Genomic DNA, 54,359 nt, shown 5'->3' with positions numbered 1-54,359 from the left:
GGAAGTCGGCCAGTGTCTCGGCGGGAAAGCCGTCCGGCACCTCGTGGAAGCTCGGCAGCACGGCGGCTGCCACGCACATCACCGCGGCGTAGCCGAGCGTCGCGAGGCCGGTGAGCCGCCACCCCGGCACGCGCCGCGCGGCGGCCACCGCTGCGGCCACCGCGGCGCAGGCGAGCACCACCGACAGGATCGTCATCGTCAGTGACGCCGAGGTCCGTTCCGCGACAGTGTCGTCCAGTCCCACCCCGGGCGGGTTCGCCGGATACTTGAGCGAAGGGACGAGAGCGATCGTCACGAACATCCCGCCGGCCAGCAGCAACGCCAGCGTGGTGGGGTCCGGCGCGACACCGCGGGCGGCGAGGGCGTTGGCCACCACCGTGTGGGCAACGGCGAAGAGGACGCCCATGACGACACCGAAGCCGATGACGCCGACGGCCGCGCCGACGTTCTCCTGGACCGACCGGGTGAACAGCTCCGCAGCGTGTGCATGCCCGCCGCCGGCGGCGTGCTCGAGAGCCGCCTCGGCGTCCACTGCGGCGTCGATCAGCGGTGCGACCATCACCCGGCTGACGAGGAACGTCACCGCACCGGCCACCGCACCCGGCAGCAGGTAGCGCAGGACCGCATACGACGATGCCGTCAGTGGCACGGAAACCCCAGGAGATGGCGTGCGTCGTGCAGGAACTCGTGGATGTGGGTGTCGGACCCGAAGACCGACACCGCACCCTGGTCGTATCCCAGGAAGTAGTAGCCGATCAGCGCCAGCAGCGTGATGGCGCTCAGCCGGGCGGCAGTGGCGAGCCGACGGGCGTCGACATCGAGCCGGGGTACGGCCAGGGCAGGGTTCGCGTGGTTCATCGCCGTTCTCTCTTCAGTGGTCGTGGGCGACAGCGTGATTGCCGTCGTCGGTGTGCACGGGGGCGGTCAGCAGTTCGTGGCGGTCGACGAGCTTCTCCAGGGTGGCCACCCAGTGGTCGTAGTACTCCCACTGTCCGCGTTCGGATTCCGGCGTGCCCTCCCACTCCCCGATCGTCGCGATCAGGGTCTCCTGGAATTCACTCCACGGGTAGTGCCGGAACTCCGACAGGGCGAGCGCCAGACCGAACGCGCGGCGCTGCCAGTCATGGTCGAACTGCGGCGCCGCCTGATCGGTGGTGCAGGTGTCATGCAGCTTCATCGGGCCGACCCCGCCAGCGCCACGCCGATCATGGACTCTGTGGTGACCAGGTCCATCAGCATCCCGTCGGTGAAATCTTGGGTGCCGGAGGGCCTTTCGGGGATCACGAACCACCGCGAATGCCCGCTGGAATCCCAGACCTTGATCTCGGTCTCTGCCGGCAGGTCGACGCCCACCTCGGCCAGTACTGCACGCGGTTCGCGGGCGGCGCGGGCCCGAAACGTCGGATCCTTGTACCAGTAGGGCGGCAGACCCAGCACTGGCCACGGGAAGCACGAGCACAGGGTGCAGATCACCAGATTGTGGACGCCAGCTGTGTTGGCCACCGCCTGCAGATGTTCACCCTCCGCTCCCGCCATGCCGTCGGGCAGATCGAGCTCTGCGATCGCTGCGGGGGTGTCGGTGACCACCTTCTCGGCGAACACCGGGTCGGTCCAGGCTTTCACCACGATCTTCTTGCCGTTGAGCGGGGTCATCTCGGTCTCGAAGTAGGCGAGGACCTTGTCGACCGTCTGCGGGGTGATGACGCCCTTTTCGATCAGCAGCGCTTCCAGTGCGGCAGCCTTCTTGGCGCTGGCCTCTTCCCGGTCGGGCGGGTAGGCGAATTGATCGGTCATGACTCCTCCATCGGTTCCAGATAGGCCTCGAACAGTTCGGCGTACAACGACAGCGGGCCCGATTCAGCTCGGGCGCCCCAGATCTCGGCGGGATCGAAGGCGACGATGTAGATCGGCATCGGATCACCGATGCCGTCGCCGGTCTGGCAGAAGTAGGCGTAGTCGCCTTCGAAGATGCGTTCCACGGTTCCGAACCGGCCGCGCAGGTATCCCGGAAGTCGGCTGTGCGCATCGGAGCGCGGATTGGCGATCCGCACCGTGTCGCCCACGGCGAATGCCGGGTGCGCACTGTCACGCCGCGGCGTGTCACCGGACCGCAGGTAGGCGATCACCTGCTCGTCGATCTCCGGGCTCTCGGGGGCCGGTGCGGTCGACGAGGTCTCGGCGATGCGCGCCGCGAGTTCCTCTTCGGTCACGTACCCCTTGTCGACGAAGAACGCGGTGATGCCACCGAGCCACTTCTCGTAGTAGCGGAACTTGAAGTAGTCGAAGGGATTCATTCCCTCGGCCCCGGTCCGCAGGTCCGCCCAGGTCCATTCGTCGGCGAAAGTGGTCGGCACCGCGTCGATGGGATAGCCCGGCACAGCGGAGCCCAGGTGGTTCGACAGTCCCATCATCGCGACGTGGATGCCGAAGATGCGCTTCTCCCACTCCTCGACGAACACGCGTTTCTCGAGCGCCAATGGCGACGGCAAACCTTCCAGTCCACCGAGATAGTGCTGCAGCTTCATCAGGCCGGGTTTCCTTCCGTGGCAGGGGTTCCATCAGGTGCGGTGGCCGACTTCGTGGTCATCGCGGTCGCCAGGTATTCCGACAGAAGGCCGAACGACGCTCCGAGCACGCAGGCGACAGCCGCGACGAGGCCGGGGTGGGAGATCGTGGTGACGGTGACGTCGTTCCCTGTGCCCGCGACGGTCGACACGGTCGAGGCGAAACCGACCACGACGGCCGGCGTGGTGGACAACAACCCGACCCACGACGCCTGGACCATCAGCGCGCTGCCCACGCCGACGGCCACCGCGACCGCGAGCAGGCTGCCGCCGAGCAGGTACGCGGCGAACAAGCTGGCCGAGGCGATGACGACGCCGGTGAGGTTCGACGCGACCGAGCGCACCCATCCGGTGGGGCCTCCGCCGACGAAGAAGAACGATGCCCACGCCAGGAACACCACCCAGATGGGCACGGTGATGACCTCGGCGGTCAGCGCGACCGCGACTCCGCCGAGGACACCGATGCTCAGCGTCAAGGCCGTTCGAGAATCCATGAGCTCACCTTCGCCACAGATGACCGCGTGCCGGGTGGAACGCGTACCGTCAAAAAGAGCCTCACGGCAACAGGTTTCGCGTGCGTAAATCTCGTGTGTCACCAGCCGTCCGGAGCGGACACGATCCCCGCAGTTCCGGACGTCGACACCACCGCCGACGCCGCGGATCACCCGGGTCGGCGTGCGCGTCACCGCAGGCCGCGACGATCGGCAATGCCGCTGTAACAGCTGCGCGTTAGCGTCATTCCTCGCTGCCGTCCTGAGCGAACGCGGCGGCACGACGACCACAATCAGCGCGCAGGGGGCGACGAAGGGGCACAGCCGGTGGCCGAGGACAGCAGGGCAGCGCGGTCAGCGCGACTGACCCAGGCACGCACCATGCACACCCGACGGTCCAAGGCACCCAAGACGATCGTGTTCGCCCTGTACGACAAGGTGACGTTGCAGGACGTCGCGGCCCCGTTGGAGATCTTCGCGCGCGCCAACGACTTCGGAGCCGACTACGAGGTCATCCTCGCCTCCCCGACGGGCGCTGCGGTGGAGACCACATCGTTTGTTGCACTCAAGGTGCACCGAGCGCTGAGCGAGGTGCCCGCGCGGTTCGACACGTTGATCGTGCCGGGCGGGGTGCCGCCGGATTTCACCTTCACGCCTGGCGAGCACGACATCCCCGAGGAACGAACGCCCGATGACGTACCTGCCGCGCTGGACATGGTCGATGTCCTGGCGCCCCGGGCGCGTCGTGTCGCGTCGGTCTGCACCGGCGCCTTCGTGCTGGCCGCGCTCGGATTGCTCGACGGCCGCCGCGCGACCACTCATTGGGCGCACTGCCGCCACCTCGCGAGGGTGTACCCGGAGGTCGAGGTCGTCCCCGATTCCCTGTTCGTCCAGGACGGGCGTTTCATCACCGGGGCCGGCATCAGCGCCGGCATCGATCTCGCACTCGCCTTGGTGGAAAGCGACTACGGCCCGGACGTGGCGCGGCGGGTGGCGCGATGGATGGTGGTCTTCCTGCAGCGTCCCGGCGGTCAGGCTCAGTTCAGCGTGTGGACCGAGTCCGCTCCTGCCGTGTCCAGCGGGCTGCGCACCATTCTCGACGCGATCATCACCGACCCGGCCGACGACCATTCGATCGCGGCGCTGGCCGATCGCGCCGCGGTCAGCGAACGGCATCTGGTGCGCATGTTCCGCGTCCACGTCGGCATGACACCGGCGCGCTTTGTCGAGCAGGCTCGTCTGGAGGCGGCCAAAGTCCTGTTGGCCACCGGCGACCACGGCCAAGAGGCAGTGGCGCGCCGAGCCGGATTCGGTTCCGCCGACACCATGCGGCGGACTTTTCGCCGGGCTCTCGGGGTCACGCCGAGCATGTACCGCAGCCGATTTCGCACCACGGGTATTCAGCAGCCGCTGTAGCGCGAGCCGCTAGACCCGTCGACGCTCGCGTTCGTTGGCCAATTCCGTGGTGACGACCTCGAGTGCCATCGTCTGGCTGTAGCCGCGCCGTGCCAGCATTCCGACCAGGCGACGTGCCACCTTGTTCTCGGCATCCCGGTCCCCCGGATCGCCGAGCTTCTCCCGACGCAGCCGGTCGCGGACCAACTGCTCGGCGCGGGTCCGTTCAGCATCCGCGTCGATGCCGGACAGCGCCGCGCTGATCACCTCGTTGTCGACGCCCTTGTTACGGAGCTCGGCAGCCAACGCGCGCTTGCCTTTTCCCGCATGCATCCGCCGTGACCGCACCCACTGTTCGGCGAAGTCCTCGTCGTCGATCAGGCCGACCTGGGTGAGCCGATCGAGCACCGCAGCACCGACGTCCTCGGGATAGCCGCGCTTGGCCAGCTGCGTCTCCAACTCGGCACGGGTACGTGCCCGTGTGGTGAGCAGGCGCAGGCACAGGGCCCGCGCCTGCTCGGCACGATCAGAAGTCGACGGGAGCGGGGAGGACATCGTCATCCGTCATGACGGCGCCGATACCGAGCTTCTCCTTGATCTTCTTCTCGATCTCGTTGGCGGTGTCGGCGTTTTCGAGCAGGAAGTTGCGGGCGTTCTCCTTGCCCTGCCCCAGCTGCTCCCCCTCGTAGGTGAACCAGGAGCCGGACTTGCGGATGAAGCCGTGTTCGACGCCCATGTCGATGAGCGACCCTTCCTTGCTGATGCCCTTGCCGTAGAGGATGTCGAACTCGGCCTGCTTGAACGGCGGCGAGACCTTGTTCTTCACGACCTTGACCCGGGTGCGGTTGCCCACCGCATCGGTGCCGTCTTTGAGAGTCTCGATCCGGCGGACGTCCAGGCGCACCGAGGCGTAGAACTTCAGTGCCTTACCGCCCGTGGTGGTCTCGGGCGAGCCGAACATCACGCCGATCTTCTCGCGGAGCTGGTTGATGAAGATCGCGGTGGTGCCCGAGTTGTTCAGCGCACCGGTCATCTTGCGCAGGGCCTGGCTCATCAGGCGGGCCTGCAGACCGACGTGGCTGTCCCCCATCTCACCCTCGATCTCGGCGCGCGGCACCAGGGCGGCCACCGAGTCGATGACGATGAGGTCGATGGCGCCGGACCGCACCAGCATGTCGGCGATCTCCAGCGCCTGCTCACCGGTGTCGGGCTGGCTGACCAGTAGGGCGTCGGTGTCCACGCCGAGCTTCTTGGCGTAGTCCGGGTCCAGTGCGTGCTCGGCGTCGATGAACGCGGCGATGCCGCCGGCGGCCTGCGCATTCGCGACGGCGTGCAGGGCCACCGTGGTCTTACCGGAGGACTCCGGGCCGTAGATCTCGACGACGCGGCCACGGGGCAGTCCACCGATGCCGAGCGCGACATCCAGGGCGATGGAGCCTGTCGGGATGACCGAGATCGGCTGGCGGACCTCGTCGCCCAGCCGCATCACCGAGCCCTTGCCGAAGTTCTTGTCGATCTGCGCGAGCGCGAGTTCGAGGGCCTTTTCGCGATCAGGTGCCTGCGGAGCCATGGTGATACCTCTTCTGAGTAGTCGTTGTTGACCGGTTCTCGGTCGGTTGGCCGTGACGCTAGGCGAGACCACCGACAAGTGTGTTCCGATGACTGCGGTCGAACTCCACCCACAGTAGACGAACACCTGTTCGATTCAAGCGGACACGCCGACGTACTAGCGTTTCCGCCCATGACCACCCCACAGGACGTGCGCATCCCGGCCGGTGCCGAGCAGCTCGCCGCCTATCTCTACACCCCGGACCCCACGCAGGACCCCACCGCATGCATCGTGATGGCCCATGGCCTGTCGGGCACCCGGGACGACGCCCTGCCCGGCTACGCCGAGGCGTTCTGCGCCGCCGGTCACACCGTGGTGCTGTTCGACTACCGGCACTTCGGCGCCTCCACCGGCGAGCCGCGGCAACTGATCGACATCGGCGGCCAGCAGCAGGACTACCGCACCGTCATCGCCTGGGCGCGCAGTCTCCCCGGCGTCGACCCCGACCGCATCGTGGCCTGGGGGTCGTCCTACAGCGGAGGCCACGTCCTCGCGGTCGCCGCCGACGACCCCCGACTGGCCGCCGTCATCTCCCAGGCCCCGTTCACCGATGCAGTGGCCTCGATGCTCGCCGTGCCCACCCGAATCGTCCCCGCGGTCATGCTGGCCGCGGTCCGCGACCAACTACGCGCCTGGCGCAACGCACCGCCGGTGATGCTGCCCGCGGTCGGCGATCCCGGCGAGGTCGCCGCGATGACGTCACCGGACGCCAAACCGGGCCTGGAAGCGATCCAGGGCCCGAATTCGTTGTGGCGCAATGAATTGGCAGCACGCCTGATGCTGCGGTTCCCGTTCTACCGGCCCCGCTCCGCGACCGCCCGGCTGGCCATGCCGCTGCTGATCTGCGTCTGCGACGACGACAAGGTCACCCCGCCCGGCCCGACCGTGAAGGCCGCTGGGCGCGCCCCCCGAGGGGAACTACGGCACTATCCGTACGGCCATTTCGACATCTATCACGACCCCCAGGTCAAGGCCGACCAGGTCGCGTTCCTGCAGAGAGTGTTCGCCAGCGCCCAGGTGTAGCCCCGGTGTAGTAGGGGGTGGCTCACCACTGCTCGCGCGGCACGTCGAAATCCGCGCACAGCGCCCGCCACACGTCGCGGGGTTCGACACCGTCCTCGATGGCCTGGGCGGCGGTCCGCCCACCCAGCGTCATCAGTACGTGGTCCACCAGCATCGACGACGCCCGCACCGCCCCGAACTGCCGCTCGACCAGCTCTCGGAATTCCGTCAGCCGCACACGGCCAACCTACGCGGAGGCCCGCAGTGCGTCGTGACAGACTCCGATCGGGTCGGCGACCGCACCGGCGGTGGCGCCGGCGCGTCGCGCGGCGTCACGGTAACGGGGCGAGCCCAGTACCGTCGCGGTGGCCGCGCCCAGGGTTCCGGCGTTCAGCGGTCGGACCAGTTCTGCACTACCTTGGCGCACAAGGCGATTGGCGATTTCCCACTGGTCGCCACCGCCGGGCACCACAACCATCGGCACACCGGCGAGCAGCGCCTTGGACACGATGCCGTGCCCGGCCCCGCACACCAGCAGATCCGCCCGGGACAGCAGCTCGTCCTGACGACCAAGTCCCACCACGGCCCATGGCGGCACCTCGCCGTCGGGCCCCTGCAGCTGTGACACGGCAACACGTGCGCCCTTGGGCAACACCTGCCCCGGAATCAGTGTCTGCAGCGCCAGATCGGCGAGCGCGACCGCCCCGGTGCTCGCCGTCGACGGCGCCACCATCACCACGGGTCCGTCCCCGGGTGGCAGGTCCAGCACCGCCGTGGTCGGCTCGTAGTGCAGGGGGCCGACCACGACGGCCTCGGCGGGCCAGTCGGGGCGCGGCACCTCCAGCGCGGGCAGCGTGGCGATCAGGCGGCGCAGAGGGCCCGGGTCGGCGGCGGGCAGTCCGATCTCGACGCGCACAGCGGCGCGCTGGCGCAGGCCGGCCCGCCAGGATCGTGCACTCAGCGTCCGCAGCATCGCATCCCGCGCCCGGCCCCGCAGCCCCACACCCGGGGCCAGCCCACTGCCCAGCGGCGGCAGGCCTGTCGACGGCCGGTACAAGGGGTGGGTGTTCAGCTCGATCCACGGCACCCCGATCAGGTCGGCGACCAGGCCCCCGCACGTGGTGATCGAATCCGACACCACCACATCGGGATTCAGCGCGTCGATGCGGTCGGTGTTGAGCACCGCCATCCGCGCCGCGCGCTCGTGGATCTTCGCGCCCGCGTCGGAGTCGTCGTCACCGGCCATGACCCGAAGCCCGTCGAGTTCGACGGCGTCGATCCCCTCCCCCCGCGCCGTGTCCAGCCACCGGGTGCCGGTCAGCAGCGTCGGCTCGTCGCCGGCGGCGAGGAAACGCTGACACAGGGCGATCGCGGGGAACGCGTGGCCGGGGTCCGGTCCGGCAACCACCGCGACACGCATGCGGGCTACCCTGCCACAGCACCTGCCGTTAGGGTCGATCGGTATGACCGACGACGCCCGCCCCACCCTGTTGCCGATCACCGACAACGCCGCGCTGGTGCAGAAGTTCCTGGTAGCCCTACAGGACGAGGACTTCGACACCGTCGAGTCGCTGGCCGCCCCGGATCTGGTATGGCAGAACGTGGGGCTGCCGTCCATCCGGGGACGCGCGCGCATCATGGGCTTGTTGCGGCGCGGCGAAGGCAAGGTGGGCTTCGCGGTGGCCTTTCACCGCGTGGCCGCAGAGGGCGGCACCGTCCTGACCGAACGAACCGACGCGATCATCATGGGCCCGCTACGGCTGCAGTTCTGGGTGTGCGGGGCATTCGAGATCCGCGACGGACAGATCACGCTGTGGCGGGACTACTTCGACGTCGTCGACGTCATGGTGAAGGCGCCGCTCAAAGCCCTCGCCGGACTGGTCATCCCGGCGCTACGACCCCGCTTCTAGGCTTTTACGCCCGCAGCCGGCCCAGCTCGTCGAACGCCTGCGCCCATCCGGTCAGCCGATCGGTGGCCGAGGTGAGCTCGTCGCGGTAGCGCCTCTGCACCATCGGCGAGCTCGACATCGAACCCGAGTTGGCGGCCGAGACCAATTGCGCTGCCGCCGAGACCATGTCGCTGTACTGGCGGGCGCCGCGGTCGAGCTGTGCGGAGAACGCCGCGATCGTGGGCGCAAGGTGCGGACGCGCCTGCGGGGCCGAGCTGACCGTGCGCTCCATCGACACCACCTCGGCGGCCGTCGCGGACATCGTGGCCGCCGTCCGCTCGGCGGCGGCGCGCAACTCGCGCAGCTCTGCCTCGGGCAGCAGACGACCGCGTTCCATCACCCCGAGCAGGGACACGAGCCCACGTTCGGACGACGTCAGCGCCGCCATCGGGGCCCGGGCGGCCGAACCCCACGGCGGCAACCGTCGCGAAGCCCCGCTGCGGGCCGGGGGCAACGGCTCAGCGCGCAGCCAGCGGTACCGCAGGAACGCCAGGGTGGCCAGGAACGCGGCGCCGACGGCAATCGGCGACGGGATGAACAGCGCCCACACCGGGGTGTTCCACGAGGCGAGCAACGCGGTGACACCCACCCAGAACACCGACGACAGCGCGAAGAACACGCCGAGGCGCAGCGCCCAGCGCCGTTTCCGCAGCAGCTTGGCGCGCGGGTCCGCGGCAGCGTTCAGCTTGTCGGCGAGCGTGCCCGACCACTCCGCGGCGGTGTCGATGCCGTGCTGGGCCAGCGAACGCCAGGCGTCGGTTCGTCGGGTCCGAGTGCTCACCACATGCTCCCGTGAATGTTATTGCGACAGCGGATTTTCCGGTGTCGGGTTGGCGGCCGGGGTGGCCGGGGTCTGGGTGGGGGTCGCAGGGGCCTGGGCGGAACCGGCGGGCAGCTGCTCACCGCGCATGGACGCCCGGATCTGCTCGAGCCGCGAATGGCCCGCCATCTGAACGCTGGCCTGCTGGACCTCCATCATGCGGCCCTGTACCGAGTTCTGGGCCAGCTCCGCCGCCCCCATCGCGTTGGCGTAGCGGCGTTCGATCTTGTCGCGCACCTCGTCCAGGCTCGGGGTGGACCCGGGGGCGGCGATCTCGCTCATCGACCGAAGTGACGCGCTGACCTGCTCCTGCATCTTTGCCTGCTCGAGCTGGCTGAGCAGCTTCGTGCGCTCGGCGATCTTCTGCTGCAACACCATCGCGTTCTGCTCGACGGCCTTCTTGGCCTGCCCCGCCGCCTGCAGCGCCTGATCGTGCAGACCCTTGAGGTCCTCGACGCTCTGCTCGGCGGTCACCAGCTGTGCCGCGAACGCCTCGGCCGCGTTGTTGTACTCGGTGGCCTTGGCGGCGTCCCCGGAGGCAACGGCCTGATCGGCGAGCGTGAGGGCCTGGCGCACGTTGACCTGGAGCTTCTCGATGTCGGCGAGCTGGCGGTTGAGCCGCATCTCCAGCTGGCGCTGGTTGCCGATCACCTGGGCCGCCTGCTGGGTCAGCGCCTGGTGCTGACGCTGCGCCTCCTCGATGGCCTGCTGGATCTGCACCTTGGGGTCGGCGTACTCGTCGACCTTGGAGCTGAACAGCGCCATCAGGTACTTCCACGCCTTGCTGAACGGGTTGGCCATGAGAACGTTTCCGCCTTCTCGAAGTCTCGGGTCAGTGGAACAGGGTCACCGACGCGGGTCGCCTGTCATCGCAGGTACCCAACTTATCGGTTCTGCACATCTCGCCACACCCCTGTGGGGATCAGGCGACCGCCATCGACACGACCTGCGGGATGACGACCTTGGTGCTGGCGTCGATACGCGACGTGTTCACCTCGGTGCGAGCCTCTTCGAGCGCCATGTCGTCGCCGGCTTCGGACAACACCCGCGACAGCGGGACGTCGAGAGCTCCGCAGATGGCGCTGAGCAGTTCGCTGGAGGCCTCCTTGCGGCCGCGTTCCACCTCGGAGAGGTAGCCCAGGCTGACCCGTGCGGTGTCGGAGACTTCACGCAGGGTCCGACCCTGCTCGACCCGCACGCGCCGCAACACGTCGCCGATCACTTCGCGCAGCAGTGTCGTCATCGCGCTCTCCTCACCTCAGCAGTCGGCCGCAATACCCGCAACACCATGGTGGCGTGCTATTCGACCCAACGCACGACGGACCCCGGATGGTTCCCGGGACTCCTGCTGATCGGTTCTCGGCATCACTGGTTCTCGATGAGGATGCGCAGCCGGCGCAGGGCGGCGTGCACCGCGGCGAGGCGGATCTGCCAGCGTGTGCCGCCGAGGTGCAGGGCGAGCACCTCGGTGTCGACGGGTCCGGCGAGCCCGACGAACACGGTGCCGACCGGATGGCCGCCGTGCGGTTGGGGGCCCGCGACCCCGGTCAGCCCCACCCCCCAGGTGGCGCCGCAGCGCTGCTGGGCGCCGACGGCCATCGCCCGCGCGGTGGGCTCGGCCACCGGCCCGACGTCGGCGAGGAGTTCGGGGGCGACGCCGGCGAGCGCGATCTTGGTCTCGACGGTGTAGGTGATGAGCCCGCCTCGCAGCACCGCGCTCGCACCGGGCACTCCGGCGAGCGTCGCCGCGACCAGACCGGCGGTCAGCGACTCCGCGGTCGCCACGGTCTGGCCGCGCACGGTCAGATCGGCGACCAGCGCGCGAGCGTCCTCGCTGTCGAGGGGGTCGCTCTCGAAAGGATCACTGTCGAGCGGGTCGGCCACGAGAGTCCCTCACCGCCGAGATGAAATAGTCGGCCCCGGTCAGGATGGTGAGCACCACGGCGGCGAGCATGACGATCCACGCACCGGTGGCCCATGCGCCGGTCAGCGGCAGGACGAACAGCCCGATCGCGACGGCCTGCACCAACGTCTTCAACTTGCCGCCGCGACTGGCCGGGATCACCCCGTGCCGCAGCACCACCAGGCGCAGCAGCGTCACTCCGAGCTCACGGGCCAGGATCACCACGGTCACCCACCACGGCAGGTCGCCGAGCATCGAGAGCCCGATCAATGCTGCGCCGATGAGGGCTTTGTCGGCCAGCGGGTCGATTAGCGTGCCGAACTCGGTCACCATGCCGTAGCTGCGAGCCAGGGCCCCGTCGAGCCGGTCGGTGATGACGGCCACGGTGAACACGGTGAATGCCATTGTCCGCCAGAATGTTTCGTGACCGTCCCCGACGAACAGAAAGGCCAGGAACACCGGGACCAGGATCAGTCGCACACCGGTCAGCGCGTTGGCCAGATTCGCCACCCGAGCGCGCGGGACCACCGGATCGGTCTGTGGTTGGCCCGGCACCGACACAGAATACTGGTTGCCCGAACCGATACCCTTCCCCGTGTGAGCTCAGATCCTGGTGAGGTGGTCGTCCGTCGGGCCAGGACGTCCGACGTGCCTGCCATCAAGGCTCTCGTCGACGTCTACGCGGGCCGCATCCTGCTCGAGAAGAACCTGGTGACCCTGTACGAGTCGGTGCAGGAGTTCTGGGTGGCCGAAGCCGAGGGTGAGGTGATCGGGTGCGGTGCGCTGCACGTGCTGTGGTCCGATCTGGGTGAGGTGCGCACGGTGGCGGTGCATCCGAAGGTGCGGGGCCGCGGCGTGGGGCACGCGATCGTCGATCAGTTGCTGGCCGTTGCCACGGAGTTGCGGCTGCAGCGGATCTTCGTGCTGACCTTCGAGACCGAGTTCTTCGGCAGGCACGGATTCCGCGAGATAGAGGGCACGCCGGTGACCGCGGAGGTCTACGAAGAGATGTGCCGGTCCTACGACACAGGTGTGGCTGAGTTCCTGGACCTCAGCTACGTCAAGCCCAACATCCTCGGCAACACCCGCATGCTGCTGACGCTCTGACCCCCCTTCGCGCCCAAACCGACGTTTGGGCGCGAAAGTGCGAGACAAACGCGCCTTTTCGTCGATCTCGCCGCGGCCGGACTCAGTCCGCGTCCCCGCCGACGGCGTCACTGCCCCCACGGATCAGGGCCAGTGTGCCCGCCAGTTCGTCGGGCTTGACCAGAACCTCGCGCGCCTTGGATCCTTCGGAGGGCCCGACGATCCCGCGCGTTTCCATCAGGTCCATGAGCCGGCCCGCCTTGGCGAAGCCGACTCGCAGTTTGCGCTGCAGCATCGAGGTGGAGCCGAACTGCGACGACACCACGAGTTCGACCGCCTGCAGGAACACGTCCATGTCGTCGCCGATGTCGGGGTCGACGTCCTTGCGCTCGCCGGCCTTCACCGCGGTGACACCCTCGATGAACTCCGGCTCGGCCTGATCCTTGGTGGCGTTGACGACGCCCGAGATCTCCTCGTCGGTGATGAACGCGCCCTGCAGTCGGATCGGCTTGTTGGAGCCCATCGGCAGGAAGAGCCCGTCGCCCATACCGATCAGCTTCTCGGCGCCGGGCTGGTCCAGGATGACGCGACTGTCGGTCAGCGACGACGTGGCGAACGCGAGCCGCGACGGCACGTTGGTCTTGATCAGACCGGTGACGACGTCGACGGACGGCCGCTGGGTGGCCAGAACGAGATGGATGCCGGCAGCGCGGGCCTTCTGGGTGATCCGCACGATCGCGTCCTCGACGTCGCGGGGCGCGGTCATCATCAGATCGGCGAGCTCGTCGACGATCGCGAGGATGTAGGGGTAGGGCTTGTATTCGCGATTGCTACCGAGCGGGGCGGTGATCTCCCCGGAGCGGACCTTGTCGTTGAACACGTCGATGTGACGCACCCGGGAGGCCTGCATGTCCTGGTAGCGCTGTTCCATCTCCTCGACCAGCCAGGCCAGCGCGGCGGCAGCCTTCTTGGGTTCGGTGATGATCGGCGTGATCAGGTGCGGGATGCCCTCGTACGGCGTCAGTTCCACCATCTTCGGGTCGATCAGGATCATCCTGACCTCGTCGGGGGTGGCCCGCGCGAGCAGCGACACCAGCATGGAGTTGACGAAGCTCGACTTGCCGGACCCGGTGGAGCCCGCGACCAGCAGGTGCGGCATCTTGGCCAGGTTGGCCGAGATCATCTCGCCCTCGATGTCCTTGCCGAGGCCGATCACCAGCGGGTGGTGATCCGAGCGCACCACCGGATCGGTGAGCACGTCAGCCAGGCGCACCATTTCACGGTCGGTGTTGGGCACCTCGATGCCGACGGCAGACTTGCCGGGGATCGGCGCGAGCATGCGCACACTCTCGGTGGCCACGGCGTAGGCGATGTTGCGGTGCAGCGCGGTGATCTTCTCGACCTTCACACCCGGCCCGAGTTCGACCTCGTAGCGGGTCACCGTCGGGCCGCGCGTGCAACCGGTCACCGCGGCGTCGACCTTGAACTGCTCCAGCACCGAGGTGATCGCATCGGTCATGTGCTGGTTCGCCGCGGTCAGCCGCTTGGGCGGGTCGCCGGCGATGAGCAGGTCCAGCGAGGGCAGCGCATAGGGCCCGTCGACCACGCGGTCCAGGCTCAGCGCGGGCTCTGCGCGCTGCTTCTTGCGGGTCTTCGCCGGAGGCGGCGGGTCGGCCACGTCCTCGTCGAGCGGGTAATTGTCCATCGGGGTGCCCGCGGGCCTGGTCAGCGGCACGGTCGGCTGGGTCGACGACGACGACGGAGACGTCGGCCAGGCCTCCTCGTCGACGGACACGTCGGCGTCGTAGTAGCCGTCGGAGAAGTCGTCGGCCACGCCGGCCCGTCGGGATTCAGCGACGTCGTCGATCTCGTCGGAGTCGTCGTACCACTCCTCGTCCTCGTCGACGTCGTCGTCCTCGCCGCGCCACCGCGTGGAGAACATGTGATGCAGCGTCGCGGGCACTTCGCGGATGGTGGTCCCGGTGACCAGGAGAACACCGAAGAGCGCGCCGATCACGAGCAGAGGCGCGGCGATCCAGGCCGTCAGGCCGTCGGCCAGTGGGCCGCCGATCGCGAAGCCGATGAAGCCGGCCGCGTGCTGGCGCGCCGCCGGGTCCTGCGGCGCACCCGACCACAGGTGCAGCAGGCCGAGTGCGGGCAGCGCGATCATCGCCGAGCCGAGGATGAAGCGGGGGCGCGACTCGGGGTCGGGCTCCGAGCGCATCAGCGTGACACCGAGGACCGCCAGCGCCAGGGGCACCAGCACGACGGCGTCGCCGACGAGAACCCGCAGGAAGGTGTCGATCCACTCGCCGACCGGACGGGCCGCGTCGAACCAGGAGCTGGCAGCGACCACGACCGCGAGCGCGAGCAGGCCGAGCGCGATGCCGTCGCGGCGGTGACCGGGGTCGAGGTCTCGGGCGCGACCGACCGAGCGGGCGGTGCCGCCCGCCCCTTTGGCGAGCATCAGCCATCCGGCGCGTACACCCCGGCCCACGGCGGTTCCGGCAGCGGACACCGGCGACGGGCCTCGGCGTGCCGGCTTGCGCTTGGGTGGTGCCGGGCGCGATGACCGCGCAGAGCCCCGAGAACTGGGCTTCGACCTGGTCGAACGGGCGCCAGCGCGGGACGCGGTCTTACTCGCCATGACTCTCAGCCTAGTCGCACAAGCCCCAGTTACACCATCTGCCACACAGGTCACAGGTTGGTATCGGGTCGCCCTATGGAGCCCACGAAATCCGTAGCCCTCATTCATTCCCGTGAGCTGCAGTCACACAAACGTAACGCCTGTCACCCCATCTCGCGGCGACGGAATCCGCAACCGTCGGTACCGTGGATTCGGTGACCTCGACAAGCGCCACGCAATCCGACGTTAAAGCTCTGTTACACACCGTCTTTCGCTACGACATCCCGGCGTCGCTCGTGGTGTTCCTGGTGGCGTTGCCGCTGTCGATCGGCATCGCGGTGGCCTCGGGCGCACCCGTGGTCGCCGGTCTGATCGCCGCGATCGTCGGGGGCATCGTCTGCGCGGTGGCCGGCGGCTCCGCGTTGCAGGTCAGCGGTCCGGCCGCCGGTCTGACCGTCGTGGTGGCCGAGCTCGTGGCGACGTTCGGGTGGAAGGCCACCTGCGCGATCACCGCAGCCGCCGGGGTCTTGCAGATCCTGTTCGGCCTGAGCCGCATCGCGCGCGCCGCGCTCGCCATCGCACCGATAGTCGTGCACGCGATGCTGGCCGGCATCGGTATCACGATCGCACTGCAGCAGGTGCACGTCCTGCTCGGCGGGGGTCCGCGCCCGAACGCCTGGCAGAACCTGAGCGAGCTGCCCGCCCAACTGGGTTCCCCCGACGTCGCCTCCTTGACCATCGGCCTCATCGTCATCGCACTCATGCTGGGGTGGAAATACCTGCCCAAGGCCGCCCGCACCGTTCCCGGGGCGCTGGTCGCCGTGGTGACCGCCACCGTCGTGTCCTATCTCTGGTTCCCCTCGGTGGACCGCATCCGGCTCGACGGCTCCGTGATCGATGCGATCGCGCTGCCGGCCCTACCGACAGGCAGCTGGACTTCGGTCACCGTCGCGGTGCTCACCGTCGCGCTGATCGCCAGCGTGGAGAGCTTGCTCTCCGCCTCCGCGGTGGACAAGATGCACACCGGCCCGGGCACAGACTTCAACCGTGAGCTGGTCGGACAGGGCACCGCGAACGTCTCGTCGGGCCTTCTCGGCGGTCTGCCTGTCACCGGGGTCATCGTGCGCAGCACCGCCAACGTCAGCGCGGGTGCCAAGACCCGTGCGTCGGCTGCCCTGCACGGCGTCTGGCTGCTGTTGTTCTCGGTCTTCTTCGTCAACGTCGTCGAGATGATTCCGCTGGCCGCGCTGGCCGGGCTGCTCATCGTCATCGGTATCCAACTGGTCAAGCTCGCCCACATCGACCTCGCACGGCGCACCGGGGAACTCCTGATCTACCTCGTCACACTGACGTCGGTGGTGTTCCTCAACCTGCTCGAGGGCGTCGCGATCGGCCTCGCGTTGGCCATCGGCTTCGCCGCCTGGCGCATCATTCGCGTCACCATCGACGCGGTCCCGCTCGACACTCTCGACGGGGAGCGTCCGCGCTGGCAGGTCGCGATCAGCGGCTCCTGCAGCTTCCTGGCGCTCCCCCGGCTGTCGGCCGCGCTGAACAGTGTGCCGCCGGCGGCCGATGTGCACGTCGATCTCAATGTCGATTACATCGACCATGCCGCGGTGGAGACCCTGCGCGAGTGGATTCGCCAGCAGCGCCTCAGCGGCGCCGACGTGCAGATCACCGAAACCGGCACCGCCCGCATGGATCTGACGACCACAGAGCCGCCGCGCCGACGCACCGAGGGGCGTCGGACCGTTCCCGCCCTCCGATCGATCTGGCCGCCACAATTGGCCGGCGGCATCCACAGGTTCCGGCACGGCATCGCTCCGCTGATCCGCGGGCAGCTCGCCAGCGAACACCGACCCCATTCGATGCTGTTGAGCTGTTCAGATGCCCGGATCCTGCCGAACCTCATCGTCGATGGCGGCCCGGGCGAAGTGCTCAACGTACGCAACATCGGCAATCTCGTGCCCGTCAGCCACGGCAGTCTGTCCGTCGAGTCTGCCCTGGAGTACGCGGTCGGTTCACTCAAGGTCAGCTCCATTGCCGTGTGCGGACATTCGGGCTGTGAGGCCATGCACGACCTGCTGACCGGCGACAGCGTCGGGTCGATCCGCCAGTGGCTCACGGAGGCCGATGCCAGTCTGGCGGCGCTGTACGAGGGTCACCCGGTGGCCGCGGCGGCCCGAGCCGCGGGATTCGAGGAGGCCGACGCACTCAGCGCGGTCAACGTCGCCGTCCAACTGGAACGTCTACGCAGCCATCCCGTCGCCGGACCGGTCATCGCCGACGGCACCGTCACGGTGATCGGCCTGTTCCTCGATCTCTCGACGGCCCGCCTGTTCTCGGTGTCGGCCGAGGCGTTCACAGAGTTGGGGTCGATGGACACCACGGCGGAGCCCGCGACCGCCGAGCCGGCATGACCCGACGACACCGTCGGCGCCAGACAGTACGGTGAGGCCTGTTCACTCACGCTCGAAGAGGAGTCACCTATGCCTGTCGTCGTCGTCGCGACCATGACCGCCAAGCCCGATTCGGTGGACGCCGTCCGCGAAGCCTGCAAGAAGGCGATCGAGGCCGTGCACGACGAACCGGGCTGCGAGCTGTACGCCCTGCACGAGGCAGACGGCACCTTCGTGTTCGTCGAGCAGTGGGCCGACGCGGACGCACTCAAGACCCACAGCACCGCGCCGGCGGTCGGCACCCTGTTCGGCACGATCGGCGAGCATCTCGACGGCGCGCCCGACATCAAGATGCTCGCGCCCGTGGTCGCCGGCGACCCCGCCAAGGGACAGCTTCGGCCCTAGCCATGGGTGAACTCAGCGGCAAGGTCGCGTTGATCACCGGCGCCGCGCGCGGGCAGGGCCGGGCGCATGCGGTGAAGCTCGCCTCGGCGGGCGCCGACATCATCGCCCTCGACCTGTGCGCACAGATCGAGTCGGTGCCCTATCCGCTGGCCACCCCCGACGATCTGGCGGAGACGGTGGCGCTCGTCGAGAAGACGGGTGCGCAAATCGTGGCCTCGGAGACCGACGTCCGGGATCGCGACGCGCTCAAGGCAGCCGTGCGCGAGGGCACCGAGCGCCTCGGTGAGCGGCTCGACATCGTGGTCGCCAACGCCGGTATCGCGCCGATGACCGCAGCGCAGGCGTGGCAGGACGTCATCGATGTCAACCTCACCGGCGCCTATCACACTGTCGACGTCGCGATGAAGCCGATGATCAAGTACGGCAACGGCGGCTCGATCGTGCTCACCAGTTCGGTGGCCGGGCTCGTCGGTGTCGGCGCGCCGATCGCGGGAGCAGTCGGCTACACCGCGGCCAAGCACGGCATGGTGGGCCTGATGCGGGCATACGCCAATTTCCTTGCCGCATACAGCATTCGGGTCAATTCGATCCATCCTGCCGGCGTGAACACCCCGATGATCGACAACGAGTTCACCAAGTCATGGCTCGACGGCCTGGCCGGCGAGGACGGTCCGGACATGGGTAACGCCCTGCCGGTGCGGGCACTGGAGGCCGAGGACATCGCCAACGCGGTGTACTGGCTTGTCTCCGATGCCGCGCGTTACGTCACCGGCGTCGCGCTGCCCGTCGACGCCGGGTTCGTCAACAAGCGATGACCGGCGGCAATCCCGCCGCGCAGACGGCGTTCGGCCCGATGGTGCTCTCGGCGATCGAGCAGAACGAGCCGCCGCAGCGGCGGCTCGTCGACGACGATCTGGCAGAGGCGTTCCTGCCCGCTCGGCTGCGCGCGCTGGCGGCGGCAACTCGCGTGGCGCCGGTGCGCCATGCCGCGATGGCGGCCGTGCAGCGCAGTGGACCGGGCCTGTGGTCGAGCATCGCGTGCCGTAAGCGGCTCATCGACGAGCGACTCTCCGATCCCCTCAACGAGACCGATGCCGTCGTCGTCCTCGGCGCCGGCCTCGACACCCGCGGATGCCGCATCGCCCGGCACAGCGACCTGCCGGTGTACGAGGTCGACCAGGCGGTGAACATCGAGCGCAAAGCCGCGGTCCTGCAGCGAGTGCTGGGCGGCACGCCCGCCTCGGTGCACCTGGTGGCCGCCGATCTCGAAAGCGACGACCTTCTCGCCGCACTGCGCTCGGCCGGATACGACGCGTCGCGGCGCACGTTCTTCATCGTCGAAGGGGTGACCCAGTACCTCTCCCCCGATGCCGTGCGCACCACGTTCGCCGCGCTCGGGACGGCAGGTCCGGGCAGTCGACTCGTGTTCAGCTACATACGGCAGGACTTCCTCGACGGGACCAACCTCTACGGCGCAGCGTCTCTGCATCGGCGGTTCTGCGGGCGACGTCCGGTGTGGCGCACCGGGTTGGTCCCCGAACAGGTCGGCGAATGGTTGGCCGAGCTGGGGTGGCAGCTGGTCGAGCAGGCGGGCCCCAGCTACTACCGCGACCTCTACATCCGCCCCACCGGCCGCGCGCTGGCGGCGTCCCCGATCGAGTGGACAGCGGTCGCCCAGCGCTGACCGGCCGTCCACTCCGACTGCGGGGCCGGTGTTTCCGGGTACCTTCGTGCGGTGAGCCTTGTGGCAGTTGAGCAGATGAGCTGCGGAGTCGGCGATGGCTGAGCCTGTCGCGCGGGTGGAATCGACGGGCGATGCGATCGCTCACGCGTTGCGCGAGGAGATTCTGGCCGGGCGTCTCGTCGGGGGCGAGCGTCTGGTCGAAGAGGCAATCGCGAAGCGCTACGGCGTGTCTCGTGTTCCGGTGCGCGAGGCACTGAGCCGCTTGCAGTCCGAGGGCTTCGTCACCATCGTGCGCTATCGCGGCGCGGCGGTGTCCGAGACACTGATCCAAGACAGCCGCGAGCTGCTGCAGATTCGCCGCGGACTCGAAGTGCTGTCGGCACAGTTGGCCGCGGGGAACCAGGGAGGCGAGGTTGCCGACCAGTTGGCCGCCATTGCCGAGGAGCGCTCCCAGGAACCACAGACCGATGGACCGCCGTTCCACCAGTTGGTGGCGGCAGCGTCGGGAAACCGGCAGCTCGAGGAGATGCTGGCCAACATCAACCGTCGCGTCCAGTGGGGTCTGGGCCACAACCCTCATACATCGGTCAGCGACCACCGAGTGCTGGCCGTGGCGATCCTGGACGGCTCCATCGTGCAGGCGGGCTACCTGATGGACGAGCATCTCCGCCGCGACGAGCAGTATTTCGCGGAGAAGTTCAGCCACGAGTAGCCAGGCGCAGGCGCTGCGCACAGGTCGTATTGTATTACGATTCGAGCGGAGTTTTCTTCGCTGTAATCGATATGGCCTGTTCAGAAATGGTGACGTAACATCTGTCGTATACAAACTGATCAGCACGGCTTCAGTCAGGGACGACGCGGAGTCGGCTCACCCGCACGATCAGTGCCGGTGCCGACGAACCCTTCCGGAGCCCGCCATGTCCCTTGCCCGTACCGACGCCACCACTGGCGTCACCACGTCCGACCCCGCAGCATCGCCGGGGTTGACCGCTGCGCTGGATCGCATCGGCTTCGGCCGCGTCCAAGCTGCGCTGATCTTGCTGCTGATGGCAGGGCTGTTCTTCGACTCCCTGGAACAGAACTCCACCGGCGCGATGGGACCCTTGCTGAAGGAGACTTTCGGGATCGGCAACGCCGAACTCACGATGATCAACACCGCCACCGTGCTCGGCGGACTGGCCGGTCGGCTGATCGGTGGATACCTGGCCGACCGATGGGGTCGGCGCACCGCCCTGAGCCTGAACCTGCTCGTGTACACCCTCGGCGGCCTGATCAGCGCCGTTGCGGTGAACTACGAGATGCTTTTGGCGAGCCGCTTCATCGTCGGCATCGGACTGGGCGGCGAATTCACCGTCGGCCTGGCGATGCTCGCCGAGATCGTCGCCACCCGGCACCGCGGCTCCCTGCTCGCGACGCTCAACATCTCCTCGGGGGGTATCGGCAACATCGCCTCGTTCGGCTTCTTCTGGCTGGTCCTCGGCCCGCTCAACGGCGTACTCGGTGGCAACGACACATCATGGCGGTGGACGTACGTGATCCTCGCCGTCCCAGCGGTGCTCGTGGTCTTTTTCCGGCGCTACCTACCCGAGTCGCCCCGGTTCCTGCTGTCCAAGGGCCGCGTCGACGAGGCGAACCAGAGCCTCACGCGGCTGGCCAGCGGAAGCGTCGCCGCACTCCGAAAGCCGGGCCGCACACAACAATTCGTCACCGAAACCGACATCCCGGCAACGGTGAAGAGCAGCTACGCCGAGGTGTTCAAAGGGCAGAACCTGCGGCGTACCGCTGCGATCGGGGCGGCCTCGTGGATGTCGTTCGGGGCTCAGGTGACACTGTTGTTCCTGATGCCCATCCTGCTGGTGTCCCGCGGATACTCATTGGCGGATTCGCTGGCGTTCACCATGATCATGAACATCGGGTCGCTGTTCGGCGCCTGCGCTGCCTCGTATCTGGCCGGCAAGGCACCGCGACGGCTCACCGTCACCGTCGCCGCCGTTCTCGGATGCATCTCGGCCATCTGCTTCGCATCCTTCGCCCATTCGACCGCGCTGATCCTGGTGCTCGGCATGATCTTTCAGTTCTTCACGATGATGCTCAACACCATGCTCTCGGTCTGGTCGCCGGAGCTGTTCCCCACGTCGGTACGGGCCATGGGCACATCGGTCGTGAATGGTATCGGCAACGTCGCCGGGGCAGTCATGCCCTTCGCAGCGTTGTTCTTCTTCGACCGCGCCGGCGTGGCCGGGGTGTTCGCGATGATCGCCGTCATGTACGCGCTGCTGGTCGCTGCAGCGCGCTTCGGTCCGGAAACGTTCGGCCAGCCACTGGAAGCCGTCACCGAAAAGCCTGTACTCGCGCACGCTGCCTGAAAACACGAGGCTCGAGTTCTCCTTCCGTCACCACCAGAAAGAACGAAACATGCTGACACTGAACATTTCCGCGACCGCCCACGGACTGAACTATCTTCCGCAGTACTACGCAGAGCGCATCGGATTGTTCGCCGATCACGGTCTCGCCGTCACCGCGACAGCGAAGGATCCGTGGACCGGCGTACTCGACGATCTCGACAGTGGCGCTGCGGACATCGCACTCGGCGGTCTCTGGGTACCGGCGATGTACGTGGGCACCTCCCGCGAGCTGTCGGTTTTCGCCCAGGTCAACCACCAGTTCCCGAAAGCTCTGGTGACGCGAGCACCCCGGCCGGAGTTCGCCTGGTCCGACTTGATCGGGCACACCGTGCTCGCACCAGGCATCGGCGGCAGCGCGCCCTACGCGTTCACTGCCGGCCTCATTCGCGAAGCGGGCGTCGATCCCGCCTCGATCACGTTTCTGCGCGATCTGTCGACACCGATGTTCGTCGAGCTGTTCGAAGCCGGACTCGGCGAGGCCATCGTGCTGGACCACACCAATGCAGAAGCATTGCAGCACAGAGGAACCGGGTTCATCGCTGACGACTACGTCGCCAAGGGCGGATTGGGCCCCAACAGCGTGTACTACTGCCGCTCGGAGCGGATGGAGGAACTCGCCGACCGATTGGTGCTCTTCACCTCCGCTCTGAGCCAGTCGATGCAACTGCTGAAGTCCGTGACCGTCGACGATCTTGCGCCACTGCTGCGCGAGCACTGGCCGTCCGCACCGTCGGAGGTCCTGGAGCGTGCATGTGGCCGGATGCTTCACTCTGCGACCTGGGCCACCACCCGCATCGACCGGTCGGCTACTGAACGGTGGTTGCGTATCCTGTTCCAGGAGAGCATGGTTCGCTCGATACCTGCGTTCGACGACGTCGTCGACACCCGCATCGTCGACGCGGTCGACTTTCTTGCGGTCACAGCCTGATTCGCCGTGGTCCTCGTCCTGACGCACTCCGACATCGCCGACCTGCTCGACCGGAACGACATTCGCGACGCCGTGGAGAGCGCCCACGGAGCGCTGTCCCGCGGTCAGTGGGAGAACCCGGCGCCGCGATCTCTGCACCTCCCCGAGCGGGGGTCGGCGGTTCCGATGGTCACGGCCAGCACGGCTTCGGTCTCGGTCAAGGTGCTGTGCGATCTGCCGGGCAACGTGACCCGCGGACTGCCCGGTCAACGCTCCACGATCGTGATCAGCTCGGCACTCACCGGCGAGTGCATCGCCCTGCTCGACGGCCGCGCGATCACGGCCATCCGCACGGCGGCAACCAGCGCGGTGGCCACCGCGCACCTGGCGACTGACTCTGCATCTGTGCTCGGGCTCGTCGGCGCAGGCAACCTCGCCGTCGAACACGCCCACGCCATCGCCGCGATCAGGGACATCGAGAGGATCGTCGTGTGGAGCCGCAGCGGCACCACGGTAGATGCGTTCCTCGCCGCGACCGGCGACCTCGGCATCCCCGTCACCAGGACAGCGTCAGCCCAGACGGTCGTGGCCGAGGCCGACATAGTCTGCACCCTGACACCCTCGCGTGAGCCCGTCGTCTTCGGAGAGTGGCTGCGGTCCGGGCAGCACGTCAACGCGGTCGGCGCACCGCCCCGACCGGATCATCGCGAAGTGGATTCACGCGCCATGGCGCGGTCGCGCCTCGTCGTCGACAGCCACGCCAACGTGATGTCGAAGTCCGGCGGGGTTCTCCTCGCCCTTGCCGACGGCGCCATCACCGCCGACGACGCCCGCACAGAGCTCGGTGACGTCATCACCGGGGCCGCCCTCGGCCGAACGTCACCCGAGGACATCACGCTGTTCGAGTCGGTCGGCATGGGGTTGCAGGACCTTGCCACTGCCGAACTCGTCGTCGCCCGCGCCCGCGAGCTCGGCCGCGGTACGTGCATCGACTTGGCGTCGTAGCTCGGGCTGCAGGCCCGCTAGACCTCGATGACGGTCGGCACGATCATCGGCTGGCGACGGTAGGTCTCACCCACCCACTTGCCCACGATGCGTCGCACCGCCTGGGCGATGCGCGCCGGATCGGTGACGTGCTGCCCGGCAAGGTTCTCCAGCTCCGCCTGCACGCGACGGGCGACGGGCTCGAGCGCTTTGGGATCTTCGGAGAAACCGCGCGAGGACAGGTGGGCAGGCCCCACCGCCTGACCGGTGCCGCGGCGCACCACGACCGTCACCGCGATGAAGCCGGACGACAGGATGAGCCGCTCGCCCAGGGTCGCGTCGCCGACATCGCCGGTGACGAGACCGTCGACGAACATCTTGCCGACCGCGACGGCGCCGGCGATTGCGACGCGGCCCGCCGACAGGTCGACGCTGACCCCGTTTTCGGCGATGACGATGTTCTCCTCGTCGACGCCGGTGCTCGCTGCCAGCGCGGCGTTGGCGCGCAGCATCCGCCACGTGCCGTGCACGGGCATCACGTTTCGCGGGCGCACCCCGTTGTAGAGAAACAACAGCTCGCCGGCGTAGGCGTGGCCCGAAACGTGCACGCGGGCTTGACGATTCGTGACCACGCGGGCCCCGATCTTGGCCAGCGAGTCGATCACCCCGTACACCGCCTCCTCGTTGCCGGGGATCAGCGACGAGGACAGGATCACCAGGTCGCCGGCGGTCAGCGTGATGCTGCGATGCTCGCCGCGCGACATGCGCGACAGCGCCGCCATCGGCTCCCCCTGGGTGCCGGTGGTGATCAGCACGACACGGTCGGCCGGCATCATCTCCGCGGCACCGATGTCGAGGACGTCGTCGTCGGCGACGGTGAGGTAGCCGAGGTCGCGGGCGATGCCCATGTTGCGCACCATCGACCGGCCGACGAACGAGACTTTCCGGCCGAGGGAGACCGCGGCATCGATGATCTGCTGCACGCGGTCGACGTTGGAGGCGAAGCACGCGACGATGACACGCCCGTCCGCACCGCGGATGAGGCGGTGCAGCGCCGGCCCGATCTCACTTTCGGACGGTCCCACTCCGGGGATCTCGGCGTTGGTGGAGTCGCACAGGAACAGGTCGACGCCGGCGTCGCCGAGACGGGACATGCCGGGCAGGTCTGTCGGGCGGCCGTCGAGCGGGAGCTGATCGAGCTTGATGTCACCGGTGTGCAGCACCGTGCCCGCGCCGGTGTGGATGGCCACGGCCAGACACCCGGGAACGGAGTGATTGACGGCGAAGTACTGACATTCGAAGACGCCGTGGGTGGAACGCTGCCCTTCGGCGACCTCGACCAGCTTGGGCGACAGCCGGTGCTCGCGGCACTTCTCGGCCACCAGCGCGAGGGTGAACTTCGAGCCGACGATCGGGATGTCGGCGCGCATCTTCAGCAAGTACGGAATCGCGCCGATGTGGTCCTCGTGACCGTGGGTGACGACGAGCGCCTCGACGTCGTCGAGCCGGCCGCCGACGAGCCGCAGATCCGGCAGGATGAGGTCGACACCCGGTTCGTCATGGGTGGGGAACAGCACGCCGCAGTCCACGATCAACAGCCGACCGAGATGCTCGAACGTGGTCATGTTGCGGCCGATTTCGTTGATGCCGCCCAGTGCGGTCACCCGCAGGGCACCAGCGGTCAACGGACCCGGTGCGACGAGTTCGGATTCCACCGGCGGGCCCGCTACCGGAGCACCGCGGCGGCCCGCAGGTCCGCAGCCAGTGCCTCGAGTTGGTCGGCGGTGGCCGGCACCTGCGGCAGTCGCGGGTCACCGACGTCGAAGCCCTGCAGCTGCAGCGCCGCCTTCGACAGCGTGACGCCGCCGAGCCGGTGTTGCGCAGCCGACAGCGGCGCCAGCGACCCGTTGATCTTGCGTGCGGTCGCCACATCACCGGAAGCGAAGGCGGACAACATGTCTCGCAGCTGCCCTGCGGCGACATGGCCCCACACGCTGATGAAGCCGACGGCCCCCATCGCCAGCCAGGGCAGGTTCAGTGCATCGTCACCGGAGTAGTAGGCCAGCCCGGTCTCGGCGATGATCTGAGCGCCGCCGGGCAGGTCGCCCTTGGCGTCCTTGATCGCGACGATGTTCGGATGCTCGCCCAGGGCCCGGATGGTGTCCCACTCGATCGGCACGACCGACCGCGGCGGAATGTCGTAGAGGATGACCGGCAGGTCCGTCGCGTCGGCGACGGTGCGGAAGTGCGCGAGCAGCCCCTCCTGCGGTGGGCGCGAGTAGTACGGGGTGACGACGAGCAGTCCGTGTGCGCCTTCGGCGGCCGAAGCCTTGGCGAGCCCGACGCTGTGGGCGGTGTCGTAGGTGCCCGCTCCGGCGACGACGCGGGCGCGGTCGCCGACGGCCTCGAGCACGGCCCCCAGCAACGCGATCTTCTCGGCGTCGGTGGTGGTCGGCGATTCGCCGGTGGTTCCGGAGACGACGAGGCCGTCGCAGCCGGCGTCGACGAGGTGGATGGCCAGGCGCTTCGCGGTCTCGACATCCAGCGAGCCGTCGGGCTTGAACGGAGTGACCATGGCCGTCAACAGGGTGCCCAACCGGGCGGTGACGTCGAAGGCGCTGGTGCTCACGGGCACCAAGATTACCCTCCTCGCCTCAGCCCTCCGTGGCCAACGGGCTGGTCGCGACCTCACTGCCGTCGGCGAGCACGGTGATATCGAAGTCGGCGAACACCGCGGGCGCCGTGTCGGCGAGCTGGCGCAGGCACTCCACGGCCAGGCGCCGGATCTCGACGTCGGCGTGTTCGCTGGCGCGCATCGCGATGAAATGCCGCCACGCCCGGTAGTTGCCGGTGACGACGATGCGGGTCTCGGTCGCGTTGGGCAGCACGGCACGGGCGGCCTGGCGGGCCTGCTTGCGCCGCAGCGTGGCGTTCGGCACGTCGGCGAATCTCTCCTCGAGCCGGGCGAGCAGCTCGACGTAGGCGGCCCGGCTGGCATCGGCGGCCTCGGCGACGATCCGGGTCAGCTCGGGGTCGCCGTCGACACCGGGGGGCGCCACCACCGCGACGTCGCCTTCGGGCACGTAGCGCTGGGAAAGCTGCGAGTAGGAGAAGTGCCGGTGGCGGATCAGCTCGTGGGTGCACGAGCGGGAGATCCCGGTGATGTAGAAGGACACCGAGGCGTGTTCGAGCACCGAGAAGTGTCCGACGTCGATGATGTGCTGCACGTACGCGGCGTTGGTCGCGGTCTTCGGGTTGGGCTTGGACCAGCTCTGGTAGCAGGCCCGGCCGGCGAACTCGACCAGCGCCGCACCGCCGTCGGCGTCGGTGCTCCAGTCGACGTCGGGCGGCGCGGTGAATTCCGTCTTGGCGATCAGCTGCACGCGCAGCGGCGCGATCTCGGCCACCGGCGCAGCCTATCGGCTCTCACTCGGTGGGCACGCCGGCGCGGCGCATCGCGGTCATGATGTGCCCGAAGTCGATCGTGCCGTGGGCGCGGGCCAACGCGTCGGCGTCATCGGCGCGGCCGTCGGTGATCGCGGCGACGATGAGTTCGTGCTCGTGGAGCGCCCGCTCCTCGACGGCGCGCATGGTGTCGGGTTCACCCCACAGGTGGGCGGGTGCTCCGATGCTCACCCGCGCCTTGAGGTCGTTGAGCACGCCCGCGAGCACGTCGTTGTGCGCCGCGTCCGAGATCGCCGCGTGCAGACGGCTGTCCGCCTGCTGGGCTTCCAACCCCGTCTGCGCGGTGCGGTACTCCTCGAGTCGCCTCGCCAGCACGGCGATGTCGGCGTCGGTGCGGGATTCGGCAGCAGCCCGGCACACCGCGCCCTGGAGGCGGCACACCGCGTCGCAGTGCACACGCAGGTCGTCGAGACGGCCCGCCAACGTGCGCCCGACGGCCTCGGTGGACGACTCCGGCCACTGCTGGCGGACGAACGATCCGCCGCCCCGACCGCGGCGCGTCTCGAGCAGCCCGCGATCGACCAGCCGGGCCAGCGCCGCGCGCACGGTCATCCGACCGGCGCCCAGGTATGCCGCCAGATCTCGTTCGCCGGGCAGCCGCGCACCAGGAAGGTACTCGCCGATCGCGATCGCGGTGATCAGTCGGTCGGCAACCTCGTCGACGCGCGACGAAGAGTCCAGTTGTCGGTGCAGCACGCCGGCCGGCGCCTCACCCGCGGGTGATCCGTTGTGCCCCATCAGCGGAATCCCCTTCTCGTCACCGACATGTTAAATCGTCAGATTGGTCTTGCGGCGAGACCTTTGCAAGGTTCATGCTGATGCGATGCAGCGCGACACCCGTCTGGTCCCGTTCCGCGACTACCAGACCTGGGTGAAGATCACCACACCGGACACCGTGACACCCGGTGCCCTACCGCTTTTCGTCCTCCACGGTGGACCGGGCATGGCGCACAACTACGTGGCCAACATCGCCGGGCTCGCCGACGAGACCGGCCGGGTGGTCATCCACTACGACCAGGTGGGGTGCGGTAATTCCACGCACCTGCCGGACGCGCCCCGCGAATTCTGGACGCCGGCACTGTTCGTCGACGAATTCCACACCGTGGCAAGCGCTCTCGGGATCGAGCGCTACCATCTGCTCGGCCAGTCCTGGGGCGGCATGCTCGGCGCCGAGATCGCGGTACGCCGCCCCGCCGGCCTGGCCTCGCTGGCGATCTGCAATTCCCCTGCGTCGATGGAACTCTGGGTGCAGGGCGCGACAGAACTGCGGGCGCAGCTGCCGCCGCAGACCCAGGATGCTCTCGACCGGCACGAAGCGGCCGGCACGGTCACCGACCCGGAGTACCTGGCCGCGACGATGGAGTTCTATCGCCGCCACGTCTGCCGGACGGAGCCGTTCCCCCAGGACTTCCTCGACAGCGAGGCGCAGATGGAGGCCGAACCCACCGTCTATCACACGATGAACGGGCCCAACGAGTTTCACGTCGTCGGCACCCTGCGGGACTGGACGATCGTCGACCGCCTGCCCGACATCGCGGTGCCGACGCTGGTGGTCGCCGGGGAGTTCGACGAGGCCACACCGGCCACCTGGCAGCCCTACGTCGATCACATCCCCGACGCGCGCGGACATGTCTTCGCCGAATGCAGCCACTGCAGCCATCTGGAAAAACCCGAGGAATTCCGCGCCGTCATCGCGGCCTTCCTCGCCGAGCACGAGGACACCCCATGACCGAGACCGAACCCGCCACACAGCGCACGCTGGAGTCCTTCGGGTACAAGCAGGAACTGCACCGTTCGGTGTCGACCTTCGACCTGCTGGTCTACGGGCTGGTGTTCATGGTGCCGATCGCGCCATGGGCGATCTTCGGCACCGTCTACAACAGCTCCTCGGGCATGGTGCCCCTGGTCTACGCGGTCGGCCTGGTCGCGATGATCTTCACCGCGATCGCCTACGCGCAGATGGCCAAGTCGTTCCCGCTGGCCGGGTCCGTGTTCTCCTACGTGGGCCGCGGAATCCATCCCGGCGCAGGCTTTTTCGCAGGCTGGGCAATGCTACTGGACTACCTGCTGGTGCCCACGCTGCTGTACGTGTTCGCCGCGGAGTCGATGATCGGGCTGTTCCCGGACACGCCGCGGTGGATGTGGGCGATCCTGTTCGTGCTCGTCAACACCGCGATCAACCTGCTGGGTGTCGACTCGCTGAAGATGGCCAACCGGGTGTTCCTCGCGATCGAGCTCGTGTTCGTGGTGGTGTTCGTCGTGATCGCGGTGCGTGCGATCAGCGGCGGCAGCCTGCCCGACGTCGGGTGGAGCGTGAGCCCCATCTGGAATCCGGAGACCGTCAGCGCACCTCTGCTGGCCGCGGCACTGTCCATCGCGGTGCTCAGTTTCCTCGGCTTCGACGGGATCTCGACCCTGGCCGAGGAGTCCACGGGCACCCGCAATCCGGCCGGTAAGGCGATGGTCGGCGCGCTGTTCATCGTGGCGTTCCTGTTCATCGTGCAGACGTGGCTGGCCAGCCTGCTCGCCGGCGGCCGCGAGGCGTTCCCCGATGACGAGGTCGGCAACGCCTTCTTCAACCTGGTGCAGGCGGCGTCGTCGACCGGCTGGATGAACGCGTTCTTCGTCGTGAACGTGCTCGCCGTCGGCTTCGCCAACGCGATGGCCGCCCAAGCCGCCACCAGCCGGCTGCTGTTCTCGATGAGCCGCGACCGGCAACTCCCCCACTTCCTGTCGAAGATCAGCTCGCGGCAGGTGCCGATCGCGGCCATCCTGACGGTCAGCGCGCTGTCGATCGTGCTGGTGCTGTTCTTCGTCGGCCAGATCGCGCTGATCTCGTCTCTGGTCAACTTCGGCGCGCTGTTCGCGTTCTGTCTGCTGCACATCTCGGTGGCGTGGTACTACCTGGGCCGCCAGAAATCGAAGAACTATCTGCTGCATCTCGTGGTGCCGGCACTGGGTTTCGTGATCATCGCCTACGTGCTGTTCAACGCCGATTCGCTGGCCAAGATCGGCGGCGTCGTGTGGTTGGCGATCGGCGCGGTGGTCTACGTGGTGAACAGGATGCGCGGCGTCAGCACAGGGCCGTCCGAGGATCACGCGGCCGAGGCGCCCGCGGCGACGCGTTGACCTGGGCCAGGCCGGCCAGCATCGCCAGGGTGTCCGCCGATGCCGATCCCGGTGCCGCTGTGACGATGCACACCGACTGTCCCTCCGACCGTGCGACCACCAGGTTGTGCTGCGTCACGGTCAACGAGCCCAGCACGGGATGCCGGAGCTCGTAGGAGTCTGCTTCGCAGGGCTTCACGCGGTGATCGCGCCACAGGGTCACGAAATCGGGACTCTTCATCGACAGCTCACCGATCAGCGCGGCCAGGGCGGGATCGTCGGGATGACGGCCGGCGGCAAGCCGGAGGGCGCCCACCACGGCGCGCGCCTTGCGGGGCCAGTCGACGTAGAGCTCGCGGGTGTGGCCGTCGAGGAACAGCAGCCTGGCCAGGTTCGGCCGGTCCGCGGGACGGTCGACGGATGCGCGGTCGATGTGGCCGGCGAGCAGCGCGTGCGCCAGCGGGTTCCACGCCAGCACGTCCAGGCGCGTCCCCACCACCAGCGCGGGCACGGCGTCGAGGGAGCGCAGCAGGTCGAGCGTCAGCGGGTCCACGCGCTCACTGGCGGGTCGGCTCGCGCGGCGCGGACGCACCTTCGCCAGGGTGTGCAGGTGGCGGGATTCGTGCTCGTCGAGCCGAAGGGCCCTGGCGATCGCGTCGAGCACCGCGTCCGAGGCGTTGACGGACTGGCCCTGTTCGAGCCGGGTGTAGTACGACACGCTGACCCCCGCCAGCTGCGCCAGTTCCTCACGGCGTAGCCCCGCGACGCGGCGACGTCCGCCCACCATCGTCACGCCGGCCTCGCGTGGATCCAGTTGCGCGCGTTTGGCCCGCAGGAACTCACCGAGGGTCGAGCTACTCATGTCTCCATCTTGCGCTTTGTTCCGGCGACGTCGCCTGACCCTGCCAGTGGTAGGCATGATCCGGTCTGGCGGCCCGGGTGACGGCCGGCCGACGCTGCAAGGGTGAACGAAATTCGCTTGGGTGACGTCACGGTCACCCGTGTCATGGAGTACTTCGGATCGGTCGAACTGTCTCCGGACGTCTTCTTCCCGGACAGCCGGCCACAGGACTGGGTCGACCATCGGGAGTTGCTGACGCCCGACTTCTACGATCCCGGTTCGAACATGTGCGTCAACGCATTGCAGACCTGGGTGCTGCGCAGCGACGGCAAGACGGTGCTGATCGACACCGGAGCGGGCAACGGGAGAGAACGCCCCGGGTCGGTCTGGCACCACAGGCACACCCAGTACCTGACCAATCTCGAGCGGGCCGGCGTACGGCCCGAGGATGTCGACGTGGTCGTCAACACCCACCTGCACAACGATCACGTGGGCTGGAACACCCGGCTGGACAACGACGAATGGGTACCGACCTTCCCCAACGCCACCTACCTGATGTCGCGTGCCGACTTCGACTTCTGGAATCCGGTCAACGGCAACACGTCTCGCCTCAGTGATGTCGCGCGCCTCGTGTTCGAGGACAGTGTGGCGCCGGTCGACCGCGCCGGCCTCGTCGAGCTCTGGGACGGTCACCTCGACATCGACGCCAATCTCCGCCTGGACCTGGCTCCGGGCCACACCCCGGGCTCATCACTGCTGACGCTGAGTTCCGGTTCTGACAGGGCGGTATTCGTCGGCGATCTGCTGCACAACCCGCTGCAGTTCCTCCATCCCGACGTCAACAGCTGCTTCTGCGAGGACCCGCAGCAGGCCAGGGCCACCCGTCGCAGGGTGCTCGGTCACGCGGCCGATACGGCGACGCTGGTGTTCCCCGCCCATCTCGGAGGTCATGGCGCGGCCGAGATACGCCATCGGGGAACCGGATTCGAGATCGTAGAGTGGGCGGCATTCCCGCGAGTCACCGATGTGTGAGACCCTCGTCGACACCGCGTCCGGCATCGTCCGGGGCCGACGCGGGCCGAGCGGCTCGGTGTTCCTCGGTGTCCCCTTCGCCGCAGCGCCCGTCGGGCCCGCACGGTTCGCCGCGCCTGCGCCACATGCCGGCTGGACCGGGGTGCGTGACGCGCTCGACCACGGACCGGCGGCACCGCAGAAGCCGCGCGACGGCTTCGGTTCCCTCGACATGTCGCCGTTTTTCGGTGAGGTCCGAACAGGTGACCCCGAGTACCTGACGGTGAACATCTGGGCGCCGCCGGATGCCGACGGGTGCCCGGTGATGGTGTTCGTGCACGGCGGCGGGTTCGTGTCCGGCTGCACGCGTTCGCCGCTGTACGACGGCGCCGCCTTCGCGCGCGACGGCGTGGTGCTGGTGACCGTCACGTATCGGCTCGGCGTCATCGGATTCCTCGACATTCCGGGGGCACCCCGCAACCGCGGACTTCTGGACGTGCTGGCGGCCCTGCAGTGGGTGAGAGTCAACATCGCGGCGTTCGGCGGGGATGCGGAGAACGTGACCCTGTTCGGCCAGTCGGCGGGTGCCACGCTCGTCGGCGCGCTACTCACCATCGGCGACACCGCGACGCTGATTCGGCGGGCGATCATGCAGAGCGGCAACGGAACTGGAGCTTTCACCTCGGACCAGGCCGCCCGCGTCACCCATCGCGCCGGCCCATGTCTGGGTGCGCCTGCGAGTCTGGGCACTCTCGCCGCACTGTCCGATCGCGACCTCGCAGATCTCACGGTCGCGCTGACCGGAGTCGACCTGCGCACTCCCGAACACCTCGACCCGCTGCTGGGGCTCAGCCCGTGCAGCGTCGTCCTCGACCGCCAACCCGCGGACTCGCTGGCCGACGGACACGGCTCCGCGATCCCGCTTCTCATCGGCACCAACGCCGAGGAAGGCAACCTGTATCTGGCGCCGGAGGGAGCACTCGACGACTCGACCGAGCAGGACCTCATAGCGCTGGCCGCGCGCTGCCAGGCGGACCCCGGCGGTGCGGTCGCGCGCTACCGGAGCCATCACCCTGACGCGGGGTGGGGCACACTCCGAGCGATCATGATGGGTGACGCGCTCTTCGTCGACGGAAGCGCCCGACTGGCCGAGGCACACGAGAGCCGGAGAGAGGCGTCCCTGCATCGGTATCGATTCGCCTGGCGCTCCGGGGCGCTCGACGGTCGCCTCGGTGCCGCTCACACGGTCGAGCTGCCTTTCGTGTTCGACCACACCGACGAGCCGGTGCTGCACGGGGTCGCCGGCCTCCTCGGGCCCGCCGCTGCGCCGTCGGCTCTCGCCGCCGAGATGCACGGCGCCTGGGTTCGGTACGCGTCCTCTGGCACACCGGGGTGGACATCGTGGGCGACCCATGAGTTCACCGGGTGATCCCGCCCGCGTCGGGCCACCGTCCTCAGCTTCGCGGGTCCTGTCCGCGCCCCGGCGCGGTGAGCTCCCGGTGCTCGACGCGATCACCCCCGGCCCGTTTGGCCTGATACATGGCGGCATCGGCGGTGGCGATCATCCGGTCGAGGAACTCTGGGTCGGTGGCGCCGTGATCGTCGACGTGGTCGTCGAGCAGCGCCGTGCAGGTGCCGAGGCTCGCGGTGATGTCGAACGGCAGCGCTGCGATGCTCCTGCGGACCGCGTTCGTGGTCTCCGCGTGCCCCGACGGCGCGGCCGTGTCGGCGACGACGAATTCCTCCCCGCCGAGACGGCAGAGGACGGCCTCCTCACCGCAGATTCGCCTGAGCACGTCGCCCACCTCGGCGAGTGCTCGATCTCCCGCCGCGTGGCCGCGGGAGTCGTTGAGGCCTTTGAAGTCGTCGAGGTCGATCATCGTGACGTTCACCGCTGTGCCGCTCTGTATGCCGCCGCGATCCCCCGCGATCAGCTCTCGGAGAGCCTGGTAGAACGAGCGCCGGTTCAGCAGACCTGTGAGCGAGTCGCGGCCGGACTCCGCCAGGTCGGCGTGCAGGGAGTGGACCAGCGAATAGATGCCGAACGGCACGCCGACGTTGAGTGCCACCACGGTGACCGTCGCGGCGATGGTCACCGCGACGTCGCCGCTGTCGAGCACGAGCCGGGTCGCGGTGATCACGACGCAGACGGCCGCGACGGCGCTGTTGCCCAGCACATCGGCCAGCCGGTGGAAGTACGCGAGGAATCCGCCGAGCACGGCGAACATCACACATCCCATGAGACCCGCGTATGCGTACGACATCGACACCGAACCCACGGCGATGCAGGCACAACACACCATGTTGTAGATCAAGGACCGCGTGCGGCTGGGCCAGCCGGGCAGCCACACCGTGGAGACGACGATCGCGCTGACGCCGGCGGCGATCGACGCGGCCCTCGCGACCGGCGTCGACGGGCCGACGGGGCTGGTGAGAAGAATCAGCGGCAACACGCCCAGCATGCAAGTGAATGCGAAAACAGCTATCCGCCAGCGCTTTTCAAGGCCATGACCGCGCAAGTACGCGCTGAACGCGTCGAATCGGCCAACTTGGTGCCACCACCCAGGCATGCATGGGTCCCGTCAGGTTCGCTAGTCGTGCTACAGATGTATTCTGCCTGCTCCCAGCCGGGTCGTGCGCATCAAATGCTGACCGGTGCACCGAGGCGCTCGCCGCGGCGAGCGAACCCGCCGCAGCGACGTTAGGGTTTTCCATGTCTTTCACGCCCGAGGGCACGGCCACCACCATCGCCTCACGCCTGCTCGACGTCATCGACACCGACATCCTCCCGTTGACCGAACGCGGAGTTTCCGGCGGCAACAAGGTCTTCGGCGCTGCGCTCCTGCGGAAATCGGACCTGTCCGTGGTGATCGCGGGCACCAACGACGAGACGGCCAACCCGTTGTGGCACGGCGAGATCAACACCCTGCGCCAGTTCTACGAGCGCACCGACCGGCCGTCGACGAAAGACCTGATCTTCCTCACCACGCACGAACCGTGCACGCTGTGCATGTCGGCGATCACGTGGGCGGGCTTCGACAACTACTACTACTTCTACAGCCACGAGGATTCCCGCGACAGTTTCGCGATCCCCCACGATCTGACGATCCTCAAAGAGGTGTTCGGCCTGGACCCGGGCGGGTACCGCCGCACCAATGCGTTCTGGACGGCGTACGCGATCGTCGACCTGATCGAGGCCGAAGCCGAGCCGCTTCGCTCGACGCTGCTGGCCCGGCGGGACAGTATCCGCGCCCGCTACGACTCACTGTCGACGCAATATCAGGACACCAAGAGCGGCAACGACATTCCGCTGAACTAGCCGGGGCCGGTCCGACGCCGTCGACTACAGCAAGGCGGTGCGCAGGTGCGGGACCAAATCGCCGCGCTCGCCGACTGCGACATCGGAGAGGCCGAGCCAACCCGCCATCTGCTGCAGCTCTACGGCGAGCTCGCCGGCCACATGCGCCTGGTCGTGGCCCTCCTCGGTGAAGGCGCCGACGACCTGCAGGGCGCCGGCGGCCCGATCGGCCTTGAGGTCGACACGTCCGACCAGCCGTCCGTCGAGCAGGAACGGCCACACGTAGTAGCCGAACTGGCGTTTGGGAGCCGGGGTGTAGATCTCGATGCGGTAGTGGAAGCCGAACAGCCGCTCGACGCGGGGGCGGAAAAAGATCAGCGGGTCGAACGGGCAGAGCAACGCCGTGCCGCGGTCGCGTCGCGGCACGATCTGACCGGCGCGCAGATACGTCGGCGCCGCCCACCCCTCGACCTCGACGGGCTCCAGTTCCCCGTCGGCCACCAGCGCCGCGATGGCCGGTTTGACCTGCCGGGCGCTGAGCCGGAAGTAGTCACGGATATCGGCCTCGGTCGCGATGCCCAGCGCGGTGGCTGCGCGCAGCGCGAGCTCGCGCACCGCTTCCGGCTCACTCACCTGCCGGGCCACGACGTCGGGCGGAAGGACCCGCTCGGTCAGGTCGTAGTGCCGGGCGAATCCGATCCGCGTTGCGGTGGTCAGCACACCGGAGGCCCACAGCGCTTCGGCGACCCACTTCGTGTCGCTGCGGTCCCACCACGGGCCTTTGCGTCCCCGCGGCTCGGATTCCAGATGGGCCTCGATCTGCCCGGCGGTGGCCGGCCCGAGCTCGGTGATCGCGGCGACGACGTCCTCGGCGAGCCTGGCGTTGCGCTTGACGATCTCCACACCCCAGCGGCCGTGCTCGTACTCGGCCATCCGCCAGCGCATCAACGGCCAGTCGTCGACGGCCATCAGTGCGGCCTCGTGAGCCCAGTACTCGACGAGCAACCGCGGCAAGCGGGCCGAATGACTCCACGCCGCGCGGTCCACCAGGTCACGGTCGTAGGGGCCGAGGCGGCTGAACACCGGCGCGTAATGGGCCCGCACCGCCACCGAGACCGAGTCCAGCTGCAGCACCTGGATCCGGGCGATCAGCCGCTTGAGGTGGGCGCGGGTGACCGGACCGGCCGGCTTGGCCTCGCCGAACCCCTGCGCCGCGACGGCCACCCTGCGCGCCTGCGCAGCGGTGATCATGCCCGCAGGTAGGTGGCGAACCGGTAGCGCAGGCCCGACGAACTGTCCTGCCAGCTGCCCACCGTGCCCACCCAGCGTTCGTCGAGCACCGGCGCGAGCGCGTCCTCGTCCTCCCGCCGCAGATCGATGTCGATCTCGGTGACCTCACACCGCGTCGCCCGCGGAAGCGTCAACCCGTAGACCTCCGACCCGCCGATCACCCATGCGTCCTCGAGCGCAATCCCGTCGAGCTCCGTCACCGTCTCTGCCCCGTCAGCCACGTAGTCAGCATGCCGGGTGAGTACGACATTTCTGCGCCCCGGCAACGGCCGGAACCTCTCCGGCAGGGATTCCCACGTCCGGCGGCCCATGATCACGGTGTGGCCCATGGTGAGGTCTTTGAAGCGGGCCATGTCTTCGGGTAGCTGCCAAGGGATGCCGTTGTCCCGGCCGATCACCCCGGAGCTCGATTGCGCCCAGATCAGGCTCAGGCCCACTAGACAGCCACCGGCGCCTTGATCGCCGGATGCGGATCGTAGTTCTTGACGACCACATCCTCATAGGTGTAGTCGAAGATCGAATCACGATGCGCCAGAATGAGTTCGGGGTACGGACGCGGCTCGCGAGACAGCTGCTCGGTGACCTGGTCGACGTGGTTGTCGTAGATGTGGCAGTCGCCGCCGGTCCAGATGAAGTCGCCGACGTCCAAGCCTGCCTGAGCGGCCATCATGTGGGTCAGAAGCGCATAGCTGGCGATGTTGAACGGCACGCCGAGGAACAGGTCCGCGCTGCGCTGATACAGCTGGCAGCTGAGCCTGCCGTCGGCGACGTAGAACTGGAAGAACGCGTGGCACGGCGGCAGCGCCATCTGCGGGATCTCCCCGACGTTCCATGCCGAGACGATGTTGCGACGGCTGTCCGGATCTGTGCGAAGCAGGTCCAGCGCCGCGCTGATCTGGTCGATGTGATCACCGGACGGAGTGGGCCACGATCGCCACTGAACGCCGTAGACGGGACCGAGATCCCCTGTCGGCGAGGCCCATTCGTCCCAGATGGTGACACCGTGGTCCTGCAGCCAGCTCACGTTGGAATCGCCGCGCAGGAACCACAGCAACTCGTAGACGATCGACTTGGTGTGCACCTTCTTGGTGGTGATCAAAGGGAAGCCGGCGCCCAGGTCGTACCGCAGCTGATGACCGAACACGCTGCGGGTGCCGGTGCCGGTGCGATCGGATTTCGCGGTTCCCTGCTCGAGCACCAGACGCAGGAGGTCCTCGTACGGCGTGGGGATCGGCACGGCCCATAGCTTACGGGCCGCGGTCGGGAGTACAACGGAACCCATGCCGAGGATCACCGACACTGTCACCACCGCTGATGGCTCCTGCCCGGTCAGCCTGCACACGCCCGACGGGGACGGGCCGTGGCCGGGCATCATCATGTACCCCGATGCCGGCGGCACCCGGGCGACGTTCCGGGCGATGGCGGACAAGCTGGCCGGGCACGGCTACGCGGTCCTGGTGCCCGACGTGTACTACCGCGACGGCGAGTGGGCGCCGTTCTCGATGGCCACCGTGTTCGACGACGAGGCGGAACGCACCCGACTCTTCGCGATGATGGGCAAGGTCACGCCGGAGGTCATGGCGTCTGACGCCACCGCGTTCTTCGATTACCTGGCCGCCCGTCCAGAGGTGCGCGGCGATGCATTCGGGACGACGGGTTACTGCATGGGTGGGCGGACCTCGCTGACCGTGGCAGGCCTGGTGCCCGAGCGGGTGGCTGCGGCGATGTCCTTCCACGGTGGCGGCCTGGTCACCGACGAGCCGAACAGCCCGCACCGGCTCGCCGAACGGATGCGGGCCGCGATCTATGTCGGCGCCGCCAAGAACGACCGGTCGTTCACGGTCGACGACGGTGAAGCCCTGGACAAGGCGCTCACCGCCGCTGGGATCGAGCACACCGTCGAGTTCTACGACGCCTTTCACGGCTTCGCCGTCCCCGACAACGGCCCCTACGACGAGCCGGCCGCACGCCGGCACTGGGAGGCGATGCGGTCGTTTTACGGCGCTCACCTAGGGTGATCGGCGTGTATGACCAGACCTTCAGTGAATCGGTGTTCGGCGAACACGGCACCCGGATAGATCCGGTGCTCGCGCGCAGCTGGCTGCTCGTCAACGGCGCGCAGTACGAGCGGTTCGCACCCGCCGAGGAATCGCGGGCCGACATCGTGGTGCTCGACATCGAAGACGCCGTCGCTCCGAAGGACAAGGTCAGGGCTCGCGACAACGTGACGCGCTGGCTGGCCGACGGACATTCCGACTGGGTGCGGGTGAACGGCTTCGGCACCGAATGGTGGGCCGGTGACCTCGACATGCTCGCAGGCACCTCGGTCGGCGGCGTGATGCTGGCAATGGTCGAGTCGGTCGATCACGTCACCGAGACCGCCAAGCGACTGCCGAACGTGCCGGTCGTTGCGCTCGTCGAAACGGCTCGGGGACTGGAACGCATCACCGAGATCGCTTCGGCCAAGGGCACTTTCCGGTTGGCGTTCGGTATCGGAGACTTCCGGCGCGACACTGGTTTCGGCGACAACCCGACCACGTTGGCCTACGCCCGGTCGCGCTTCACGATCGCTGCCAAGGCCGCCCACCTTCCGGGCGCCATCGACGGGCCCACAGTCGGTTCTTCTGCCCTCCGACTCAGCGAGGCGACAGCAGTGTCGGCGGAGTTCGGCATGACCGGCAAGATCTGCCTGACCCCGGACCAGTGCCCCACGGTCAACGAGGGGTTGTCCCCGTCACTCGAGGAGATCAGCTGGGCCAAGGAATTCCTCCTCGAGTTCGAACGCGACGGCGGTGAGATCCGCAACGGCTCAGACCTTCCGAGGATCGCGCGGGCGAACAAGATCCTCGATCTGGCGCGCGCCTACGGAATCGAGCCCTCGGATTTCGACGACGTCGACGATCCCGTGCACATCCCGGCTCCGTCGGACACCTACCACTACTGACGGCGTCCTACTACTGAGATCTGCGGCGCTTGTTGAGGAATGTCGCCAGCCCGCGCAGGATGCCGCGGGCGGCGTAGACGCCTGCGAGGATCGACAGCACGATCATCACCACGAACATGAGCACCCAGTTCGTCCGTGAGTGGTCGACGTTCCACCACACGATCGTGAAGAGCACCGCGCAGATGAAGACGACGATGTCGCGCCAGTTGCCTTCGTAGGACGCGGCGAGCTGACGGAGTTCGCGGTTCTTGTCGACGGCGGCGATCAGATCATCGATACGTATGTCGATGACACGCTGGAGTTCCGCTCGCCGCTCCACCTGCTCGGCGGGGATCCGATCGAGAAGGTCCATGTCCTTGGCGATCAACGCGCGCACGTCCGGCGGGCGCAGGTTGCCGGCGGCGACACCGAGCAGAGCACCACCGGCGATCGGGGCGCCGGCGAGCGCGATTTCGGCGAGACCAGGCATAGGTGCTCCTCTCCATCGGGCGCAGCATACCGACGGTCAATCCATCAGCGAAGCAGCAAGTGTCGCGCCGAGATTCCAGCACGCCTCGAGGTCGTCCTTGGTGGGTTTGCCTGAGACGACGACGAATTCCGCGGCCTTGACCCATCCCAATCCAGCGGTGATCGCATCCACCGCTCGCTCGGCCCCCTCGGTGCCTTCGTTGCCGTGCAGCCAGAACCCGAACGGCCGCCCCCGACCTGAGTCCAGTAGGGGGTAGTAGCTCTGGTCGAAGGCGTGCTTGAGCGCACCGGAGATGTAGCCGAGATTCGCGGGGCTGCCGAGGAGATACCCGTCGGCCTCGAGCATCTCGGCCGGCGACACTGTCAGTGCCGGCCGTCGGATGACGTCGACGCCCTCGATGGCCGGGTCGGTCGCGCCGGCCAGCACCGCCTCGAACATCTCCTGGCAGTGCGGCGACGGCACGTGATGCACGATGAGCAGCGTCTTGCTCACCGCTTGCTCACCGTGCCGCCTCTTCCATCTGCATCGCCTTCTTCATCGTTTCGCGGGCGCGACTGCGGTCCCCGGCGTAGTCGTAGGCGCGGGCCAACCGGTACCAGCGGCGCCAGTCGTCGGGCTGCGCTTCGACTTCGTCTCGGACAGTGGCGAACAACGCGTCGGCGGCGTCGCGTTGGATGCGACCCGACTGCCTACGGGGCAGGTCGCTGATGTCGAGTTCCATGCCCTGTTCGCGGGCGAGCCGAGCCAACCGTTGATGCGCGAGACCCGCGCGCAGAGTGGCGATAAGCGCCCAGGCGCCGACGACGGGCAGGATCAGGATGGCGACGCCCAGTCCGATGGGGGCTGCTTCACCGGACCTGATCAGGATGATCGCGGCCCGGCCGAGCAGCACGAAGTACACCACGAGCGCCACGCTCATGAAGCCGATGAGCAGCTGGGTGCGCAGCGCGCGCTTGCCGGCGTTCATGCCAGGTCGAGCAGCGGTTCCAGGCCGACGCTCAGGCCGGGATGGTCGCGGATCTTCCGAACGGCGAGCAGGACGCCGGGGACGAACGAGGTGCGGTCGATGCTGTCGTGCCGGATGGTGAGGGTCTCCCCCTGGGTGCCGAAGAGAACTTCCTGGTGGGCGACCAGTCCGGCGAGCCGGATGGAGTGCACCGGGATGCCCTCGACGTCGGCACCGCGGGCGCCGTCGAGGCCGGTGCTGGTGGCATCGGGGTTGGGCGGCATGCCTTTTCGCGCTTCGGCGATGAGCTTGGCGGTGCGGGCCGCCGTGCCTGACGGCGCGTCGGCCTTATGGGGATGGTGCAGTTCGATCACCTCGACGGACTCGAAGTACTTCGCAGCCTGCTGGGCGAAGTGCATCGACAACACGGCGCCGATCGCGAAGTTCGGGGCGATCAGGACTGACGCGCCGGGCTTCTCGTCGAGCCAGGCGCGCACCTGGTCCAGGCGCTCGTCGGTGAACCCGGTGGTGCCGACAACGGCGTGAATCCCGTTGTCGATGAGGAACTTCAGGTTGTCCATGACGACGCTGGGGTGGGTGAAGTCGATGACGACCTCGGTGTCGGTGTCGGTGAGCGACGAGAGTGAGTCTCCCGCGTCGACACCGACGGTGAACGTGAGATCGTCAGCGGCCTCGACGCCTGCCACCATCGCGGCGCCGACCTTGCCCTTCGCGCCCAGCACTCCGACTCGCATGCGCCGAGCCTAACGTGTCGGCGGGCGACCCAGTTTTTGGCGGCGAGTCGAACTAGTGTTCGAGTCATGGATGTGGTTGCCGACGCGATAGGGGTGATGCGGGGCCAGGTGGCGATCCTGCAGGACGCCTGCGACGCGTTGTCGCATCGCGAGCTGGTGGCCTTGATGGCTGAGGTGACGACGTTGGTCCGCACCGTGCCTGTGTTGGAGCATCACATCCTGGCTCGGTTGGTGGCCGAGACGGAGCCGCGGCGGTTGGGTGAGGCGTCGTGGAAGAAGGTGCTGACCACCGCGCTGCGGGTCTCCGAACGCGACGCCAAACGCCGCCTGGCTGAGGCCGCGGCGTTGGGTCCGCGGCAGGCGTTGACTGGGGAGGCGTTGGCGCCTCGGTGGGAGGCCACCGCGGCCGCGCAGGCCGCGGGCGCTCTGGATGCTGATCATGTCGCAGTCATCGCGAGATTCCATGATGGGTTGCCGGTGTGGGTCGATGTGGACACCCACGCCGCCGCCGACCGGCAGCTCGCGTCGCTCGGCGCAGGGTTGACGCCGGAGGATTTGAAGAAAGCCGCGGATCGGTTGGCGGCGATGATCGACGCCGACGATCCCGAACCCACCGACGCCGACCGCGCCCGCCAACGGGGCATTCAGCTGGGTGCCCAGCAGCCTGACGGGATGAGCCGGCTCACCGGCTGGATCACCCCGGAGTCCGGGCGCACTACGAGGCGATCCAGGTCAAACTCGCCGCACCGGGCATGTGCAACCCCGACGACGAAAAGCCCTGCGTCGAGGGCGAACCCGATGAGGAGCAAGCCCGCATTGACCCCAGGAGCGCGGCGCAGCGCAACCACGATGCGTGGCTCGCGGTCGGACGGATGGCACTGTCGTCCGGAGACCTCGGTTCGCACAACGGGTTACCGGTCACCGTCATCGTCTCGACCACGCTGCAAGAACTGGAGAAGGGTGCGGGGGTGGCGGTCACCGGCGGCGGGTCGCTGTTGCCGATGGCCGATCTGATCCGGATGGCCTCCCACGCGCACCACTACCTATCAGTGTTCGATCAGCACACCAACCAGCCGCTGTATCTGGGGCGTACCAAGAGATTGGCGAGCCCGGCGCAGCGGATCGTGCTGCACTCCTCGGCCCGCGGCTGCACGAGACCCGGTTGTACGGTGCCCGGCTACTGGTCCCAGGTGCACCACATCGACGACTGGAAGACCGGCGGCGCCACCGATGCGACCAACCTGACCTTGGCGTGTGGGCCTGACAATCGGATGGTCGAGCAGACCGGCTGGACCACCCGCATCAACCAGCGAGGCCAAGTCGAATGGCTCCCCCCACCCGACCTCGACACCGGCGGGCGCCGCAGTGCGCGGCCAGTCAATGGCTACCACCACCCCCAACGCCACCTCCTGCCCGAAGACGACCACGGACCGTAGCGGCGGGGTTACTGTCGACCGCATGAAGGTCGCCATCACCGCCGGCATCGTCGCCGCGGGGTTCGTTCTGGCCGCGCCCGCGGGCGCCGTTCCGAGCTACGGCAGCAACGGTGTCTTCGGCGTGACCACCCAACCGCGCGACGGCTGGTCGACGGCATTCATCCCGCCGGGCCGCTACCGGGTCGACCAATCGCCCAGCATGCAGCCCTACCAGAGTCCGCCGGGGTTCTGGTTCCGCTGTCGCGACTTCCCGTGCATCGGCGGCAACATCATCGGAACCGGAGACGCGCTCCGCGACGCCCCGACGTTCGTCGACATCCTGCCGACCGACGTGGCGATTTCTCTGCACAACGTAACCCTCACTCCCGCTTGACATCACAGCGGCGAGGCGCCGCGCAGGTGCTCGAAGATCAGCGACGTCTGCGTGCCCGCCACGTCCGCGTCGGCATTGAGGTTCTCCACCACGAACTTTCGCAAGTCGTCGGTGTCGCGGGCAGCGACGTGCAGGAGGAAGTCGTCGGCGCCGGCGAGGAAGTACACATCCATCACCTGGGGCTTGCGCCGGATCTGACCAATGAAATTGCGGATCTTGCCGCGCGCATTCGCTTGCAGACTCACCGAGATCATCGCCTGCAGCGTCAACCCGATCGCGGCGGGGTCGATGTCGGCGTAGAAGCCGCGGATGACGCCGAGTTCGGACAACCGGCGCACCCGCCCGTGACACGTGGACGGCGCGATGCCGACGAGGTCGGCCAGTGCGCTGTTGGGCAGCCGGGCGTCGGAGTGCAGGGCGGTCAGGATGCGTCGGTCGACGTCGTCGATGATCGGCCGAACATCCTTCGATGAGGCCTGCGGTGACGCAGGCGTGCCCGATGATTCTTCATCCATAGCGGAACCATACCGAATCTTCATCATAAATCTTGTGCTGATACCGAGCTTTCTTCACACTTGAGAGAACTTTCCCCGAGTTCAGGAGTCGAAAATGCGTGTCGGTGTGCCGACCGAGATCAAGAACAACGAGTACCGGGTCGCGATCACGCCCGCCGGCGTGGCAGAGCTGACCCAGCGCGGGCACGACGTGCTCGTGCAGGCGGGAGCCGGGGAGGGATCGGCGATCACCGACGGCGACTTCAAGGCCGCCGGCGCGCAGATCGTCGCCGACGCCGACACGGTGTGGGGCGAAGCGGACCTGCTCCTCAAGGTGAAGGAACCCATCGAACCGGAGTACGCGAAGATGCGGGCCGGCCAGACACTGTTCACCTACCTGCACCTGGCCGCCTCCAAGCCGTGCACCGACGCGCTCATCGCATCCGGCACCACCTCCATCGCGTACGAGACCGTGCAGACCGCCGACGGGGCGCTGCCGCTTTTGGCTCCGATGAGCGAGGTCGCGGGCCGGCTCTCGGCACAGGTCGGCGCCTACCACTTGATGCGCACCCAGGGCGGGCGCGGCGTTCTGATGGGCGGCGTTCCCGGTGTGGCTCCGGCCAAGGTCGTCGTGATCGGCGGCGGCATGGCCGGTGACAACGCCGCAGCCGTGGCCTGGGGCATGGGCGCCCACGTGACGGTGTTCGACCTGAACATCAACACCCTGCGCAAGATCGACGCCGAATACGGCGGCGCCATCGAGACCCGCTACTCGTCCAGCCTGGATCTCGAGGCCGCGGTCACCGAGGCCGATCTGGTGATCGGCGCGGTACTGATCCCGGGCGCGAAGGCCCCCAAGCTCGTCACGAATGCGACTGTCGCAGCGATGAAGTCGGGCGCGGTGCTGGTCGATATCGCGATCGATCAGGGCGGCTGCTTCGAGGACTCGCGACCCACCACGCACGACGATCCCACCTTCGCCGTGCACGACACGGTGTTCTACTGCGTGGCCAACATGCCCGGCGCGGTGCCGCGCACCTCGACCTATGCCCTGACCAACGCGACCATGCCGTACGTCCTCAAGCTCGCGGGTAAGGGCTGGCGCGACGCGTGCCGGGCCGACGCCGCCCTAGCCAAGGGTCTCTCGACGCACGACGGGGCGCTGCTCTCCGAGCAGGTCGCCAACGACCTCGGTCTGCCGTTCACCGATCCGGCCGGCCTGCTGGCCTGACGCCGCTTCAAAACATCTGTCCGTCGACGTAGAACCAGCGACGGGCTCTCACAGCGAACCGGGACCGCTCATGCAGCGTCCCGGTTCGTTGGCTTTCCGGGTCGGTGAACGTCGCCCGGAACTCGACGGTGCTCTCGTCGACGTGGAGGACGTCGAGCCCGGTCCATTGCACCCCAGGGTCGATCGACACCTGCTCGGGACGGGTCCGCGGGTGCCACGTACGCCACAGGTAGTCGGTATCGCCGACGGCGAACGCGGTGTAGCGCGAGCGCATCAACTCCTCGGCTGTCCGCGCCTGCTGCTCCCCTCGCAGCAGAGGCAGACAGCACTGCTCTGCAGCCACACCGCGGCCACACCGGCACAGAGCATCCGACATGCCTGCAGTCTGCCCCATTTGACAGGTGTCAAGTAGACTATGGGCATGTCTGTGCCTACCCAGCTGCCCACCGACTTGCTGACCGATGTTCTCCCGGGCGCCCCGACCACCACGGCCGACGCGTTAGCGCTGTTCGACTCCCTGCCCGCCGTCGAGACCGAGGTCATGCTCGGCACCTGGCACGGCGCCGAGGTCCCCACCGGCCACCCTCTCGACGGCATGCTCGAGGCCAGCGGCTGGTGGGGCAAGCAATACACCGACAGCGAGACAGTGCACCCGCTGCTGTTCCCCACCCGCGACAGCTCAGGGCTGTGGCCGCTGAACCCGCTGCCCGCGTTCGCCGGCCTCGGCATCGCCACCAAGATTCCGGCGCTCAAGCAGCGCAACCTCTCCGGTGTCATCGCCGCGCTGCGGCCCGTCCTCGCGGCCCGCGGGCCCAAGGCCCGGCTACGCACGACCCGCTACCGCGGCGTGGACACCGCGACGATGATCTACGACCAGCTGCCCATCAACGACGTGTTCCGTCGCCTCGGCGAGCAGACCGTGCTCGGTGCGATGGATCTTCGGGGTATTCGGAAGCCGTACTTCTTCGTGCTGCACCGCGACAATTCACGACGGCTGGGATAGTTCAGGCGCCACCGCGGCAGCGATCTCACCGATCAGCGGCCGCATGCTGTCAGCGTCGGGATCATCGGTCGTCGAGCAGGTCAGGATCGACACCAGCCATCGCTGGCCCTGCGGGCCGTAGGCAATACCGACGTCGTTCGTGGTGCCGTATCCCCCGCTGCCGGTCTTGTCCGCAGTCGCCCATCCACCCGGCAATCCCGAGCGCATGCTCGACGTCTGGTTGGCGCGCATCCAGTCCTCGAGCATCTGGCGGTGCACCGTGTCGAGAACCTCACCGGTCAGCACCGTCCGGAAACCCACACCCAACGCCCTCGGCGTACTCGTATCGCGCGGATCGCCTGGCACTGCGGTGTTGAGCTCGGTCTCCCACCGGTCCAACCGCGTGCGATCGTCGCCGACGCTGCGGGCGAATTCGGTGATCGCCGGCGGCCCACCCAGGGTGCGCAGCAGCAGATTGCCTGCGGCGTTGTCACTCTGCTGCAGCGCCGCCTGACACAGTTCCGCCAGCGTCATCGTCGACCCCACCCGCGGCTCGGTCACCGGCGAATGGGGACGAAGGTCGCCGCGCTGCACAGCGATCGCATCGGTCAGCGCCAACCGGCCATGCTGGGCGCGCTGCAGCACCGCCGCCGACGCGTAGGCCTTGAACGTCGAGCACATCGCGAACGTGTCGTCGGCGCCGACCGCCACACTGCGATCCGACGCGAGGTCGGCGGCGTACACCCCGATACGGGCGTTGTGCCGAATTGCCAGCGCGGCGAGCCGATCTCCGATCGGTGGCAGTGGCTCGGCGGGGTCCGCGGACACCGTCGAGCGCGAGCACGCAGCCAGACCGGCCAGCGACAACCCGCCGATCAGCAGTCCGCGCCGCGAGAAGCTCATCCGGCGATCGTCTGCAACGGCCGCGGCAACGACCGGCGCCCCCGCACCGGACCCAACACGGCCGCCCCGAACGGACGGGTGAGGAGTTCTCGCGCAACAGCATTCACGTCGTCCAGGGTGACCTCGTCGATGCGGGCCAGGGTCTCGGCGATGGTGCGGTGCTGACCGTAGTTCAGCTCGCTGCGACCCAGCCGATTCATCCGAGAACCCGAATCTTCCAGTCCCAGAACCAGACCGCCTCGCAGCGAACCCTTCGCGATCCGGCACTCGTCGGCGGTGAGACCGTCGCGTGCGACCTCGGCCAGCACGTCGGTGGTCACGCGCACCACTTCGTCGAACCGCTCGGGCAGACAGCCCGCGTAGATCGACAGCGCACCACTGTCGGCGAACGTGTCCACCGTCGAATACACCGAGTACGCCAAGCCGCGAGTCTCCCGGATCTGTTGGAACAGACGGGAACTGAGCCCGCCGCCGAGCGCGGTGTTGAGCACCGACAACGCCCAGCGCTGATCCCAGTGCCGACCCGGCGTGCGCACCCCCAGGGACAGGTGGGTCTGTTCGGCGTCGCGCTTGACCACCTGCAGCGTCGGCCTGCCGCTGACCCGTCCCGCGCCCTTGCGGGGCGCAATCGGGGTGCGGCCGCGCACCAGCCGGTCACCGAAATGCTCACGCACCAGCGCGACGACCTCGCGGTGGTCGATGTTGCCGGCCACCGCCACCACCATGCGATCAGGGGTGTAGCGGCGTTGATGGAAGGAGTGCAGCTGCGCGCGCGTCATCGTCGAGATCGATTCCACGCTGCCGATCACGGGTCGTCCCACCGGATGATCACCGAACATGGCCGACAGGAACACATCCCCGAGGGTGTCCTCGGGGTCGTCGTCACGCATCGCGATCTCTTCGAGCACGACGTCGCGTTCGACCTCCACGTCGGCGGCGAAGCACTGCCCCCGCAGCACGACGTCGGCCACCAGATCGACGGCCAGCGCGAGGTCGGTGTCGAGCACGTGGGCGTAGTAGCAGGTGTGCTCGCGCGAGGTGAACGCGTTGAGTTCACCGCCGACGGCGTCGACGGCCTGCGCGATCTGCACGGCGGTGCGGGTCGGGGTCGCCTTGAACAGGAGGTGTTCGAGGAAGTGCGCAGCACCGGCCACAGTGCGGCCCTCGTCGCGCGATCCGACGTTGACCCACACCCCGACCGACGCCGAGTGCACGTGCGGAATGTGCTCGGTGACCACACGCAGGCCACCGGGCAGATCCGTGCGGCGGATCGCGGTCGACTTCTCGGCCGCGTCGCCGCCCCCGCGCACTCGGCGCAGTGCTGCCGCGCTAGCTGCTGGCGGTCGCGGCATCAGCGGGTGCGGGCGCTTCCGTACCGGCGGCTTCGGCGGTCTGCTCGGCGGCTGCGGGGGTCTCCTCGGCCACCAGGACCAGCGAGATCTTGCCGCGGTTGTCGATGTCGGCGATCTCCACGCGCAGCTTGTCGCCGACCTTGACGACGTCCTCGACCTTGTTGATCCGCTTGCCGCGGCCCAGCTTGCTGATGTGGACCAGCCCGTCACGACCCGGCAGCAGCGACACGAAGGCGCCGAAGTCGGTGGTCTTGACGACGGTTCCGAGGAACCGCTCGCCGATCTTGGGCAGCTGCGGGTTGGCGATGGCGTTGATCAAGTCGATCGCCGCTTGAGCCGCCTCGCCGTTGGACGCGCCGACGAACACGGTGCCGTCGTCCTCGATCGAGATCGAGGCTCCGGTCTGCTCGGTGATCGAATTGATCATCTTGCCCTTGGGCCCGATGACCTCGCCGATCTTGTCGACGGGCACCTTGATCGTCGTGATGCGCGGCGCGTACGGGCTCATCTCGTCGGGGGCGTCGATGGCCTCGGCCATCACCTCGAGGATCGTAATGCGGGCGTCCTTGGCCTGCGCGAGCGCACCGGCCAGCACCTGCGACGGGATGCCGTCGAGCTTGGTGTCCAGCTGCAGCGCGGTGACGAAGTCCTTGGTGCCGGCACACTTGAAGTCCATGTCGCCGAAGGCATCCTCGGCGCCCAGGATGTCGGTCAGCGTGACGAAGCGACGCTCGGTCTTGCCGTCCACCTCGACGTCGTCGGACACCAGGCCCATCGCGATGCCCGCGACCGGAGCTTTCAGCGGCACACCAGCGTTGAGCAGCGACAGGGTCGAGGCACACACCGAGCCCATCGAGGTGGATCCGTTGGAGCCCAACGCCTCCGACACCTGGCGGATCGCATACGGGAACTCCTCGACGCTCGGCAGCACCGGGACCAGGGCGCGCTCGGCCAGCGCGCCGTGGCCGATCTCGCGCCGCTTGGGCGAGCCGACCCGGCCGGTCTCACCGGTCGAGAACGGCGGGAAGTTGTAGTGGTGCATGTAGCGCTTGGAGGTCTCCGGTCCCAGCGAGTCGATCTGCTGGGCCATCTTGACCATGTCCAGGGTGGTGACACCCATGATCTGGGTCTCGCCACGCTCGAACAGGGCGCTGCCGTGGGCGCGCGGGATCACGGCGACCTCGGCCGAGAGCGCGCGAATGTCGGTGACACCGCGGCCGTCGATGCGGAAGTGATCGGTCAGGATGCGCTGGCGCACAAGCTTTTTGGTCAGCGAGCGGAACGCGGCGCCGATCTCTTTCTCACGCCCGGCGTACTGTTCGGCCAGCCGCTGCAGGACCTCGACCTTGATCTCGTCGGTGCGGTCGTTGCGCTCGTTCTTGCCCGCGATGGTCAGCGCCTCGGAGAGCGCGTCGGTGGCCACCGAGGCGACCGAGTAGTACACGTCGTCGCCGTACTCGGGGAACAGCGGGTACTCGGCGGTCTCCTTGCCGGCCGACGAGGCCAGTTCGGCCTGGGCGTCGCACAGCGCCGCGATGAACGGCTTGGCCGCCTCGAGGCCCTCGGCCACGACCGTCTCGGTCGGTGCGCCCGCGCCACCGGCGACGAGGTCGATGACGTTCTCGGTCGCTTCGGCCTCGACCATCATGATCGCGACATCGCCTTCGACCTTGCGGCCGGCGACCACCATGTCGAACACGGCACGCTCGAGCTGCTCCACGGTCGGGAACGCCACCCACTGGCCGTCGATCAGAGCGACGCGCACGCCGCCGACCGGGCCGGAGAACGGCAGGCCGGAGATCTGCGTCGACGCCGAGGCGGCGTTGATCGCGAGGACGTCGTACAGGTCCTTGGGATCGAGGCTCAGCACGGTGACGACGACCTGGATCTCGTTGCGCAGGCCGCTGACGAACGACGGGCGCAGCGGCCGGTCGATCAGGCGGCAGGTCAGGATCGCATCGGTCGAGGGACGGCCCTCGCGGCGGAAGAACGAGCCGGGGATGCGGCCCGCGGCGTACATCCGCTCCTCGACATCGATGGTGAGCGGGAAGAAGTCGAAGTGCTCCTTGGGCGCCTTGCTGGCGGTGGTGGCACTCAGCAGCATGGTCTCGTCGTCGAGGTAGGCGACGACGGCGCCGGCGGCCTGCTGAGCCAGCCGGCCGGTCTCGAAACGGATGGTGCGGGTGCCGAAGCTCCCGTTGTCGATCACGGCGGTGGATTCGAACACGCCGTCTTCAATTTCAACTACAGACATGGACGTCCGTAAGGCCTCTCTGGGTCAATTCACTGTTTCGCGTCGTCACAGCGCGTCAACCACCGCTTTCGATGCGGCTACGGCCATCGATCGAAGCTGCCGGCATTCGTATCCGGCAGCCACTACCGAAGACCGCGCGATCGAGCGGGTCGGCGAAGCGACGTGCGGGAACGGCACTCGCGGGTCTGCGACGACCGCACCCATCGCCCGACTCGATGAAACCTGGAGCCGAACCAGGCCATCGTACTCTGCGGCACGGGTCCGGAGAAAAAGGGCGGTCAGGCGCGTCGGCCCCAACCCCCGACGATCGTCGGCATGGTCCAGACCGCGCCACGGTCCGCGATCGCCGTGGCGAGACGCTCGTCCAGCGTCGCGACATCCAACTCCTCGGCTGTCACGACGCCGGAGGCGACGATGGCGTCTTCGAGGGCCCGCACCACGCCGACGACATAACCGGCCGCCTCACGGGCCTGCGGCGGGAAGTACACCTGCAGGCCCAGCGTGCCGACATCGGCATATCCGGCCTGGTCGAACAGGACGGGAAACCGCATGCCGACGGTGGCGTCGGCCCTGGCATGAACGAATCCCGCCTGTATCCAGGCACCCACACGGGTGAAGAGGTCGACCTCGGGCAGCGCGCGGGAGCCGGTCATGTCGTAGTCGACGGCGACGAACACCCCACCGGGCCGCAGGTTCCGCTGATGGTGGGCCAGCACGTCGACGGCGTCGGGCAGGTGCATCAGCAGCAACCGGCAGACCACCGCATCGAACGGCGCGTCGCTGACGAAGGTGCGGGCGTCGCCCTGGGCGAACGCCACGTTGCCCAGGCCGAGCCGATCACGGCGTGCCTCGGCGACAGCGAGCTGCGCGGGATCCTGTTCCAGACCGAGCACCGATCCGCCGTCGCCGACGATGCCGGCGACGAGAAACGAGACATCCCCTGGACCGCTGCCCAGATCGAGCACACGCATGCCGGCCTCGAGCCCGCCGCGCCGGAACAGCACGTCGGTCGGTTCGGCGATGATCGCGGCCTGACCCTGCAGGCGTTCTATCTCGGCGTCGTCGCTGCCAAGGACGTAATCGGGTGTCGCCACCCGTGTGACGTTAGCGCGTCAGCGGCGCAGGCCGAGACGCTCGATCAGCGAGCGGTAGCGCGCGACGTCGACCTGGGCGACGTACTTGAGCAGCCGGCGGCGCCGGCCGACCAGCAGCAGCAGGCCGCGGCGCGAGTGGTGATCGTGCTTGTGCTGCTTGAGGTGTTCGGTGAGATCCGAGATCCGCTTGGTCAGCAGAGCAACCTGGGCTTCCGGCGACCCCGTGTCGGTGTCGTGCAGGCCGTACTGGCCCAGGATTTCTTTCTTCTGTTCGGCAGTGAGCGCCACGAAACAACTCCATCGATTCGGTCCGCGAGTGAGAATTTAAAACGGCGCGGCCACCGCGAACTGCAGCGCGCGCCAGGTCGGCGAGGAGTCTAGCAGCGCGGGTGAACCGGCCGCGAATCCGCTCAGCGGGCGGACAGGATCGTGCGGGCGCGGTCGGTGTCGGCGTTCATCGCGGTGATCAGATCGTCCACCGAATCGAATTTCTCCTGCCCCCGCAGCCGCGCGACGAAATCGACGGCGACGTGCTGGCCGTAGAGATCCGCGCTGGTGTCGAGCACATAGGCCTCGACGGTGCGGGTGCGCCCGGAGAACGTCGGGTTGGTGCCCACCGACACCGCCGCCTGGTAGCGCTCCCCCGGTGCCACCGAGCCCACGACCGGTCCGTGGCCCAGAACCGTGAACCAGGCGGCGTAGACGCCGTCGGCGGGGATGGCCGAATACATCGGCGGGGCGACGTTGGCGGTCGGGAAGCCGAGTCCCCGGCCCCGCCCGTCGCCGCGAACCACCACGCCTTCGACGCGGTGCGGGCGGCCCAGCGCTTCAGCGGCGGCCACCATGTCGCCGGCGTCCACGCAGGACCGGATGTAGGTGGAGGAGAAGGTGACGGTCTCGTCGCGGTGATGTTCGGCGACCAGGCTCAGCGAGTCCACCGCGAACCCGAAACGCTCACCGGCTTTGCGCAGCAGGTCGACGTTGCCTGCGGCCTTCTTGCCGAACGTGAAGTTCTCCCCCACCACGACCTCGACCACGTGCAGCCGCTCGACCAGCAGTTCGTGGATGTAGCGCTCGGGCGTGAGCTTCATGAAATCGGCGGTGAACGGCACGACGAGGAACACGTCGATACCCATCTCCTCGACGAGCTCGGCACGCCGGGTCAGCGTGGTGAGCTGGGCGGGATGACTACCCGGGAACACGACCTCCATCGGGTGCGGGTCGAAGGTCATCAGCACCGTGGGCACTCCGCGGGCGCGGCCGGCTTTCACCGCGCCGTTGATCAACTCCTGGTGACCACGGTGGACGCCGTCGAACACCCCGATAGTGACGACGCATCGGCCCCAATCGGTGGGGATGTCGTCTTGACCCCGCCAGCGCTGCACGCCGCAAGCCTACGACGTACCGGCAACGCGAGCTCGAACAGTGGCGAAGCGACGTCACCGGATCACGTGTCGTTTGCCTAAACTCTTGGACTTATGAGTCCTGACGCCAAACCACCGGAGCTGACCACGGTGGCCCAGGACTATCTGAAGACCATCTGGACAGCCCAGGAGTGGTCCGAGGACAAGGTCAGCACCAAGCTGCTCGCCGAACGCATCGGCGTCTCGGCGAGCACCGCCTCGGAATCGATCCGCAAGCTCGCCGATCAGGGCCTGGTCGATCACGAAAAGTACGGCGCGGTGACCCTCACCGATGCGGGGCGGCGCGCGGCCCTGGCCATGGTGCGCCGCCACCGGTTGATGGAGACGTTCCTGGTGCGAGAACTGGGCTACGGCTGGGACGAGGTGCACGACGAGGCCGAGGTGCTCGAACACGCGGTGTCCGACCGGATGCTCGACCGCATCGACGCCAAACTCGGCTACCCGACCCGTGACCCGCACG

61 protein-coding genes and 1 pseudogene (2 of these 62 running past the window's edge) are annotated in these 54,359 nt (G+C 68.1%); 25 read left to right on the top strand and 37 right to left on the bottom strand.

Going from position 1 to position 54,359, the window contains the following annotated elements; all coding sequences use genetic code 11:
* The 6 genes in view from ACZY1G_RS22090 to ACZY1G_RS22065 are tightly spaced (at most 13 nt apart) and all read right to left on the bottom strand, a layout consistent with a single transcriptional unit that may run on beyond the window.
* On the bottom strand, window positions 1-649 hold the 5' portion of the coding sequence (locus ACZY1G_RS22090) for a CbtA family protein (RefSeq protein ID WP_463816742.1). The gene continues 128 nt to the left of window position 1, outside the view; only the first 649 of its 777 coding nucleotides appear in the window; it begins with the start codon at window positions 647-649; the stop codon falls past the left edge of the window.
* Entirely contained in the window at window positions 640-858 is a 219-nt protein-coding gene (locus tag ACZY1G_RS22085) for a CbtB domain-containing protein (protein WP_463816743.1), read from the bottom strand. Before ACZY1G_RS22085 ends, ACZY1G_RS22090 begins: the two co-directional genes overlap by 10 nt.
* Window positions 859-871: 13 nt before the next feature.
* Window positions 872-1,177, bottom strand: a complete 306-nt coding sequence (locus ACZY1G_RS22080; protein WP_463816745.1) for a nitrile hydratase accessory protein — start codon at window positions 1,175-1,177, stop codon at window positions 872-874.
* Window positions 1,174-1,794 carry a nitrile hydratase subunit alpha gene (gene nthA / locus ACZY1G_RS22075; protein WP_463823610.1) on the bottom strand — a complete coding sequence of 207 codons (621 nt, stop codon included), beginning with the start codon at window positions 1,792-1,794 and terminating at the stop codon, window positions 1,174-1,176. Before nthA ends, ACZY1G_RS22080 begins: the two co-directional genes overlap by 4 nt.
* On the bottom strand, window positions 1,791-2,525 hold the full coding sequence (nthB, locus tag ACZY1G_RS22070) for a nitrile hydratase subunit beta (protein WP_463823609.1): 735 nt from the start codon (window positions 2,523-2,525) through the stop codon (window positions 1,791-1,793). The genes nthA and nthB overlap by 4 nt, the downstream gene beginning before the upstream one ends.
* Entirely contained in the window at window positions 2,525-3,058 is a 534-nt protein-coding gene (locus ACZY1G_RS22065; RefSeq protein ID WP_463823608.1) for a DUF1097 domain-containing protein, read from the bottom strand. The genes nthB and ACZY1G_RS22065 overlap by 1 nt, the downstream gene beginning before the upstream one ends.
* A 378-nt stretch (window positions 3,059-3,436) precedes the next feature.
* Between ACZY1G_RS22065 and ACZY1G_RS22060 the strand changes: the two genes are divergently transcribed.
* Complete coding sequence (locus ACZY1G_RS22060) at window positions 3,437-4,471, top strand: GlxA family transcriptional regulator (protein WP_463816749.1); 1,035 nt, start codon at window positions 3,437-3,439, stop codon at window positions 4,469-4,471.
* A 9-nt stretch (window positions 4,472-4,480) separates the two neighbouring features.
* On the opposite strand, the gene recX is transcribed toward ACZY1G_RS22060, so the two are convergent.
* Together recX and recA are read right to left on the bottom strand one after the other, a co-directional pair.
* On the bottom strand, window positions 4,481-5,011 hold the full coding sequence (gene recX, locus ACZY1G_RS22055; protein WP_463816750.1) for a recombination regulator RecX: 531 nt from the start codon (window positions 5,009-5,011) through the stop codon (window positions 4,481-4,483).
* Window positions 4,977-6,020: a recombinase RecA gene (gene recA, locus ACZY1G_RS22050; protein ID WP_463816751.1), complete on the bottom strand. Its 1,044-nt coding sequence runs from the start codon at window positions 6,018-6,020 to the stop codon at window positions 4,977-4,979. The genes recX and recA overlap by 35 nt, the downstream gene beginning before the upstream one ends.
* Window positions 6,021-6,191: 171 nt before the next feature.
* Between recA and ACZY1G_RS22045 the strand changes: the two genes are divergently transcribed.
* Window positions 6,192-7,082: an alpha/beta hydrolase gene (locus ACZY1G_RS22045; protein WP_463823607.1), complete on the top strand. Its 891-nt coding sequence runs from the start codon at window positions 6,192-6,194 to the stop codon at window positions 7,080-7,082.
* A 22-nt stretch (window positions 7,083-7,104) separates the two neighbouring features.
* On the opposite strand, the gene ACZY1G_RS22040 is transcribed toward ACZY1G_RS22045, so the two are convergent.
* Together ACZY1G_RS22040 and ACZY1G_RS22035 are read right to left on the bottom strand one after the other, a co-directional pair.
* A complete protein-coding gene (locus tag ACZY1G_RS22040; RefSeq protein WP_335331611.1) occupies window positions 7,105-7,299 on the bottom strand; it encodes a DUF3046 domain-containing protein in 195 nt (64 codons plus the stop codon).
* A 9-nt stretch (window positions 7,300-7,308) separates the two neighbouring features.
* A complete protein-coding gene (locus ACZY1G_RS22035) occupies window positions 7,309-8,481 on the bottom strand; it encodes a glycosyltransferase (protein ID WP_463823606.1) in 1,173 nt (390 codons plus the stop codon).
* A 43-nt stretch (window positions 8,482-8,524) separates the two neighbouring features.
* Between ACZY1G_RS22035 and ACZY1G_RS22030 the strand changes: the two genes are divergently transcribed.
* Window positions 8,525-8,971: a limonene-1,2-epoxide hydrolase family protein gene (locus ACZY1G_RS22030; protein ID WP_463823605.1), complete on the top strand. Its 447-nt coding sequence runs from the start codon at window positions 8,525-8,527 to the stop codon at window positions 8,969-8,971.
* Window positions 8,972-8,975: 4 nt separating this feature from the next.
* Here the strand turns inward: ACZY1G_RS22030 and pspM are convergent, their stop codons facing one another.
* The 5 genes from pspM to pgsA all read right to left on the bottom strand — a co-directional run bounded on the left by pspM (window position 8,976) and on the right by pgsA (window position 12,288).
* Window positions 8,976-9,791, bottom strand: coding sequence for a phage shock envelope stress response protein PspM (gene pspM, locus ACZY1G_RS22025; RefSeq protein ID WP_463823604.1), 816 nt, complete (start codon window positions 9,789-9,791; stop codon window positions 8,976-8,978).
* Window positions 9,792-9,809: 18 nt separating this feature from the next.
* Window positions 9,810-10,631: a phage shock protein PspA gene (gene pspA / locus ACZY1G_RS22020; protein WP_463816756.1), complete on the bottom strand. Its 822-nt coding sequence runs from the start codon at window positions 10,629-10,631 to the stop codon at window positions 9,810-9,812.
* Between the two features lie 121 nt (window positions 10,632-10,752).
* The gene (gene clgR / locus ACZY1G_RS22015; protein ID WP_463816757.1) at window positions 10,753-11,073 is read right to left on the bottom strand and encodes a transcriptional regulator ClgR; all 321 of its coding nucleotides are present in this window, start codon (window positions 11,071-11,073) and stop codon (window positions 10,753-10,755) included.
* Window positions 11,074-11,195: 122 nt separating this feature from the next.
* Window positions 11,196-11,714, bottom strand: coding sequence for a CinA family protein (locus ACZY1G_RS22010; protein ID WP_463823603.1), 519 nt, complete (start codon window positions 11,712-11,714; stop codon window positions 11,196-11,198).
* Window positions 11,692-12,288 (bottom strand): CDP-diacylglycerol--glycerol-3-phosphate 3-phosphatidyltransferase, encoded by a 597-nt coding sequence (gene pgsA / locus ACZY1G_RS22005; RefSeq protein WP_463816759.1) that lies wholly within the window; start codon window positions 12,286-12,288, stop codon window positions 11,692-11,694. The genes ACZY1G_RS22010 and pgsA overlap by 23 nt, the downstream gene beginning before the upstream one ends.
* 42 nt (window positions 12,289-12,330) lie before the next feature.
* Between pgsA and ACZY1G_RS22000 the strand changes: the two genes are divergently transcribed.
* Entirely contained in the window at window positions 12,331-12,840 is a 510-nt protein-coding gene (locus ACZY1G_RS22000; RefSeq protein ID WP_463816760.1) for an amino-acid N-acetyltransferase, read from the top strand.
* A gap of 82 nt (window positions 12,841-12,922) precedes the next feature.
* Here the strand turns inward: ACZY1G_RS22000 and ACZY1G_RS21995 are convergent, their stop codons facing one another.
* The gene (locus ACZY1G_RS21995; RefSeq protein ID WP_463823602.1) at window positions 12,923-15,574 is read right to left on the bottom strand and encodes an FtsK/SpoIIIE family DNA translocase; all 2,652 of its coding nucleotides are present in this window, start codon (window positions 15,572-15,574) and stop codon (window positions 12,923-12,925) included.
* 86 nt (window positions 15,575-15,660) lie between these two features.
* Between ACZY1G_RS21995 and ACZY1G_RS21990 the strand changes: the two genes are divergently transcribed.
* The 8 genes from ACZY1G_RS21990 to ACZY1G_RS21955 all read left to right on the top strand — a co-directional run bounded on the left by ACZY1G_RS21990 (window position 15,661) and on the right by ACZY1G_RS21955 (window position 24,250).
* Window positions 15,661-17,865, top strand: a complete 2,205-nt coding sequence (locus ACZY1G_RS21990; RefSeq protein ID WP_463823601.1) for a SulP family inorganic anion transporter — start codon at window positions 15,661-15,663, stop codon at window positions 17,863-17,865.
* Window positions 17,866-17,934: 69 nt separating this feature from the next.
* On the top strand, window positions 17,935-18,249 hold the full coding sequence (locus tag ACZY1G_RS21985; protein ID WP_463823600.1) for a putative quinol monooxygenase: 315 nt from the start codon (window positions 17,935-17,937) through the stop codon (window positions 18,247-18,249).
* Window positions 18,250-18,251: 2 nt separating this feature from the next.
* A complete protein-coding gene (locus ACZY1G_RS21980; protein WP_463816764.1) occupies window positions 18,252-19,064 on the top strand; it encodes a mycofactocin-coupled SDR family oxidoreductase in 813 nt (270 codons plus the stop codon).
* Window positions 19,061-19,933 carry an SAM-dependent methyltransferase gene (locus ACZY1G_RS21975; protein ID WP_463823599.1) on the top strand — a complete coding sequence of 291 codons (873 nt, stop codon included), beginning with the start codon at window positions 19,061-19,063 and terminating at the stop codon, window positions 19,931-19,933. The genes ACZY1G_RS21980 and ACZY1G_RS21975 overlap by 4 nt, the downstream gene beginning before the upstream one ends.
* Before the next feature lie 94 nt (window positions 19,934-20,027).
* A complete protein-coding gene (locus tag ACZY1G_RS21970; RefSeq protein ID WP_463816766.1) occupies window positions 20,028-20,645 on the top strand; it encodes a GntR family transcriptional regulator in 618 nt (205 codons plus the stop codon).
* 205 nt (window positions 20,646-20,850) lie between these two features.
* Window positions 20,851-22,299, top strand: a complete 1,449-nt coding sequence (locus ACZY1G_RS21965) for an MFS transporter (RefSeq protein ID WP_463816767.1) — start codon at window positions 20,851-20,853, stop codon at window positions 22,297-22,299.
* Window positions 22,300-22,348: 49 nt separating this feature from the next.
* Complete coding sequence (locus ACZY1G_RS21960; protein ID WP_463816768.1) at window positions 22,349-23,266, top strand: ABC transporter substrate-binding protein; 918 nt, start codon at window positions 22,349-22,351, stop codon at window positions 23,264-23,266.
* Window positions 23,267-23,272: 6 nt separating this feature from the next.
* Entirely contained in the window at window positions 23,273-24,250 is a 978-nt protein-coding gene (locus ACZY1G_RS21955) for an ornithine cyclodeaminase family protein (protein ID WP_463823598.1), read from the top strand.
* A gap of 17 nt (window positions 24,251-24,267) precedes the next feature.
* Here ACZY1G_RS21955 and ACZY1G_RS21950 read toward each other — a convergent pair whose 3' ends face one another.
* The 4 genes from ACZY1G_RS21950 to ACZY1G_RS21935 are packed head-to-tail and all read right to left on the bottom strand — an operon-like array spanning window position 24,268 to window position 28,432.
* Window positions 24,268-25,944, bottom strand: coding sequence for a ribonuclease J (locus tag ACZY1G_RS21950; protein WP_463816770.1), 1,677 nt, complete (start codon window positions 25,942-25,944; stop codon window positions 24,268-24,270).
* Window positions 25,945-25,955: 11 nt separating this feature from the next.
* Window positions 25,956-26,858, bottom strand: coding sequence for a 4-hydroxy-tetrahydrodipicolinate synthase (gene dapA / locus ACZY1G_RS21945; protein WP_463823597.1), 903 nt, complete (start codon window positions 26,856-26,858; stop codon window positions 25,956-25,958).
* Window positions 26,859-26,883: 25 nt separating this feature from the next.
* Window positions 26,884-27,636: an FAD-dependent thymidylate synthase gene (thyX, locus tag ACZY1G_RS21940; RefSeq protein ID WP_463816772.1), complete on the bottom strand. Its 753-nt coding sequence runs from the start codon at window positions 27,634-27,636 to the stop codon at window positions 26,884-26,886.
* Between the two features lie 19 nt (window positions 27,637-27,655).
* A complete protein-coding gene (locus tag ACZY1G_RS21935) occupies window positions 27,656-28,432 on the bottom strand; it encodes a FadR/GntR family transcriptional regulator (RefSeq protein WP_463816773.1) in 777 nt (258 codons plus the stop codon).
* A gap of 85 nt (window positions 28,433-28,517) precedes the next feature.
* Here ACZY1G_RS21935 and ACZY1G_RS21930 point away from each other — a divergent pair, with 85 nt between their 5' ends.
* Window positions 28,518-29,423, top strand: coding sequence for a proline iminopeptidase-family hydrolase (locus ACZY1G_RS21930; RefSeq protein WP_463823596.1), 906 nt, complete (start codon window positions 28,518-28,520; stop codon window positions 29,421-29,423).
* Window positions 29,420-30,823, top strand: a complete 1,404-nt coding sequence (locus ACZY1G_RS21925; RefSeq protein ID WP_463823595.1) for an APC family permease — start codon at window positions 29,420-29,422, stop codon at window positions 30,821-30,823. Before ACZY1G_RS21930 ends, ACZY1G_RS21925 begins: the two co-directional genes overlap by 4 nt.
* On the opposite strand, the gene ACZY1G_RS21920 is transcribed toward ACZY1G_RS21925, so the two are convergent.
* Complete coding sequence (locus ACZY1G_RS21920) at window positions 30,768-31,664, bottom strand: helix-turn-helix domain-containing protein (RefSeq protein WP_463823594.1); 897 nt, start codon at window positions 31,662-31,664, stop codon at window positions 30,768-30,770. The genes ACZY1G_RS21925 and ACZY1G_RS21920 overlap by 56 nt on opposite strands.
* 102 nt (window positions 31,665-31,766) lie before the next feature.
* Here ACZY1G_RS21920 and ACZY1G_RS21915 point away from each other — a divergent pair, with 102 nt between their 5' ends.
* Together ACZY1G_RS21915 and ACZY1G_RS21910 are read left to right on the top strand one after the other, a co-directional pair.
* On the top strand, window positions 31,767-32,675 hold the full coding sequence (locus ACZY1G_RS21915) for an MBL fold metallo-hydrolase (RefSeq protein ID WP_463823593.1): 909 nt from the start codon (window positions 31,767-31,769) through the stop codon (window positions 32,673-32,675).
* Entirely contained in the window at window positions 32,668-34,083 is a 1,416-nt protein-coding gene (locus tag ACZY1G_RS21910) for a carboxylesterase/lipase family protein (protein WP_463816778.1), read from the top strand. Before ACZY1G_RS21915 ends, ACZY1G_RS21910 begins: the two co-directional genes overlap by 8 nt.
* Before the next feature lie 25 nt (window positions 34,084-34,108).
* On the opposite strand, the gene ACZY1G_RS21905 is transcribed toward ACZY1G_RS21910, so the two are convergent.
* On the bottom strand, window positions 34,109-35,116 hold the full coding sequence (locus tag ACZY1G_RS21905) for a GGDEF domain-containing protein (RefSeq protein ID WP_463816779.1): 1,008 nt from the start codon (window positions 35,114-35,116) through the stop codon (window positions 34,109-34,111).
* A gap of 251 nt (window positions 35,117-35,367) precedes the next feature.
* Here ACZY1G_RS21905 and ACZY1G_RS21900 point away from each other — a divergent pair, with 251 nt between their 5' ends.
* Window positions 35,368-35,973, top strand: a complete 606-nt coding sequence (locus tag ACZY1G_RS21900) for a deaminase (RefSeq protein WP_463816780.1) — start codon at window positions 35,368-35,370, stop codon at window positions 35,971-35,973.
* Between the two features lie 24 nt (window positions 35,974-35,997).
* On the opposite strand, the gene ACZY1G_RS21895 is transcribed toward ACZY1G_RS21900, so the two are convergent.
* From ACZY1G_RS21895 to ACZY1G_RS21885, 3 genes are read right to left on the bottom strand one after another with little or no spacing between them, the layout of a single operon-like run.
* Window positions 35,998-37,203 carry a winged helix-turn-helix domain-containing protein gene (locus ACZY1G_RS21895; RefSeq protein ID WP_463823592.1) on the bottom strand — a complete coding sequence of 402 codons (1,206 nt, stop codon included), beginning with the start codon at window positions 37,201-37,203 and terminating at the stop codon, window positions 35,998-36,000.
* A complete protein-coding gene (locus ACZY1G_RS21890) occupies window positions 37,200-37,679 on the bottom strand; it encodes a dihydrofolate reductase (RefSeq protein ID WP_463816782.1) in 480 nt (159 codons plus the stop codon). Before ACZY1G_RS21890 ends, ACZY1G_RS21895 begins: the two co-directional genes overlap by 4 nt.
* A complete protein-coding gene (locus ACZY1G_RS21885) occupies window positions 37,679-38,479 on the bottom strand; it encodes a thymidylate synthase (protein ID WP_463823591.1) in 801 nt (266 codons plus the stop codon). Before ACZY1G_RS21885 ends, ACZY1G_RS21890 begins: the two co-directional genes overlap by 1 nt.
* 43 nt (window positions 38,480-38,522) lie before the next feature.
* Between ACZY1G_RS21885 and ACZY1G_RS21880 the strand changes: the two genes are divergently transcribed.
* Both ACZY1G_RS21880 and ACZY1G_RS21875 read left to right on the top strand, forming a co-directional pair.
* Window positions 38,523-39,260 carry a dienelactone hydrolase family protein gene (locus ACZY1G_RS21880; protein WP_463816784.1) on the top strand — a complete coding sequence of 246 codons (738 nt, stop codon included), beginning with the start codon at window positions 38,523-38,525 and terminating at the stop codon, window positions 39,258-39,260.
* Window positions 39,261-39,265: 5 nt separating this feature from the next.
* Entirely contained in the window at window positions 39,266-40,186 is a 921-nt protein-coding gene (locus ACZY1G_RS21875) for an HpcH/HpaI aldolase/citrate lyase family protein (RefSeq protein ID WP_463816785.1), read from the top strand.
* A gap of 10 nt (window positions 40,187-40,196) precedes the next feature.
* Here ACZY1G_RS21875 and ACZY1G_RS21870 read toward each other — a convergent pair whose 3' ends face one another.
* The 4 genes from ACZY1G_RS21870 to dapB all read right to left on the bottom strand — a co-directional run bounded on the left by ACZY1G_RS21870 (window position 40,197) and on the right by dapB (window position 42,356).
* Window positions 40,197-40,655, bottom strand: coding sequence for a hypothetical protein (locus ACZY1G_RS21870; RefSeq protein WP_463816786.1), 459 nt, complete (start codon window positions 40,653-40,655; stop codon window positions 40,197-40,199).
* 36 nt (window positions 40,656-40,691) lie between these two features.
* Window positions 40,692-41,093, bottom strand: coding sequence for a flavodoxin family protein (locus tag ACZY1G_RS21865; protein ID WP_463817179.1), 402 nt, complete (start codon window positions 41,091-41,093; stop codon window positions 40,692-40,694).
* Window positions 41,094-41,154: 61 nt separating this feature from the next.
* On the bottom strand, window positions 41,155-41,622 hold the full coding sequence (locus ACZY1G_RS21860) for a hypothetical protein (RefSeq protein ID WP_463816787.1): 468 nt from the start codon (window positions 41,620-41,622) through the stop codon (window positions 41,155-41,157).
* On the bottom strand, window positions 41,619-42,356 hold the full coding sequence (gene dapB / locus ACZY1G_RS21855; RefSeq protein ID WP_463823590.1) for a 4-hydroxy-tetrahydrodipicolinate reductase: 738 nt from the start codon (window positions 42,354-42,356) through the stop codon (window positions 41,619-41,621). Before dapB ends, ACZY1G_RS21860 begins: the two co-directional genes overlap by 4 nt.
* Before the next feature lie 66 nt (window positions 42,357-42,422).
* On the opposite strand from dapB, the pseudogene ACZY1G_RS21850 reads away from it, so the two are divergent.
* From ACZY1G_RS21850 to ACZY1G_RS21840, 3 genes and pseudogenes are all read left to right on the top strand, one after another.
* A pseudogene (locus ACZY1G_RS21850) lies at window positions 42,423-43,118 on the top strand (DUF222 domain-containing protein); the annotation flags it as partial.
* Window positions 43,109-43,792: an HNH endonuclease signature motif containing protein gene (locus tag ACZY1G_RS21845; protein WP_463823589.1), complete on the top strand. Its 684-nt coding sequence runs from the start codon at window positions 43,109-43,111 to the stop codon at window positions 43,790-43,792. The pseudogene ACZY1G_RS21850 and the gene ACZY1G_RS21845, both read left to right, overlap by 10 nt.
* A gap of 22 nt (window positions 43,793-43,814) precedes the next feature.
* Entirely contained in the window at window positions 43,815-44,165 is a 351-nt protein-coding gene (locus tag ACZY1G_RS21840) for a hypothetical protein (protein WP_463816790.1), read from the top strand.
* A 2-nt stretch (window positions 44,166-44,167) separates the two neighbouring features.
* On the opposite strand, the gene aldR is transcribed toward ACZY1G_RS21840, so the two are convergent.
* The gene (gene aldR / locus ACZY1G_RS21835) at window positions 44,168-44,680 is read right to left on the bottom strand and encodes an HTH-type transcriptional regulator AldR (RefSeq protein ID WP_463816791.1); all 513 of its coding nucleotides are present in this window, start codon (window positions 44,678-44,680) and stop codon (window positions 44,168-44,170) included.
* Between the two features lie 94 nt (window positions 44,681-44,774).
* Between aldR and ald the strand changes: the two genes are divergently transcribed.
* Window positions 44,775-45,890 carry an alanine dehydrogenase gene (gene ald, locus ACZY1G_RS21830; RefSeq protein WP_463816792.1) on the top strand — a complete coding sequence of 372 codons (1,116 nt, stop codon included), beginning with the start codon at window positions 44,775-44,777 and terminating at the stop codon, window positions 45,888-45,890.
* A gap of 7 nt (window positions 45,891-45,897) precedes the next feature.
* Here ald and ACZY1G_RS21825 read toward each other — a convergent pair whose 3' ends face one another.
* On the bottom strand, window positions 45,898-46,266 hold the full coding sequence (locus ACZY1G_RS21825; RefSeq protein WP_463823588.1) for a YchJ family protein: 369 nt from the start codon (window positions 46,264-46,266) through the stop codon (window positions 45,898-45,900).
* A gap of 45 nt (window positions 46,267-46,311) precedes the next feature.
* On the opposite strand from ACZY1G_RS21825, the gene ACZY1G_RS21820 reads away from it, so the two are divergent.
* Window positions 46,312-46,893: a DUF4334 domain-containing protein gene (locus tag ACZY1G_RS21820; protein ID WP_463816794.1), complete on the top strand. Its 582-nt coding sequence runs from the start codon at window positions 46,312-46,314 to the stop codon at window positions 46,891-46,893.
* Here ACZY1G_RS21820 and bla read toward each other — a convergent pair.
* The 6 genes from bla to ACZY1G_RS21790 form a co-directional block, all read right to left on the bottom strand.
* Complete coding sequence (gene bla / locus ACZY1G_RS21815; RefSeq protein WP_463816795.1) at window positions 46,876-47,775, bottom strand: class A beta-lactamase; 900 nt, start codon at window positions 47,773-47,775, stop codon at window positions 46,876-46,878. The genes ACZY1G_RS21820 and bla overlap by 18 nt on opposite strands.
* Window positions 47,772-49,127 carry a M16 family metallopeptidase gene (locus ACZY1G_RS21810; RefSeq protein ID WP_463823587.1) on the bottom strand — a complete coding sequence of 452 codons (1,356 nt, stop codon included), beginning with the start codon at window positions 49,125-49,127 and terminating at the stop codon, window positions 47,772-47,774. Before ACZY1G_RS21810 ends, bla begins: the two co-directional genes overlap by 4 nt.
* Entirely contained in the window at window positions 49,105-51,381 is a 2,277-nt protein-coding gene (locus ACZY1G_RS21805; RefSeq protein ID WP_463816797.1) for a polyribonucleotide nucleotidyltransferase, read from the bottom strand. Before ACZY1G_RS21805 ends, ACZY1G_RS21810 begins: the two co-directional genes overlap by 23 nt.
* Before the next feature lie 278 nt (window positions 51,382-51,659).
* Entirely contained in the window at window positions 51,660-52,475 is an 816-nt protein-coding gene (locus ACZY1G_RS21800; RefSeq protein ID WP_463823586.1) for a class I SAM-dependent methyltransferase, read from the bottom strand.
* An 18-nt stretch (window positions 52,476-52,493) separates the two neighbouring features.
* The gene (gene rpsO, locus ACZY1G_RS21795; protein ID WP_060999682.1) at window positions 52,494-52,763 is read right to left on the bottom strand and encodes a 30S ribosomal protein S15; all 270 of its coding nucleotides are present in this window, start codon (window positions 52,761-52,763) and stop codon (window positions 52,494-52,496) included.
* A 122-nt stretch (window positions 52,764-52,885) separates the two neighbouring features.
* A complete protein-coding gene (locus ACZY1G_RS21790) occupies window positions 52,886-53,860 on the bottom strand; it encodes a bifunctional riboflavin kinase/FAD synthetase (protein ID WP_463816799.1) in 975 nt (324 codons plus the stop codon).
* Window positions 53,861-53,953: 93 nt separating this feature from the next.
* On the opposite strand from ACZY1G_RS21790, the gene mntR reads away from it, so the two are divergent.
* On the top strand, window positions 53,954-54,359 hold the 5' portion of the coding sequence (mntR, locus tag ACZY1G_RS21785) for a manganese-binding transcriptional regulator MntR (RefSeq protein WP_463823585.1). 299 nt of this gene lie beyond the right edge of the window; the window shows 406 of its 705 coding nt (coding positions 1-406); its start codon is at window positions 53,954-53,956; the stop codon falls past the right edge of the window.

Source organism: Mycobacterium sp. IDUB_5 (assembly GCF_055419565.1).
This window is presented reverse-complemented; position numbering and strand designations above follow the sequence as displayed.

What these genes read in the sequence shown, in the direction of transcription:
- ACZY1G_RS22085 (WP_463816743.1), bottom strand. Translation starts at nt 858, where the DNA reads ATGAACCACGCGAACCCTGCCCTGGCCGTACCCCGGCTCGATGTCGAC.
- ACZY1G_RS22080 (WP_463816745.1), bottom strand. Translation starts at nt 1,177, where the DNA reads ATGAAGCTGCATGACACCTGCACCACCGATCAGGCGGCGCCGCAGTTC.
- nthA (WP_463823610.1), bottom strand. Translation starts at nt 1,794, where the DNA reads ATGACCGATCAATTCGCCTACCCGCCCGACCGGGAAGAGGCCAGCGCC.
- nthB (WP_463823609.1), bottom strand. Translation starts at nt 2,525, where the DNA reads ATGAAGCTGCAGCACTATCTCGGTGGACTGGAAGGTTTGCCGTCGCCA.
- ACZY1G_RS22065 (WP_463823608.1), bottom strand. Translation starts at nt 3,058, where the DNA reads ATGGATTCTCGAACGGCCTTGACGCTGAGCATCGGTGTCCTCGGCGGA.
- ACZY1G_RS22060 (WP_463816749.1), top strand. Translation starts at nt 3,437, where the DNA reads ATGCACACCCGACGGTCCAAGGCACCCAAGACGATCGTGTTCGCCCTG.
- recX (WP_463816750.1), bottom strand. Translation starts at nt 5,011, where the DNA reads ATGACGATGTCCTCCCCGCTCCCGTCGACTTCTGATCGTGCCGAGCAG.
- recA (WP_463816751.1), bottom strand. Translation starts at nt 6,020, where the DNA reads ATGGCTCCGCAGGCACCTGATCGCGAAAAGGCCCTCGAACTCGCGCTC.
- ACZY1G_RS22045 (WP_463823607.1), top strand. Translation starts at nt 6,192, where the DNA reads ATGACCACCCCACAGGACGTGCGCATCCCGGCCGGTGCCGAGCAGCTC.
- ACZY1G_RS22035 (WP_463823606.1), bottom strand. Translation starts at nt 8,481, where the DNA reads ATGCGTGTCGCGGTGGTTGCCGGACCGGACCCCGGCCACGCGTTCCCC.
- ACZY1G_RS22030 (WP_463823605.1), top strand. Translation starts at nt 8,525, where the DNA reads ATGACCGACGACGCCCGCCCCACCCTGTTGCCGATCACCGACAACGCC.
- pspA (WP_463816756.1), bottom strand. Translation starts at nt 10,631, where the DNA reads ATGGCCAACCCGTTCAGCAAGGCGTGGAAGTACCTGATGGCGCTGTTC.
- clgR (WP_463816757.1), bottom strand. Translation starts at nt 11,073, where the DNA reads ATGACGACACTGCTGCGCGAAGTGATCGGCGACGTGTTGCGGCGCGTG.
- ACZY1G_RS21995 (WP_463823602.1), bottom strand. Translation starts at nt 15,574, where the DNA reads ATGAATGAGGGCTACGGATTTCGTGGGCTCCATAGGGCGACCCGATAC.
- ACZY1G_RS21985 (WP_463823600.1), top strand. Translation starts at nt 17,935, where the DNA reads ATGCCTGTCGTCGTCGTCGCGACCATGACCGCCAAGCCCGATTCGGTG.
- ACZY1G_RS21980 (WP_463816764.1), top strand. Translation starts at nt 18,252, where the DNA reads ATGGGTGAACTCAGCGGCAAGGTCGCGTTGATCACCGGCGCCGCGCGC.
- ACZY1G_RS21975 (WP_463823599.1), top strand. Translation starts at nt 19,061, where the DNA reads ATGACCGGCGGCAATCCCGCCGCGCAGACGGCGTTCGGCCCGATGGTG.
- ACZY1G_RS21970 (WP_463816766.1), top strand. Translation starts at nt 20,028, where the DNA reads ATGGCTGAGCCTGTCGCGCGGGTGGAATCGACGGGCGATGCGATCGCT.
- ACZY1G_RS21965 (WP_463816767.1), top strand. Translation starts at nt 20,851, where the DNA reads ATGTCCCTTGCCCGTACCGACGCCACCACTGGCGTCACCACGTCCGAC.
- ACZY1G_RS21960 (WP_463816768.1), top strand. Translation starts at nt 22,349, where the DNA reads ATGCTGACACTGAACATTTCCGCGACCGCCCACGGACTGAACTATCTT.
- ACZY1G_RS21935 (WP_463816773.1), bottom strand. Translation starts at nt 28,432, where the DNA reads ATGGGGCACAACGGATCACCCGCGGGTGAGGCGCCGGCCGGCGTGCTG.
- ACZY1G_RS21930 (WP_463823596.1), top strand. Translation starts at nt 28,518, where the DNA reads ATGCAGCGCGACACCCGTCTGGTCCCGTTCCGCGACTACCAGACCTGG.
- ACZY1G_RS21925 (WP_463823595.1), top strand. Translation starts at nt 29,420, where the DNA reads ATGACCGAGACCGAACCCGCCACACAGCGCACGCTGGAGTCCTTCGGG.
- ACZY1G_RS21920 (WP_463823594.1), bottom strand. Translation starts at nt 31,664, where the DNA reads ATGAGTAGCTCGACCCTCGGTGAGTTCCTGCGGGCCAAACGCGCGCAA.
- ACZY1G_RS21910 (WP_463816778.1), top strand. Translation starts at nt 32,668, where the DNA reads ATGTGTGAGACCCTCGTCGACACCGCGTCCGGCATCGTCCGGGGCCGA.
- ACZY1G_RS21905 (WP_463816779.1), bottom strand. Translation starts at nt 35,116, where the DNA reads ATGCTGGGCGTGTTGCCGCTGATTCTTCTCACCAGCCCCGTCGGCCCG.
- ACZY1G_RS21900 (WP_463816780.1), top strand. Translation starts at nt 35,368, where the DNA reads ATGTCTTTCACGCCCGAGGGCACGGCCACCACCATCGCCTCACGCCTG.
- ACZY1G_RS21895 (WP_463823592.1), bottom strand. Translation starts at nt 37,203, where the DNA reads ATGATCACCGCTGCGCAGGCGCGCAGGGTGGCCGTCGCGGCGCAGGGG.
- ACZY1G_RS21880 (WP_463816784.1), top strand. Translation starts at nt 38,523, where the DNA reads ATGCCGAGGATCACCGACACTGTCACCACCGCTGATGGCTCCTGCCCG.
- ACZY1G_RS21870 (WP_463816786.1), bottom strand. Translation starts at nt 40,655, where the DNA reads ATGCCTGGTCTCGCCGAAATCGCGCTCGCCGGCGCCCCGATCGCCGGT.
- ACZY1G_RS21865 (WP_463817179.1), bottom strand. Translation starts at nt 41,093, where the DNA reads ATGTTCGAGGCGGTGCTGGCCGGCGCGACCGACCCGGCCATCGAGGGC.
- ACZY1G_RS21860 (WP_463816787.1), bottom strand. Translation starts at nt 41,622, where the DNA reads ATGAACGCCGGCAAGCGCGCGCTGCGCACCCAGCTGCTCATCGGCTTC.
- dapB (WP_463823590.1), bottom strand. Translation starts at nt 42,356, where the DNA reads ATGCGAGTCGGAGTGCTGGGCGCGAAGGGCAAGGTCGGCGCCGCGATG.
- ACZY1G_RS21845 (WP_463823589.1), top strand. Translation starts at nt 43,109, where the DNA reads ATGTGCAACCCCGACGACGAAAAGCCCTGCGTCGAGGGCGAACCCGAT.
- ACZY1G_RS21840 (WP_463816790.1), top strand. Translation starts at nt 43,815, where the DNA reads ATGAAGGTCGCCATCACCGCCGGCATCGTCGCCGCGGGGTTCGTTCTG.
- aldR (WP_463816791.1), bottom strand. Translation starts at nt 44,680, where the DNA reads ATGGATGAAGAATCATCGGGCACGCCTGCGTCACCGCAGGCCTCATCG.
- ald (WP_463816792.1), top strand. Translation starts at nt 44,775, where the DNA reads ATGCGTGTCGGTGTGCCGACCGAGATCAAGAACAACGAGTACCGGGTC.
- ACZY1G_RS21825 (WP_463823588.1), bottom strand. Translation starts at nt 46,266, where the DNA reads ATGTCGGATGCTCTGTGCCGGTGTGGCCGCGGTGTGGCTGCAGAGCAG.
- ACZY1G_RS21820 (WP_463816794.1), top strand. Translation starts at nt 46,312, where the DNA reads ATGTCTGTGCCTACCCAGCTGCCCACCGACTTGCTGACCGATGTTCTC.
- bla (WP_463816795.1), bottom strand. Translation starts at nt 47,775, where the DNA reads ATGAGCTTCTCGCGGCGCGGACTGCTGATCGGCGGGTTGTCGCTGGCC.
- ACZY1G_RS21810 (WP_463823587.1), bottom strand. Translation starts at nt 49,127, where the DNA reads ATGCCGCGACCGCCAGCAGCTAGCGCGGCAGCACTGCGCCGAGTGCGC.
- ACZY1G_RS21805 (WP_463816797.1), bottom strand. Translation starts at nt 51,381, where the DNA reads ATGTCTGTAGTTGAAATTGAAGACGGCGTGTTCGAATCCACCGCCGTG.